This is a genomic window from Herbaspirillum sp. CF444, assembly GCF_000282135.1.
Lineage (GTDB): Bacteria > Pseudomonadota > Gammaproteobacteria > Burkholderiales > Burkholderiaceae_D > Herbaspirillum.
Window position 1 is genome coordinate 115073 of sequence record NZ_AKJW01000018.1, and the last position, 57325, is coordinate 172397.

The window sequence follows — 57325 nt, forward strand, 5'->3', positions numbered from 1 at the left end:
GTTTCAGGGCACGATCCATTACTGGTGGTTCAACAGCCGCGACTTCGCGCTCGCTGACGCCGGCGCCAGCGAGTACCTGGCGTCCGCCTCGGTCAAGGCTTACACCGAAGACGTCGACGCCCTGACCTGGATACAGGAAGAAGTCGAGAAGGGCGACGGCCCGCCCGATGAACTGAGCTTCGGCCCCGACCGTCCCGGCCTGGCCATGCGCAAGACCCTGCTGCGTCTGGCCGAAGCAGAGATGACGCCGGCGGATGCGCCGCCCGGCGTCGCCGTAAAAATGTATTGAATGTGTTGAAAGCGTATTGAGGAAAACATGGCAAGAATCGTAGGAGGAATCGGCACGTCGCACGTGCCCACCATCGGCCTGGCGTACGACAAGGGGCGACAGAACGATCCGGCCTGGGCGCCGCTGTTCAAGGGCTATGAACCGGTTGCCGAATGGCTGCGCGAGCAGGCGCCGGACGTGCTGGTCATGTTCTACAACGACCACGCCAACAGCTTCTTTTTCGACTGCTATCCGACTTTCGCGCTGGGCGTGTCGCCAAGTTTTGAAATGGCCGACGAAGGCGCCGGCAAGCGTCCTTTGCCGGACATCAACGGCCATCCGGAACTGGCGGCGCATCTGGCGGAATGCCTGGTCAACGACGAATTCGACATGACGCTGTTCCAGGAGCGTGCACTCGACCACGGCTGCAACTCGCCGCTGTCGCTGATGTGGCCGCATGAACCGGCATGGCCGGGCGCGATCGTGCCGATAGAAATCAACGTGCTGCAATATCCATTGCCGACCGCCGCCCGCTGCTACAAGCTCGGCCAGGCCGTGCGCCGCGCCATCGAATCCTTCCCGGAAGATCTCAAGGTCGCCGTGGTCGGCACCGGCGGCTTGTCGCACCAGATCCACGGCGAACGCACCGGCTTCAACAATCCCGAATGGGATGACGAGTTCCTGCGCCGCATCGTCGACGATCCGCACAGCCTGACCCAGCTCAAGCACGCCGACTTCGTGCGCCTGGGCGGCGCCGAGAGCGTCGAGGTCATCATGTGGCTGGCCATGCGCGGCGCGCTCGACGACAAGATCAAATGCATCCACCAGAATGTCTATCTGGCGACCACCACCGCGATGGCCGTCGCGATTTACGAACAGGCATGAAGAGAATCAGACGATGAATCCACAACTTGAAGGTATCGAGGACATCGAAGGCACTTACGTCTTCGACGTCCGCCAGAGCGTCAAATCGCTGCGCCTGAACCGCTTCTTCTGGCGGCATCGCGAACCCGAGTTCCGCGCCTTGCTGGCGCGCGATTTCAAGGCCGCCTGCGACGAACTCAAACTCAGCGATGAAGAGCGCACGCTGGTCACCAATCAGGACTGGCTGGGGCTGATCAAATACGGCGTCAGTTTTTTCGTGCTGGAGAAATTCGCCCGCGTGGTGAAAATGTCCAACCTGGCCGTCTACGCGTCCATGCGCGGCGAGACGCTGGAAGCCTTCCTCAAGACAAGGCGGGTTCCGGAGTCAGCCTGATAAGCGGCATGGCAATCCTTCCGAGCATGCACGGCGTCCGCTGCGATGGCAGGGACGCCGTTTTTTTATGCCGATTTTTCCTTGTTTTTGCGGCGCAATACGGTTTTTGGTATGGCCGGTTTCGCTGAATTCTGTATCTCGATAAGTAAATTAGATGCGCTATCAGCCAAAGAGAAACGCGAGCGGACAAGCCCTGCCATAGAATAAATCGACTCAACAAAAATCAACGACGCGGCGATCGAAACCGGCAATAAGGCAAGGATCGCAAGCGCGCAGAGACGGCAATAAAAAATAAAACGCACGAGACAAGCAAGCCAATTCATTTTTATCGCATCAACAGGACAAACATGGAAACGACTCAAAAGCCATCGCTGCTGGTGGTCAGCGCACATGCCGCGGACTTCGTGTGGAGAGCCGGCGGCGCAGTAGCGCTGTACAGCGAACGCGGCTATCGCGTGAAAGTCGTGTGCCTCTCTTACGGCGAACGCGGCGAGTCGGCCAAGATGTGGAAGCAGCCGGACATGACGCTGGACAAGGTCAAGGCCGCACGCCGCGAAGAAGCCGCCAGGGCCGCCGACATCCTCGGCGCCGAGATAGCATTTCTGGATATCGGCGATTATCCGATGCGCGTCAGCGACGAGGTGTTGTACAAGCTGGTCGACATCTACCGCGATCTGCGTCCGGAATTCGTGCTCAGCCATTCGTTGCACGACCCCTACAACTTCGATCACCCGCTGGCCACGCACGTGGCGCAGGAAGCGCGCATCATCGCCCAGGCGCACGGCCACAATCCGGAGCAAGCGGTCATCGGCGCGCCGCCGGTGCTGCTGTACGAACCGCATCAGCCTGAGCAATGCGGCTGGAAGCCGGACGTGCTGCTCGACATTTCCTCCGTGTGGGAAAAGAAAAAAGCCGCCTTCGAAACCATGAATGCGCAAGAACACCTGTGGGAGTACTACACCCGCGTGGCGCTGCAACGCGGCGTGCAGGCGTCGCGCAACTCCTCGCGCAACATCAAGTACGGCGAAGGCTATCAACGCGTCTTCCCGCAAGTCTGCGGAGAGTTCTCATGAGCCGCAACGTCGCCGTGCGCAATATCCCACGCGCACAGGTCGAACGCGTCGCCGCGCTGGCGCAATACGGCGTCGCCACCGTGCATGAAGCGCAAGGCCGCTCCGGCCTGCTGCATCATCGCCTGCGTCCGGTTGTCGCCGATACCTCGATCGCCGGATCGGCCGTCACGGTCAGCGTGGCGCCGGGCGACAACTGGATGCTGCACGTCGCCGTCGAGCTGTGCCAGCCCGGCGACATCCTGGTCGTCAGTCCGACGTCGCATTGCGAGGACGGCTACTTCGGCGATCTGCTGGCTACCTCGCTGCAGGCGCGCGGCGTACTCGGGCTGGTGATCGATGCCGGCGTACGCGACGTTCGTACGCTGCGCGAGATGAATTTCCCCGTCTGGTCGCGCGCCGTGTGCGCACAAGGCACGGTCAAGGCCACGGTCGGTTCGGTGAATGTGCCGCTGGTGTGCGGCGAGCAGTTGATTCAACCCGGCGACGTGATCGTGGCCGATGACGACGGCGTGGTCGCCGTACCGCGTGAACAACTGGGCATGGTCACCGAGGCCTGCGTGGCGCGCGCCGCCAACGAAGAGCAGAAACGCAAGCGCCTCGCCGCCGGCGAACTCGGCCTCGACATCTACGACATGCGCGCCAAGCTGGCCGCTGCCGGATTGACCTACCTCTAGGAGACACAGGCATGGAAGCTTCCCAGCGCGCCATTCCCTGCGCCTTCATGCGCGGCGGCACTTCGCGCGGCCCGTTCTTCCTGGCGGGCGATCTGCCGCAGGATACGGCCACGCGTGACGCCGTGCTGCTGGCGGTGATGGGGTCGCCCGATCCGCGCCAGATCGACGGACTGGGCGGCAGCGACACGCTCACCAGCAAGGTCGCCATCGTATCGCCGTCGTCGCTGCCGGGCGTCGACGTCGACTTCCTGTTTGCCCAGGTGGCGGTGGACAAACCGCTGGTGGATGTTTCGCCCAATTGCGGCAACATGCTGGCTGGCGTCGGTCCGTTTGCCATCGAGCGCGGGCTGGTGCCGATACGCGGCGATCGGACGCCGGTGGTGATCCACATGGTCAACAGCGGCAACATTGCGACTGCGCTGGTGCAAACCAGCGGCGGTCGCGTGGCGTATGACGGCGAGGCCAGGATCGCCGGCGTGCCCGGCGCGTCGGCGCCGATCAACATCGCCTTTCGCGACACCGCCGGTTCGGCCTGCGGCAGCTTGCTGCCGACCGGCCGCACGCGCGACGTCTTCAACGGCATCGAAGCGACTTGCATCGACAACGGCATGCCGGTGGTGGTCATGCGCGCCGAGGCATTCGGCAAGACCGGACAGGAGACGCCGCAGCAACTCGACGCCGACGCCGATTTCAAAAAACGCCTGGAAGCCGTACGCCTGCAAGCCGGCGAACTGATGGGGCTGGGCGACGTGCGCAACAAGGTGGTGCCGAAGATGACCCTCATTTCACCGGCCGTCAACGGCGGTCACATTTCCACGCGCACTTTTATTCCGCATCGCTGCCACAGCGCCATCGGCGTGCTCGGCGCGGTGAGCGTGGCCAGCGCCTGCCTGCTGCAGGGATCGGTGGCCGAGGGCATGGCGGCACTGCCGCAAGGCCGCGACGTCGAAATTTCGGTGGCACATCCGACCGGTGAATTTACCGTGGCCTTGCGTACGGAAATCGTCGACGGCCAGACGCGCTTTCTCAGTTCGGGTTTGCTGCGCACCGCGCGCATGCTGCTCGACGGCCAGGTGTTCGTGCCGCATCGGGTGTGGCCGTGATGTTGGCGCTTGTGAATCACGCAACTCTTATGTAACCGACTGCCAGTCAAGGAAAACCATGTTATCCCGTTTTGCCATTTCTCTCGTTTCACTCCTGTTCGACGGCCTCGCCTTCGGCATGATCCTGTTCCTGATTTCGATCGGCATGTCGATCACGATGGGCGTCATGCGCGTGGTCAACCTGGCGCATTGCAGTTTTGCCATGGCCGGCGGCTACATGACCTTCATGCTGGTGACGCAGGCACAGCTGCCTTACGCCGTCGCCGTGCCGCTGGCGGTCATCGGCACCATGCTGCTCGGCGCGCTGCTGGAGCGTACCGTGTATTCGTGGATCTATGCCCAGAGCGAACTGGGCCAGGTGCTCATGACCATCGGCCTGACCTTCGTCATGATCGCCACCGCCAATGCCATGTTCGGCTCCACCATCCAGGACATCCCGGTGCCGGGCGCCTTGCGCGGTACGTATCAGGTGGGCGCGATCGGCCTTCCCGTATATCGCCTGTTCCTCATCGCGGTCAGTTGCGCCTGTGCGCTGGCGATCTGGTATGTGCTGGACCGCACCCAGGTCGGCGCCAGGCTGCGCGCGGCCGTCGACAACGCCAGGATGGCAGGCTGCATCGGCATGAACGTCAAGGCCTTCTTCGCCGTCACCTTCGCCATCGGTTGCGGCTTTGCCGGACTGGGCGGCGCGCTCGGCGCCGACATGTTTCCGCTGGAGCCGTTCTACGCGCTCAACTATCTGGTGCTGGTGCTGATCGTGGTATCGGTGGGCGGCCTCGGCAGCATCAAGGGCACGCTCATCGCCGCGCTGGTGCTGGGCATGATCGACACGCTGGGACGCTACTTCCTGCCGGAAGCGGGCGGCCTGGTGATTTATCTGGCGACGCTGGCGATGTTGCTGGTGCGCCCTCAGGGACTCTTCGGAAGGCAAACAGCATGAAAACCACGAATCTCCGCATCCTGCCGGCCGGGGCGCTGCCGTTCTACCGCGTCCGTCTGGCCGACGTCTTGCCATGGGTGGTCGCGCTGGCGGCGTTCTTCACCTTCGACACCTATATGTCGATCGGCTCGCAAATCCTGGTCATGGTGATCTTCGGCATTTCGCTCGATCTCGCGCTCGGCTTTGCCGGCATCAATACCCTGGGCCATGCGGCCTTCTTCGGCATCGGCGCATATGCGGCCGGTTATTTTTCGCTGCACGTCTCGCCCGAACCGTTCAGCGGCCTGCTGGTCGCGGCCGGCCTGGCGGCGCTGATCGGTTTGCTGTCGGGCTGGCTGTTGCTGCGCACCAGCGGATTGGCGCTGCTGATGCTGACCATGGTCACCACCGTCGTGCTGCACGAGATTGCCAATACCTGGCGCGGCGTCACCGGCGGCGCGGACGGTTTATCGGGCATGGAGACGGCGCCGCTGTTCGGCCTGTTCGCGTTCGACCTGTACGGCAAGACGGCGTATCTGTACGCATTGGGCGTGCTGTTCGTGGTCTTCGTCGCCGTGCGCATCATCGCCAATTCGCCGTTCGGCCTGTCGATCCGCGGCATCCGCGAAAACGCCAAGCGCATGCTGCTGGTCGGCACGCCGGTACACGCCAAACTGATTCTCGCCTACACGCTGTCGGCGGCGATCGCCGGCATCGCCGGCGGCCTGAGCGCGCAGATCACGCGCACCGTCAGCCTGGACCTGCTGAGCTTCCAGTTGTCCGGCAACATCCTGATCATGCTCATCATCGGCGGCGTCGGTCGTCTGTACGGCGCCTTCATCGGCATTCCCTTGTACATGCTGTTGCTGGATCGCGCCGCGGCGATCGATCCGTTTCACTGGATGTTCTTTGTCGGCATTGCGCTGATCGTGCTGGTGCGGTTTGCGCCGGGCGGCTTGCTGGCCTTGGCTTCCGGCGTGTGCGATCGGATAAGCAAGCGCCTTGCGCTCAATCTCGCCAAGGAGCAGAAATGAATCCCGTCCTGCAAGCATCGCATGCGGACATGGCGTCTCCGGCGACAGCCTCCACGCCTCCCTGTGCATTGGAAACCCGTGGACTGTGCAAGCGCTACGGCGCCATCGAAGTCACGCGCAACGTCGACCTGCGCATCGAACGCGGCGCCCGCCACGCGCTGATCGGTCCCAACGGCGCCGGCAAGACGACTTTCGTCAATCTGGTCACCGGCGTGGCGGCGCCGACGGCCGGCAGCATCTATCTGGACGGCCGCGACGTTACCCAGGCCAGTCCGCAGAAGCGTGTCGCGGGCGGCCTGGCGCGCACCTTCCAGATCAACACCCTGTTCACCGAACTGACCGTCGCCGAGAACGTTGCCATTCCGCTGGGCCAGCGCATGGGCATCGCCTGGAAGCTGTGGGGCAAGCCGGCCCATCATGCCGGCGTGGTCGAAGAGGCCGCCGCCTTGCTGGAACAGCTCGGCCTGTTGCCGCTGGCGTCGCGCCGCGTCAACCAACTGGCCTACGGCCAGCGCCGCATGATCGAGATCGCCATCGCGCTGGCGTTGAAACCGCAGGTGCTGTTGCTGGACGAACCGGCTGCCGGCATCCCCAACGGCGAGAGCGGCATGATCCTCGATCTGCTGGAGCGCTTGCCCGAAGATATTTCCATTTTGTTTATCGAACACGACATGAACCTGGTATTTCGTTTCGCCAAAAAAATCACCGTGCTGGTCGAAGGCAGCGTGCTGACGGAGGGCGCGCCCGCCGACATCCGCGTCGACGAACGCGTGCGCAATGTCTATCTGGGGCGACGCCATGGCTGAACTGCTCGACATCCACAATCTGACCGCCGGCTATCGCGACGCCGTCGTCATCGACGATCTGTCTTTCCGCATCGGGCAGGGCGAAGCCGTCAGCCTGCTGGGCCGCAACGGCGTCGGCAAGAGTACGCTGCTGGCGACCATGATGGGGCTGACCACGGTCAGCAAAGGCTGTCTCGAATTCGACGGCAAGAACATCGGCAACGCCGCCAACTACCAGCGCAACCGCATGGGGATCGGCTACGTGCCGCAAGAGCGCGAGATATTTGCCTCGCTGACCGTCGAGCAGAACATGCGCGTCGCCGCGCGTCCCGGCGAATGGAACATCGCTGCGGCGTACAAGCTGTTTCCCCGCCTGGAAGAGCGCCGCAACAACTACGGCAACCAGCTGTCCGGCGGCGAGCAGCAGATGCTGGCCATGGCGCGCGCGCTGGTCGGCAATCCCAAGCTGCTGTTGCTCGACGAGCCGCTGGAGGGTTTGTCGCCGGTGATGATGGACATCCTGCTGGACGCCGTCAAACAGCTCAGGCAAAGCGGTCTCACGCTGATCCTGGTGGAGCAGCACGCGCACCTCGCGCTGGAAGTCACCGAGCGCGTCGTCATCATGGACCGTGGGCGCATCGTGCATGACGGCCGCAGCGACCTGCTGCTCAAGGACGACGCCACCATGCACCAGTTGCTGGGTCTGGCGCATGAACAGGCAAGTGAAAAAGCAGCAGAGCCTGCGCGGAAACCCGATCTCAAACTCGCGAGCTGACAGCCATATGCCTTTCGATGCACTTCAACACCTGCTGGTCGAGCAGGAATGCCGGCGCCTGATTCACCGCTACGCCTACCTCAACGACGAGCGCAACTTCGATGCGCTCATCGATCTGTTCACCGACGACGCCATCGTGTATCGCCCTTCGGCGCCGGCAACGCCTCTGGTCGGGCGCGAGACGATCCTGGCATCGTTCCGCGGCCGGCCTGCCGATGTGCGCACTTTCCATCTGTGCACCGACGTGATCGTTGAGATCGAAGACCGCGAGCACGCCACCGCACGCTCGCGCATCGTGCTGTTGTCGGGGCCGCGGTCCGAGCCGGGGGCGGCAGCGATCGATGCCGTGTCCAAACCGCCTGCGCCGGGTACGTTCGAAGACCGCCTGCGTCTCACCGCGCAAGGATGGAAATTCGTCGAGCGGCGCGGGTCGTTCTGGATCTGAAAACGCAAACGAAGGAAGTGTCGTTTTCTGCGCCGTCATAAACAGATTAGATCGACCCTCGCGGCAATCGGCAACAAAGGCGGGCAGGCCCGTCGCTAGAATGATTCACGCTGAATCATCGATACGAATGCAGCACACGCATGACTTCGCAGCAGCGCAACGACGCCCAGATCGGTCCCGCTGCCGACGAATACATAAACAGAAAATACCTGGAGGAGACAAGAAATGAAGAAATCAGTACGCGCCGCAACCGGAGTAGTGAGTGCATTGGGCGCCATTGCCGGAATCGCCGGAGTCTTGTTGTCGCCGTCGGCGATGGCGCAATCGCAGGTGACGATTTACGGTCTGATCGATACCGGCGTGGAATATGTCACCAACGCCAACGCGGCCGGCAACTCGGTCGTCAAGATGCCGTCGCTGACCGGCTCGTTTCCGTCGCGCATCGGCTTCAAGGGGACCGAAGACCTGGGCGGCGGCCTGCAGGCGATGTTCGTGCTGGAAGCCGGCATGGCGGTCGACACCGGCGGCATGGGACAGGGCAACCGCCTGTTCGGCCGCCAATCCTACGTCGGCCTGAAGAACGCCACGCAAAGCGTCATGCTGGGTCGCCAGGTCAACATGACCTACCTGTCCACGCTGAAGTCCGACGTGATGGGACCGAACATCCACAGTATCGGCAATCTCGATGCTTACTTGCCGAATGCACGCAGCGATAACGCCATTGGATATCTCGGGACCTTCTCCGACGTGACCGTGGGCGTAACCTACAGCTTCGGCCGCGACGCCACCGCCGCAGGCGGTCCGGCATCGACCAACTGCGCCGGCGAGACCGCGGGCGACAGCAAGGCCTGCCGCCAGTACACCGGCCTGCTCGGGTACGACAACAAGTCCTTCGGCGTCAACCTCGCGTACGACAAGCTCAACGGCGGTCCCAACGCGCTGCTGGGTTTGAACAGCAGCAGCTATACCGATACGCGCATCGGCCTGCACGGCTACTTCATGATCAGCGATGCGCGCATCGGCCTGGGCGTGCTGGATCGCAAGACGCAGACCGCGACCAAGAGCGATTCCGATCTGTACTACCTCGGCCTGAGCTATCCGTTCACGGTGGCGCTGGTGCTGGATACGCAGATCTCGCGCCTGAAGTTCAAGGGCACGGCGAACTCCGCGACGCTGTCGGTGGCGCGCCTGACCTACAACCTGTCCAAGCGCACCGCCTTGTACACGTCGCTCGGCTATATCAAGAATGCCGGCACCTCGGCGATTGCCGTCGATGCCGGCGGCACGGTCGGCACCGGCATGAACCAGCTGGGCGTCATGACGGGGATTCGCCATACTTTCTGATGATATTTTTGAGAACCTGTTCAAAGTCTGTAGCGAGAGGCCATCAGCTGGTGGCGCCCGGAGCGGAGAAACCGGAGTGTACTTTAGTACATGAGGATTTCGAGCACCGGACGACGCCAGATCATGGCCTCGCAGTAAGACTTTGAACAGGTTCTTGGCATCGTTGCCGGAAGCGTGTCTTCTGAATGGACGACACGCTTTTTTTATTTCTCCGTGTTTGCCCCGTCAGGGAGCACGACTGCCGATAACTGTGCAGGCGCGCAGAAGCTGCGCCTCATTGTCGTGCAAAACCTGGCTTGCCTACCTGTATACAGCTTGGCATGAAATCTGCATACAGGTTTGGCATGACTACATCATCCGAAATCAGCGACCGTATTCTTGAGTCCGTGCTGGCCAAGCGCCTGCTGCCGGGGGCGCGACTGAGCGAGCAGCAACTGGCGACCCTGTTCGGCTGCAGCCGGACCATCGTGCGCGAAGCCCTGACACGCTTGTCGGTGCGGCAACTCGTGGTGTCGAGCGTCGGCAGCGGCTGGTATATCGCCGCACCCACGCAGGAAGAAGCGAGCGAAACCTTCGAAGCGCGGCGCGTCATCGAAACCGGCCTGCTGCGTAGCAGGGAGCGTCTCGACAGCGCCGGCCTCAAACGTCTGCGCCAGCATCTCCAGCAACAGCGCCGCGCGCTCAAGAGCGGCGATACCGGTTTGCGTAGCTTCTTGCTGGGCGACTTCCATGTCTGCCTGGCGCAATGCCTGGGCAACGCCGTGCTGGCCAATACCCTGAAAGACCTGACGGCGCGCACCACGCTGATCGCGATTGAACATCAGAGCGACGCCGATGCGGCGCATTCCTGCGAAGAACATGCACGGATCGTCGAAGCGCTCGATGCCGGCGATCTGGCGCGCGCAGAGAAACTGATGGCGGCGCATCTCGGCACCTGGCACCTCAAGTTGCCGATGCAGGATGAGACGGCTGCCGCCCGCGCTCCCGATCCCTTGATGGCGCTGCAGGAAGTCTTGCAGCCGCTGGATGTGCACGGCGCATCCCGGACTCCATCACCGAAAACCGCCGCAAAGGACCGCACTGCGCGGCCGTCCCGTTCAACCTGACCTGGAGTAAAGTAATGATGACCATCACCAAACGTCGTTTTTTCCTAGCTGTCGCCGCGTTGGCGCTGTTCGCGTCGGCTTGCGGCGCACGGGCGCAGAGCGCGCTCGACGACATCCAGAAGACGAAGCAGATCCGCATTGCGATTCCGACCGATTTTGCGCCTTACGGCTTTGTCGACGCCGACCTGCATCCGCAGGGGTTGGATATCGACATGGCCAATTACGTCGGCGCCAAACTGGGCGTCAAGGTGGTGCTGGTGCCGGTGACCAGCGCCAACCGCATTCCTTATCTGCAGACCAAAAAGGTCGATATCGTCATCTCCACGCTGGGCAAGAATCCCGATCGTGAAAAGGCGATCGACTTCACGGTCGCCTACTCGCCGTTCTTCATCGGCGTGTTCGGTCCCAAGACCATGGCGGTCAAATCCGGCGCTGATCTGGCCGGCAAGTCTATCGCCGTCACACGCGGATCGATGGATGACATGGAGCTGACCAGGATCGCACCGGCGACGACCGGCCTGCGCCGCTTCGAGGACAACAACACGACCATCTCCGCCTACATGGCCGGACAGACGCAATTGGTCGCCACCAGCGTGCAGGTGGCCGACGTGATGATGAAGAAAAGTCCGCAAATGGGCACCGAGTTCAAGTTCGTGCTCAAGGTGTCGCCGAATTTCATCGGCCTGGCCAAGAACGAAGACAAGCTGCGCGGCCGCCTGAACGAGATCCTGATGGAAGCGAAGAAGAGCGGCGAACTCGACAAGCTGTCGCAGAAATGGCTGAGCCGTCCTGCCGGCGACCTGCCGGAATAAGTTGATCAGCCGATGAAAGACGAACTGTGGCGCCTCGACGCCGCGCAGCTTGCGGCCGGCTATCGCAGCGGCGCCTTCACGCCGGTGCAGGCGCTGGAGGCTTGCCTGGCCCGCATCGCGCAATGCCAGCCGGCGATCAACGCCATGGTGGTCATCGACGCCGACGGCGCGCGTGCTGCGGCGCAGGCCAGCCTTGCACGATGGAATGCGTCTGCGCCGCTCGGGCCGCTCGACGGCGTGCCGGTCAGCGTCAAGGACAACATGCACGTTGCCGGCATGCCGACGACGTGGGGCAGTCGTTTGCTTCAGGGTTTCGTCGCAGCCAGGGATGAGTTGCCGGTGGCGCGTCTGCGCAGCGCCGGTGCGGTACTGATCGGCAAGACCAATCTGCCGGAGTTCGCCATGCAAGGGTATACATGGAACGGCTTGCACGGCGCTTCGCGCAATCCCTGGAACACGGCATTGACGCCCGGCGGTTCGTCCGGCGGCGCGGCCGCGGCGGTTGCCGCCGGCTGCGGCCCGTTGGCGCTGGCGACCGACGGCGGCGGTTCGATCCGGCGTCCGGCATCGCATTGCGGGCTGGTGGGATTCAAGCCGTCAGCGGGCCTGGTGCCGCGCAGCGACGGCTTGCCGGAAATTTTTCTCGACTACGAAGTCGCCGGCGGCATCGGCCGCAGTGTTGCCGACGTCGCTGCATTCACCCGCGTGCTGGCCGGGTGCGATCTGACGGCGCCGGTACCGCATAGGGCGCGCATCCTGTTCGTGCCGCGCTTCGGCGGCCATCCCGTCGACGCCGGTATCGCTGCACAGCTGGCACAGGCGGCCGATCGGTTTGCCGCGCTCGGCCATGATGTCGTGCAGAGTGAATCCTTCGAGCTCGCGGAGGAGATCAATCAGCGCTGGTCTGCACTGTCGACTGCGGGATTGGTGTGGATGATGGAGCGCGTCGCTTCTTATCCGGAATTCGCCGCCGCGTGCGGTACCGGCACGGAGCCGGAACTGCTGTTGGGCAACGCTGCACGCGAGCATCTATCGGCCGGTCGCAGGCAGGCGTCGTCGGCCCTGTTTGAGACGCTGGCTGCGGTGCGTACGCTCAAACTGCGTCTGTCCGGGATTTTCAGTCAGTACGACGCCATCCTGACACCGGCCACGGCGGCGCTGCCCTGGCCCGCAGAACAGACGCATCCGGCGGCGATCGCCGGCAGCGCCGTCGGGCCGCGTGGGCATGCAATATTCACCGCGTTTGCCAATGCCGCCGGATTGCCGGCGATCGCCTTGCCGACAGGCCTGGTCGAGGGCATGCCGACCGGTTTGCAATTGATAGGCATGCAGGGGCGGGACGCCGGGTTGCTGGCACTGGCGCAGCAATACGAGCATGCGCATCCCTGGCAGGAACGCTGGCCGGATGCGGGATACGTTCCTGTCTGATTGCAAGAATGCGTGGACCGGCGGCTACTTGGCCCAGCCGCGCGGTCGCGTCAGTTCGAAGTTGGCCTCGCTGCGCGTGCGGCCGTACCAGTCGCCGCCCATGCGCGAGAGCAGGTTCAGTTTTTCCGGATCGGGCAATTGCTTGTCGTTGAGGATGCGTTCATCGAAATGCGCCGCCAGCACGCGCGCCAGCAAGATATGGCAGGACGGCGCCTCGGCGGGGTAGGGCAGGCAACTGACCAGTGCGCATTCGAGACTGACCGGCGCCGCCGCGACACGTGGCGGACGCACCAGCGAAGACGGCGTGGAGGCGATGCCGCAGCGATCGAATTCGCTGATATCGGCGTCGTAGGAAAACGAAGTTTCATTCATGGCGTCGGCCAGTTCGAAGCCGACCAGGTTGACCACCAGTTGCCCGGTTTCCTGCGCGTTGCGCACGGTGTCCTTGATGCTGCCGTCGCGTTGCACCAGCGGCGAGATCATCACCGTCGGCGGTTTGCCGGTGACCATCTGGAAAAAGCTGAACGGCGCCAGGTTGTTCACGCCCGATGCGGACACGGTCGATACCCAGGCGACCGGGCGGGGAATGACGGCCGAGGCCAACCAGCTATAGGCCTGGCGCGGGTCGACGTTGCCAAAATCAATATACATAACAACTCCAAAGTGGTGCGGCCATCGTGTGCCGCCGCAACCCAGACCTGCGAAGGCCGGGATTTGATCTGACGCAAGAACGCTTGCCTTTCGCCTGCCGGCGAACGCCTTCGCCGGTATACTTCGATTCTGGCATTGCCGGACCGTTGCCGGGCAGCTTTTACGCATTCGCTTGCACACCGGCTGTCTTTAGCTTGCTATTGCAGTCAGGAAAAGCGATAGTTTTACATATTCAGACCAAGACCAGAACCCGTGCCTAAAAGCAAAAATATTTCACCCGAGCAGGCCAAGGATGCCGATGCGCTTGGCAGCTATCATTTCTCCGAGCAAGTAGGCCATTTATTGCGCCGCGCGTATCAGCACCATGTCGCGATTTTCCAGCAGCATATTTCGGATTCGCAGCTCACCGCGGCGCAGTTCGTGACGATGTGCGCGATTCAGGAGCATGGCACGTGTTCCCTGAGCGATATCGTCAAAACCACGGCGATCGACCAGGCGACCATTCGCGGCATTATCGAGCGGCTCAAGCTGCGCGAGCTGATCGTGCTGTCGCACGACGCCGCGGATCGCCGCAAGGTGCTGGTGACGCTGAGCGACGCCGGCGCATCGCTGGTAAAGTCGACCGTGCCGCATGCGGCGGATATCTCGGAAGCGACTTTCGGCAAGCTCAATCCGGCCGAGCGCGTTGCGATCATGTTCCTGCTGCGCAAGATGATCGACTGATTTCAGTTCCTGCCTGCCGGTGCGGCCAGCGCCTGCAGAATCTTTTCTGCGGTAAAAGGAGGCTGGCGAAAACGCCGGCCGGTCGCGTCAAACAGGGCATTGGCGATTGCCGCCGCGCTCGGTACGGAAGCCGACTCGCCGGCGCCCAGCGGCGGTTCTCCCTGCCGCTCCATCAACACCAGTTCCACAGGCGGCACTTCGCCGAATTTCAATATCGGATAAGCGCCCCATTCCAGGCTGTTCACTCCTTGCGCATCAAAGCGCACCTGCTCCTTCAATACCCGGCTCAGCGACTGGATGATGTTGCCGTGCATCTGATGCCGCACGCCGTCAGGGTTGACCATCATGCCGGTATCCTGTCCGACCACCACTCGGTTCACCGTCAACGCGCCCGATCGCGGATCGACGCTGATGTCGATTACCCATGCCGACCATGCTGCGCCGAAGCCGGGGAATTTACTGTGGACGTAGCGTGCATAGGCGATGCCGCGTCCGAGCAGCAGGCCGTCCATCCCGGCGATGCCGCGCGAGCCCGCGGCGCGCGCTTTCCATTGGGCGCGTTCAGCCGTGGCTTGCAGCAATTCGGCGGCGCGCTGGTCGTCGAGATGGCGCAGGCGGTATTCCAGCGGATCGGCGCCGGCTTCGTGTGCAAGCTCGTCCATGAAGGCATCGTGCGCGAAGGAGTTCGGCAGCGCCGAGACGCCGCGCAGCCATGCCGAGCGGACTACGGGGGCCGTGTCGTCGCAGGCGATGCGGGTGTGCGCATAGCGGTAGGGCGGCACGGAAGTGCGGTCGCCCATCTCGAGCACCCGCGGCTCGGAAGGGACGGCGCCGGTCAGCAGCAGGGCCAGCGTCGGCGCGTCGTTGGAGGGATAGCGCGTAATGAAGTCGTAGGCGCCGAGCTCGCCTTCGCCGTCGATGCTGCCGCGCACGCGCATCAGTTGCGCGGCGCCTTTGGGTTCCCATGCGTGTTCTTGCTCGCGCGTCAGTTGGACGCGCACGGGACGGCCGACGGCACGCGACAGCAACGCGGCGTCGGCGCCGACATCATCGGCGCAATTGCGGCCGTAGCAACCTGCGGCTTCCATGCGGACGACTTCAATCTTGCCTTCATCGATTTGCAGCAGCTGCGCCAGATCGATGCGCAGCACATGCGGATTTTGCGTGCCCGACCAGACCGTCAGGCCATCCTCGCGAAAATCCGCCAGGGAGCACGAAGGGCCGATCGACGCGTGCATCTGGTAAGGCCAGACATAGGTGCGTTCAAGCGCCACGCCATCGCCGGACCGCGCTCGGGAGAATGCGGCCGCGGCGTCGCCTTGCCGCAGCAGCTCGCGCCGTCGCGAGGGCAGGTTGTGCAAGGTGGTTTCGAGATCGGCCATATCCGGCAGCGGCTGCTGCGGCTTCCATTGCACCCTGAGTTCGCGCGCGGCGCGTTGCGCCTGTTCCTCGCGCTCGGCGACGATGCCGATGAAGTCGCCTTGCACCACGATTGCCACGATGCCGGGCAGATGAGCGACGGAGGCCTTGTCGACCACGATCAGGCTGGCGCCGACGAAGGCACCGCCGTCGCGTCCGGCATACGGCGGGCGCACCACGCGTGCGTGCAGCATGCCGGGAACACGCATGTCGTGGACGTACACCAGTTCGCCCGTCACCTTGGCGGGAATGTCGACGCGCCGCGTGCTGCGGCCGACGACGCGATACTGGTCGACAGGCTTGAGGGCCACCTCGCCGGCCGACAGCGGCAGCTCGATGCGCCTGCCGCGCAGCAGGTGTGCGTAACTGATCGACTTGGCCGGATTGTCGGCGGTGCTTACGATGCCGTCGCGCACCTGCAGCGCAGCGACGTCGGCTTGCAGATGTTGCGCGGCCAGCGCCAGCAGTTGATGACGCGCCTGGGCGGCGGCTTTTCTGAGCGGAATGGCGGAAATCTGTATCGTCGCGCTGGCGATGGTGGGGCCTTGATTGGGCGCTTCTTCGGTATGGCCCAGCACCATGGTGACGGCGTCGGGCGCGACGTCGAGTTCCTCCGCGACGATTTGCGCCAGCGAGGTGCGGATGCCGGTGCCGAGGTCGACGTGGCCGTTGAACGCCATCACGCGCCCATCGCCGAACAGGGCGATAAAGACGTCGGGCTCGCGCGGCACATAGGACGAGGCTGCGCCGGGTTGGCCGGGCGCAGGCTTGGCGGCCGCCTGCGGCGCGCGCGTCACCAGCAGCACGTCGCCGCTGTCGAGCAGGCGGCGGCGCGTGTCGCTGGGTACGAGGATCGCCGGCGAGGCGCGACCGTTCGTCTGCTGCTGATCCATCAATGCCTTCCGTGCGGTTGGTTGTCGGTGCCGGTCGATGTTCCGATCAGGCCTTGCCGGCGCGGGCAGTTGCTTCCAGCGCCTCGGTCAACGGCAATACTGTCGCATATTTTTGCGCCATGTCGAACAAGTTTGCCTCATGCGGGGCAATCGCGCGGTCGCCGACGCAATCGGACACCACCAGCGGACGAAATCCCCATGACATCGCATCGACGACGCTGGCGCGCACGCAACCGCTGGTGACGGCGCCGGCGACCAGCAAGGTCTGCACGCCATGCTGCGTCAACCAGGGGGCCAGCGAGGTGCCGAAGAAAGCCGACGGTACGGTCTTGCGCACCACCAGCTCGCCGGCGGCGGGCGTCAATTCCGCGACGATGGCGCTGTTGGGGGTGTCTTCGGTCAGCGTCATCATGCCCGGCACCTTGATGCCGAAAATATTGCGGTCGGACGCGTCGTCGGCGAAGACGATGCGGCTGTGCGCGACGGCCCAGCCCTGCTGGCGCGCATGCGCCAGCAGTTTCTCGGTCCGGGCGATGGCGGGGGCGATATTGCCGCCGCCGAAGACATCCGGATTGGCGAAGCCGTTGACGAAATCGACGATCAACAGGCCGAACGGCGCTTTGGCTTCCAGCGTCTGGCCGAAGCCCTGGCGCTCGTAGGTGGAGATTTCCTTGTGCATGATCTGTTCCTTGCTGGATATGAGTCTGCCTATGAGGCTGCCCGAAAGAGGAGATAAAAGAGGCAATGAATCAGGATTTGCCGTATGCGAAACCGTCGAGCACCTTGCCATTGCGCACGACGGCCTCGCCGTCCAGGGAAACCGTGCAGCGGCGCAGCGGGATGTCGATATGGCAGGCGGTATTGCGCTGGCCGCCGGCTTCGTTGTTGGGGCCGAAGGAGAACAGGAAGTTGCCCTCGTAGGCGCGCGCGTCCATGCCGATGGTGGCTTCGCGGTCGTACATGGCCAGCGTCGACCAGTGCGCGCGCGGTTGCAGGCCCCAGCCGATGTGCGACATCGCGTAGGCTTCCGGATCCTTGAACGAGGCCATGTATTCGCTCAGCAATTCGGCGTCGACGCCGCCTTCGATGTTGGTGACGAAACCATTGCGCACGGTGACATGGATCGGCTCCTGCGCGTACGATTTCATCGGCAGCAGGATATCGCCGCGATCGATGACGAGCGTGCCTTCGGTGCCGCGTTCGTTCGGCCAGGTCAGCACGAAGCCGCTCGGCCAGTGATCCCAGCGCCCGGGCTCGTCGACAAAACCATATTCGCTGATCACCGGGAATTCACCCAGCGGGCAGCGCAGGTCGGTGCCGGCTTCCGAGCTGATGTGCATGTGCTTTGCGCCTTGCAGTTTCCTGGCGGCTTGCGTCACGCGTTGCTTGTCGTCGGCGCTCGGCACCATGCGCACCAATACCTCGGGCGGTTCCACCGCCAGCAAAATTTTGGTTCCTGCCTTGAGTATCTCGTGCTGCTCGGGTGAGAACAGCAGCGTCATCAGATCGAGCACCAGATCGCTTTCTTTCAGCGCCGCGATGGCGGCGCGATTGCCGGTCAGCGGCGTGGTGCCGAGATAGGCCAGCGAGTCGCGGCTGAGCGCCTTCTCCGCGTTGACCGGCTGCAGGTCGAGCCGGTTGGCGGTCGCGCCGAGAAGGCCGATGGCGGTCAGCGCCGTCGACAGGGTTTGCGGGTGCGTGCTGCTGCTGGTAAGCACCGTGACGATGTGCGCGGGTTCGAGTTTGGAAAGCGTCAACACCTGCTTCCAGGCTTGAATCAGATCGTAGTCGCTGACGGCCATGGCCTGTCCTTTCTGAAGAGGCGCCATGCATGCACACGGCGCAGTGAGTCAAACAATTACAACGGAGCGCCGAGGAATTCGCCGAAGGCCGCATAGAAGCCTTCTTCGTCATCCCAGGGGATCATGTGGCCGGCGTTGTCGACCCGCGCCACGCCGACTTGCGGCAGCAGCGCGCGGATCTCGTCGATGTCGGCCGGCAGCAGCACGTCGCCGCGTCCGGCGACGATCAGCAGCGCCGGAATTTTTACCGCCGGCAGGTGCTGGTGGATGTCGTCGGCATGGAAGCCGTCGAAGCTGGCGATCACGGCGCGCTCGTCGCAGGTATGCAGCCATTCCGCGCGCAGGCGCAGCTGTTCTTCCGTCCAGGTGGGACAAAAGGCGCGCATCTGCCCGGCGCTGCAGCCTTCGCGCGCCAGTTCCATCGAGTCGACGTACCACGGCAGCTTGGATGGGTAGGCGCGCCGTCCAGGGCCGGAAACCGGCGGATCGATCATGACCAGGCTGTTCAGTCCGCGCGGACGGTGCGCGGCGGCGCGAATGCCGATGCGGCCGCCCATGGAGTGGCCGACGATGGCGTAGCGCTGCAGGCCCAGGGCTTCGGCGAAAGCGATGACGTCGTCGGCTTGCGCCTCCAGGCTGTAGTCCAGTTCGGTCGAGGCCGACGACAGGCCGCGTCCGCGCACGTCGATCACATACGTATCGAAGTGGCGGCCGAAGCGTTCGCCGACGAAGCCCCAGGTCGCCGCCGGGCTGGTGATGCCGGGAACGATGATCACGGCGTCGCGCGCTGCGCGGCCGCCTTCGGCGCCGCCGTAGCGAAGATAGTGCTGGCGGATGCCGTTGGCGCGGACGTTGGCGCCGTAGAGAAAAGTGCTGGTCATGACGATCCTTGATGCGGGAGAGAGTGGGGCGTTCAGTGGCGTCGCCGTCAGTAGGCGCCGGACAGCAGCGCACCGGCGCCGGGCACGATGGTTTCCAGGTTGAGCCGCTTGAGCATGGCGTAGGTGGTGGCGACGGCGGCGGTGATGACCGGTTTGCCGGTCATCGCTTCCACTTGCGCGATCACCGGCAGCGACGGCATTTGCACGCAGGCCGACAGCACGATGGCGTCGACATTGCGGGTATCCATCTGCGCAACGATGGCCGGCAGGCGCGACGGATCGTGGCGGCCGACTTCCAGGTTGTCGGGGATTTCCAGCGCGCGCCATTCGACGACGTCGTAGCCTTCGTGGCGAATGTAGTCGACCACCAGTTCCGTCAAGGGCTTCATGTACGGCGCGACCACCACGATGCGCTTGGCGCCGATGACCTTGAGTCCGTCGATCAGCGCGCCCGCGCTGGTGACGACCGGCGCGTCCGCGCCATTGGCGGCGGTGTGGGCGGTCAGTCGCTGCTCGGACTTGCGGTGATAGCCGCGGCCCATGGCCATGATGGCAACCAGGCAGGCGTAGCCGAGCACGTCGACGCGGGCGTCGCTCAGTTCCACGGCGCAGCGGTCGGATTCGCCGTCCATGGCCGCCAGCTCGTCTTTCTCGACGCGCTTCATGCGCATGCGGCTGGAATGGAAGGTAAAGCGTTCGGGCCGGATCATCTGCCGCGCCGTCAGCATCGCGGGGATCTCCGTTTCCATGGTGGTGTTCGAACTCGGCACGATCTGTCCGATGCGGTATGCCTTTTGCATTTGTCTCTCCAGGTGGTTGGCGTTGCCCGTGGAAAACATGAGTGTTTACACGGAATATAGAGTGCATACGCTATATTTAATCATTTTATGGAAATTGGCAAGGCTCCTTTGTGGCTTCTGTAATTTTTATGATGATCGTCCAAGATAGTGCTAAATATGCGCTAATTTGGCGCACTGCAAAATAATTTGCACGCAAAAAGTGATTTTAAATATCCGGGAAACATTTTCTTTACTTTGAAAAAAGCAGTGTGTACACTCAATTTCAGGTTGTAGTGCTTGTTGAATATTTCACCCCATAGTGAGGAGATTGATTGTGCAAAAATCACCGCGCATTGCCGTTATCGGTGCCGGATTGGGAGGCGCAGCCGCAGCGTCGCTGCTGCAAAAAGCCGGATTCAACGTTCATCTGTATGAGCAGGCGCCGGTGTTTTCCCGTCTCGGCGCCGGCATTCATCTTGGTCCCAATGTCATGAAGGTGATGCGGCAGATCGGCATCGAAGATGCGCTCAACGCCACCGGCTCGCATCCTGATTTCTGGTACAGCCGCGACTGGAAGAGCGGCGAAGAGATCGCCAGGATTCCCCTGGGCGACTATGCCCTGTCCCATTACGGTTCCAGCTACCTGACCGTGCATCGCGGCGATTTCCATGCGCTGATGATCGACACGATCCCCGACGACGTGTTGTCCTTCAATAAACGTCTGGCAAAAGTGGAAGACAAGGGCGACGTCGTCCATCTGCATTTCGCCGACGGCACCATGGAAGAGGCCGACATCGTGATCGGCGCGGACGGCATCAATTCCAAAATCCGCGACACCCTGCTCGGCGCGGAACTGCCGAAGTACACCGGCTACGTGGGCCATCGCGCCGTATTCCCGGTTGCCGGCGTCAAGGGCTTCACGCACGACCTGTGCACCAAATGGTGGTCGGACGACCGCCACATGATGGTGTACTTCGTGACCGGCAGTAAGGACGAAATCTATTACGTCACCGGCGTGCCGGAAGCGACCTGGGACATGAGCAAGAGCTGGGTGCCGAGCAGCCGCGACGAAATGCTGGCGGCCTTCGACGGCTGGCATCGCGGCGTGCAGTCGCTGATCGAGGCCAGCGAAAACGTCACCAAATGGCCTTTGCTGGAGCGCGACCCGCTGCCGTTGTGGAGCCGCGGCCGCCTGGTGCTGCTGGGCGATGCCTGCCACCCGATGAAACCGCACATGGCGCAGGGCGCCGCGATGGCGATTGAAGACGCCGCCATGCTCACGCGTTGCTTCCAGGAAGTCGGACCGGCCGATTACGCCACCGCCTTCGCGCTCTATGAAGCCAATCGCGCGGAACGTGCAGGTAAAGTACAACTGGTTTCCCACAACAACACCTGGTTGCGCAACAATGAGAATCCGGATTGGTGTTTTGGCTACGACGTATTCAGCGTGCCGCTGGTGAATCCGGTCAACGCCAAGCGGGCGTGACCGACGAGCAGGAAAGAGCAGGAAATGGCACAAATCCCGGACGGCTGGCCCGTTCGGGATGTGTGCCGATAAGTTAACGCGCCAACCGGATCCGCCAGCAGCGATTTTCTGAGACTTGCCATGTCAGCTTCCCGTCCACTGTCGATAGAGGTCAACCGCATCCGGCACACGCTGGATGTCGCGCCCGACGTTCCTTTGCTGAACGTTCTGCGCAACGACCTTTGTCTCAATGGGCCGAAGTTCGGCTGCGGCCTGGGAGAGTGCGGCGCCTGTACGGTGCTGGTCGACGGCGTGGCGGCGCGATCCTGCGTGATCCCGCTGGTGGGTGTCGACGGGCGTTGCATCACCACGCTCGAAGGACTGGCGGCGCCGGCCGGTGACGGCCGGGCGCCGCAACTTGATCCGGTGCAGCAAGCTTTTATCGACGAGCAAGCCGCGCAGTGCGGCTACTGCATCAACGGCATGATCATGACGATCAAGGCATTGCTGCTGCGCAAGCCCGAGCCGACTGAACAGGAAATCCGCTCCGAGCTTGAATTCAATCTCTGCCGCTGCGGCACGCACGTGGAAATCATGCGCGCCGCCTTGCGGGCAGTCCAGCTGAACAAGGCAGCCGTCGCGAGCGAGGCAAGCCGATGAACGCTGCGCTTCTTTCCCTCCGGCCGGATGCTGCGGACATGCTGTATGGCCGTGTCCTCAGGCCGCCTCGCCTGGACTGGAACGGCCGCGACTATACCGGCATGCATCTGGCGTGGCACGACGTCGCGTCGCTGGCGGACGTGCCTGGCATCGTCAGGCTGGTCGTGCGCGGCGACTTCATCGGCATCGTCGCGACGGAAGACCGCTACGCGTTGCAAGCGATCGCGCAACTGCGGGTTCGATGGAAGGCGCACGAGGCATCGCCGCAATCGCTTCCCGCGGAACGGCAGTACAGCACCGTTTATGCACGCGGCGACGTCGCAGGTGCTTTCGGCGCATCGTCCTCCCCCATGGAGCGTTCTTACAGCTGGACGGCGACGGGCGTTTTGCCGGATGCCGGCGATCCGATGCTCAGCGCGATTGCGGATTGCAACGCCGGAGGTGCGCGTCTGTGGACCGCGTCGCCGCTTTCCGCCGTTGTGCGTCAGCAGATTGCCGCATTGATCGGGATGCCCGCGTCCATGGTGCAGTCGGATGTGGCGCAGTTCGACGAAGATTTTTTCAAGCGCGAACCGGGTCTTGCACAGATTCAGCAAGACGCCGCTGCGGACGCCGCACTCTTGTCGGCGGCGGCGGGACGTCCCGTCAGCGTCACCTTGTTGCCGGAACAGGCCGGCGTCATGACGCGGCGGATGGTGGCGCAGATCGAAGCCGGAATCGACACGCAAGTCGATGCAAAAAACGGCGGCGGCATACTCGCCTATCGTCACACGGCGCATGCCGCCAGCGGGAATTTTCCGCCGCTGGCGCTCATGCTGGCGGGGATTGCCGATCCGGTCAGCGATGCCGCTTCCGGCGTGCATGATCAGTACGGCGCGCAGCTGCCGCCGTATGCCTATGCCAATGTGCAACTGGTTCAGCAGGGTCATGCCGGCGACTATGCCGCCGCGCATGTTTTTGCGCATGAGTCGTTCATCGACGAGGCAGCCCGTCAAGCCGGGGCGGATCCGGTGCAATATCGTTTGCAACATCTGCAGGACGAGCGCGGTGCAGCGCTGGTGCACGCCGTTGCGCGGCAAGCCGGCTGGAACGGCGCGGCAGCAGAAAAGAAAGCCGGCGGCAATATGTTGCGCGGACGCGGATTTGCCTATGCCAGCGTCATCGACGAAGGCGGCAAGCCGGACGCAGCGCGCCGGCAATGGTCGGCGTGGGTGGCGGATGTCGAATACGATCGCGATTCCGGCGACCTCAGCGTGACCCGCGTGGTGGTCGGACAAGACGTCGCCGAAGCCGGAACAGACATGCAGCCAGGCGACTTTCACCGCATTGAAGATGAGGCTTCGCGCAGCGACGCACAATCGGCGATGCGTGGATTGCTGGCAAGCGAAAGCAGCTTCGATGCCTGGGCAAAGCAGGAATACGGCATCAGCGTTGCATCCGCCGTGCAGGCATCGCTGCCCGCGGTGGAACTGGTGGGTCTGCCCGCCGCGAAGAACGGCGGCACGCCCGGGCCGGTTCGCCTGAGCGGCAACGCCGCCTTTTCTCTTCCGGCGGCTGCTGCCGTCGCCAACGCGATTCACGACGCCACCGGCATCCGTTTGCGTTCGGCGCCGTTCAGCAGCGAACAGCTGCGTCTCGCGCTGGGGGAAGGCAAGACGGCGAAGAAGCGCATCCTCGGCTGGAAGGGCGGCATCTTCGGCGGCGTCGCCGCGACGCTCGCAGGCTTGTTCGTCATGGCGTCGCCGTGGCGCGCCGAGATCAAACCGATCGCCGCTCCCGACCCGACCCTGTATTCCGCCGCGACCATCGCGCGCGGCAAGCTGGTTGCCGCGGCGGGCGACTGCGTGGTGTGCCACACCGCGCCCAACGGCGTGCCCAACGCCGGCGGCCATGCCCTGGAAACGCCCTTCGGCACGGTCTACAGCACCAACATTACTCCGGATGAAAAGACCGGCATCGGCAACTGGTCGTTTGCCGCGTTTGAACGCGCCATGCGCGAAGGGATTCACCGCGACGGCCGTCATTTGTATCCAGCCTTTCCTTACACCGCATTCGCCAGGATCAGCGATGCCGACATGCAGGCGCTGTATGCCTACCTGATGGCGCAGGAACCGGTCGCGCATGCGCCGCCGGCAACCAGGCTGGCGTTCCCGTTCGGCGCGCGGCCGCTGATGGCGGGATGGAACCTGCTGTTTCACAAGAACGAACAATTCGTGCCGGATGCTTCGCGCTCGGCGCAATGGAATCGCGGCGCCTATCTGGTGGAAGGCGCCGGCCATTGCAGTGCCTGCCACTCGCCGCGCAACATGCTGGGGGCAGAAAAAGGCGGGCGCGCGTATCTCGCCGGCGGCAGCGCCGACGGCTGGGAAGCGCCTGCACTGACTTCCTTGTCGCGGGCGCCGGTGCCGTGGAGCGAAGCGGAATTGTTCACTTATCTGCGCACCGGATTTTCGCCATTGCACGGCGTTGCCGCGGGTCCGATGGCGCCGGTGGTGGCCGAACTGGCGCAATTGCCTGCCGACGATGTGCGTGCCATCGCGCACTATCTGGCCTCGTTCAATGAGCCTGCGTTGCGGGAAAAATCGAAGACAACCGTTGCCGTCGCGGCCGATACGGAGACACCGGCGACAACAACGATGCAGACACAAACCGTTGCCTCCGTCATGGGCGCCAATCTGTATCGCGGCTCCTGCGCCGTGTGCCATCAGGGCGATACCGGTCCGACCTTGTTCGGCGTCAAGCCGTCGCTGTCGCTCAACACCAATGTGCACAGCGCCGCGCCGGACAACCTGATCCGCGTGATTTTGCAAGGCATACGCGAGCCGGCCAATCCCGAGCTCGGCTACATGCCCGGATTCGCCGATAGTTTCAATGACGAACAACTGGTCGAATTGTTGAAATACCTGCGTGCAAACTTTGCCGCGGACAAACCGGCGTGGCCGGATCTGAAAGCCGACGTGGCGCGAATACGAGAGGCCGGCAAGGCCGCAGCGCTGACTCACTGACGAACGATGACGAACGACAAACGGAATTTCCATACCTTGAGTGGAAGGGGCGGGGCATGCTTGCGAATTTGGTAGTGGCCGATCAGAGCGCCCTCGCGTGGCGCGCGGAGGATCTTCATCTCGATGACGATGAATACCTCATTACGCGCACCGATCCCGACGGCAAGATGGTCTACCTGAATTCGGCCTTCGTCGCCCGCAGCGGCTATGGCCATGACGAACTGCTGGGCCAGCCGGCCAGCCTGATGTACGCCCCCGACACGCCGCCGCAAGTCGGCGCCGATCTGTGGCGCACGGTCAAGGCGCAAGGCGCCTGGACCGGCGTGATGCGGCACCGCTGCAAGGATGGTCGCTGTTTCTGGGCCAGCGCCACGATTACGCGGACCATGGTCGACGGCGTCCATGTCGGGCATACCACCGTCCGCACCAAGGCGGCGATGTCCGACGTCGCGATGATGGCGCAGTTTTATGCGCAGCTGGCGGCGCGCCGCCGCAGTCGCCGCAAGCTCAGCGCCGGCGCGCTGGTGCAACGCGCGCCGTTCGGCTGGTGGCGCCTGTTCAGCGCGCCGAGCCTGCATGTGCGGCTGTTGACGGCGCAAGGCCTGAACGCCCTGGCGCTGCTGCTGTCCGCCTGGTCGGTGGCGACGACATGGCCGCATTACGAGCAAGCGGACATGCTGACATTGCTGATCAGCCTGCTGCTGGTGGTGACGCTTACCGCGATCGGGACGCGGGTGCGCGCGCCGCTGCAAGAACTTCTGAGCCATGCCCGCAAGATCGGCGCCGGCGATTTGACCAGCACCGTCGACGGCGATCGTGCGCGCCATGACGAAATGTCGGTGCTGGCATCGAGCATGGGCGTGATGCAAAAAAGCCTTGCCAATCTGGTGCAGGACCTGCGCGTGGGCGTGCATACCGTGGATGTCGCGGCGGGAGAAATTTCGGATGCCAATCTCGATCTTGCCGCACGCACCGAAGAGACCGCCGCCGCGGTGGAACAGACCGCTTCCAAGATGAACGACCTCAGCCGCATGGTGCAGCAGAACGCCGCCAGCGCGGCCGAAGCGCGCAAGCTGGCGGGGACCTCCTCCGAGGTCGCCACGCAGGGGCATGCGATGGTCGGCAAAGTGGTGGCGACCATGGACGACATTTCACGCAGTGCGGCCGAGATCGCCGCCATTTCCTCGGTGATCGAAGGCATCGCTTTCCAGACCAATATTTTGGCGCTCAATGCGGCGGTGGAGGCGGCGCGCGCCGGTGCGCACGGACGCGGCTTCGCCGTGGTGGCGTCGGAAGTGCGCAACCTCGCGCAACGCAGCGCCCAGGCCGTGCAGGAAATCAATCGCCTGCTGGCGCAATCCGGAGAGCGTGTCGCCGTCGGCGTCAGGATCGCCGGCGATGCGGGCAAGACCATGCAGCAGATCGTGGCGTCGGCATCGCAAGTGGCGCAGATCGTCGGCCATATCGCCGATGCATCGGCGGCGCAAAGCCGCGACATCGGACAAGCCAATGAGGTCATCGCGCAGATCGACGACGCCGTCAAGCAGAACGCGGCGATGGTCGAGCAGGCGGCAGCCGCAGCGGCATCGTTGGCGGAACAGAGCAGGAAGCTGGGCGGATCGGTAGCAATGTTCCGTTCCCGGCAGTGAGGTCTTGGGAGCAACAGCAGGCGGGACGGCCGGCCTGCCTGCTGTTGCCCCGGGAGGTCCGGTCGCGCCGGCGAGGGGCTGGCGCGGCCGGGCTTGCAGTGCAATGGGAGCAATGAGAGTCACGGGAACAATGGGATATCACTTAACCAGCATAAGGGAAGGCAACATGAAAAAGGAATTTGCGCTTGGCGCATTGGGTTTGTTGTGCGGGACGGGGTCGGCAATGGCCCAGTCCAACGTCACAATCTATGGCGTACTCGACACCTATATGGCATACACCAATGCCACCGGCAAAGGCAGTGTGGTGTCGATGGACGGCGGCGGCTATCAGGCCAACCGCATCGGCTTTCGCGGCACGGAAGACCTGGGCGGCGGTCTGCGCGCCAACTTCCAGTTGGAGAACGGCTTTTTGTCCGACACCGGCGGCCTGGCCGACAGCACGCGGCTGTTCAACCGCCAGTCGTGGATCGGCCTGGCCGGCGGCTTCGGCGAAGTGCGTGCCGGGCGCCAGAACTCACCGGGATTCCTGATGACTGCCCGCCTGGATGCCTTCGCAGGCGCAACTTTTGCTTCTTTCCTCAGCAATGTGACGGCCTATACCCCGCGCTACGACAACATGATCGGCTACATTTCGCCAAGCATGAACGGCTTGAAGCTGCAAGCCTATGTCGGACTCGGCGAGCAGGTGGCGCCGAGGAACGGCCAGAACTCGTACATGTTCGGTGCTGAATATGACAGCGGCCCGCTCTCGCTGTCCCTCAACTCGTCGTGGCAAAACAGCGCCAACGACAACCAGTCGATCAAGTCGACCTTTGCCGGCGGCGCTTACGATTACGGCATGGGCAAGGTGTACCTGGGGTATTACCGCGGCAACAACCTCGGCGCCGCCGCGGCGACCAACGTGGCCGGCGTGTATTACAGCGCGTATTCGATCTCGGCGAATTATCGCGTGACGGCGCAGGGTACGCTGGGCGCCGGCTATGGCTGGGCCAAGGACAGCAGCGGTGCGGACCGGAATGCGCGTCAGTTCAGCCTGATAGGCACTTACGATCTGTCCAAGCGCACCATGCTGTACAGCACCTACGCGCATCTGAGCAACAAGAACGGCGCAACGTTCTCGCTCAGCGGCGCAGGGCCGATCACCAAGAATGTGCCGACGGCAGGCGGCACCGTCAACGGCGTGCAGGTCGGCATTCGCCATCTGTTCTGATGTTCTGATAGCGGCGGTGGGCGCCCGGCGTCCGCCGCGCAGGCTTGAAGTACCGACCGCTTGCGCGGTCTTTTTAGAAAAGGGAATTATCGTGACTGAATTTCTTGGGTTTTCTCGTCGCCGCCGCGGCTTCTCGCAATTTTTGCAATTCTTGCAATGCGCAGTCGCCGTCTCGGCACTGGCCTGCACCGGCAGCGTCATGGCGCAAGCCACGATCAAGATTGGCGAAATCAACAGCTACAAGGCGCAGCCCGCCTTCCTCGAACCGTACCGCCATGGCTGGGAAATGGCGCTCGAAGAAATCAACGGCAGCGGCGGCGTGCTCGGCAAGAAGCTGGAAGTGATCGCCCGCGACGACAACGGCAATCCGGGCGATTCCGTGCGCGTTGCGGAAGAACTGGTGACGCGCGAGCAGGTGGCCTTGCTGTTCGGCGGCTTCTTGTCCAACACGGGCCTGGCATTGACCGACTACGCCAAGCAGCGCAAGATTTTCTTCCTGGCGGGCGAGCCGCTGACCGACAAGATCGTCTGGCAAAACGGCAACAAGTATACATATCGCCTGCGGCCCTCGACTTACATGCAGGTGGCCTCGCTGGTCAAGGAAGCCGCCAAGCTCAAGAAGAAGCGTTGGGCCATCGTCTACCCCAACTATGAATACGGCCAGTCGGCATCCGCCACGTTCAAGAAGCTCATGAAAGAGCTCCAGCCGGACATCGAGTTCGTTGCCGAACAGGCGCCGCCGCTGGGCAAGATCGATGCCGGCGCCGTCACGCAGGCATTGGCCGACGCCAAGCCGGATGCGATCTTCAATGCGCTGTTTGCGGCCGACCTCGGCAAGTTCGTGCGCGACGGCAATACGCGCGGTCTGTTCGAAGGCCGCGAAGTGGTCTCGCTGCTGACCGGCGAACCGGAATACCTCGATCCGCTGCGCGCCGAGGCGCCCGTCAACTGGATCGTCACCGGTTATCCCTGGTATGCGTTGACCACGCCCGAGCACAAGAAATTCGTCGACGCCTATCGCAAGAAGTTCAATGACTATCCGCGCAATGGTTCATTGGTGGGCTACACCGCGCTGATGTCGATTGCGGCAGGCTTGAAAAAGGCCGGCGCCGTGGATTCCGATAAACTGGCGGCAGCGTTTTCCGGCCTCAAGGTCGATACGCCGGTGGGGCCGATCATTTATCGCATGCAAGATCATCAATCGACAATGGGTGCTTTCGTCGGCCGCACCGGCGTCAAGGATGGCAAGGGGGTGATGGCCAGCTTTGTCTACGTGGATGGCGCGGCGGTGCAGCTGCCCGACGCGGAAGTAAAGAAGTTGCGTCCGGCCGATTGATCCTCCAATCGATTAATCATGTAGCAACCGGCGACGGGCGGTGGTTTTCCGGGAAACGCAGGAAAGCTGCCGCCAACCGCCTCAGGGAAATCAAGGTATGACTCTCTCAAGTCTGATAGTACAGTTGATCAACGGCCTGGCCGATGCTTCCACCATGTTTCTGGTGGCGGCGGGCCTGTCGCTGATCTTCGGCGTGACGCGCATCGTCAACTTCGCCCACGGCTCGTTTTACATGCTGGGCATTTTCATTGTTTATTCACTGGTGAGCCTGATCGGCGCCAGCGGCGTCGGTTTCTGGAGTGCGGTGCTGTTGTCCGCCTGTGCCGTCGCACTGCTCGGCGCACTGGTCGAGATCGTCATCTTGCGCCGTATCTACCGTGCGCCGGAGTTGTTCCAGTTGCTGGCGACCTTCGCGCTGGTGCTGGTGCTCAAGGATGCCGCGCTCTACATCTGGGGACCGGAAGATCTGTTCGGCCCGCGCGCGCCGGGCCTGGGTGGTTCGGTGCAGCTGCTGGGCCGACGCCTGCCGCAATACGATCTGGTGCTGATTTTCATCGGCCCGGTCGTGCTCGGCCTGCTGTGGCTGCTGCTCAACCGCACGCGTTGGGGTACGCTGATCCGGGCCGCGACGCAAGATCGTGAAATGGTCGGCGCGCTGGGCATCAATCAGTCCTGGCTCTTCACCGGCGTATTCGCGCTGGGCTGTTTCCTCGCGGGCCTGGGCGGCGCGCTGCAAGGTCCGCGCATTCCCGCCAACCTGGCGCTCGATCTGGAAACGATAGGCAACGCCTTCGTGGTGGTGGTGGTCGGCGGCATGGGCTCGATCAGCGGCGCTTTTCTCGCCGCCTTGCTGATCGCCGAAATCAAGGCGCTCTGCGTGGCGATCGGGCAGGTATCCCTGTTCGGCATCGACGTGTCGCTGTCCAAGCTGACGCTGGTGGTGGAGTTCCTGGTGATGGCTTTCATTCTCGTGGTGCGTCCCTGGGGCTTGCTCGGCAAACCGCAGGCAGCCAGCCGCGCCAGCGGACCGCCGGAAGCGCCTCTGCGCGCGGCCAGCACGATGCAGCGCAAGCTCGGCCTGGCCGGTCTGGCGTTGCTGGTGGCGGCGCCGCTGCTGTCGGGCAGCTTCCCTTACCTGACCGTGCTGCTGGTGGAAATTCTGATTGCCGTCCTGTTTGCCGCCAGTCTGCATTTCATGATGGGACCGGGCGGCATGCATTCCTTCGGTCATGCCGCGTACTTCGGCCTGGGCGCCTATGCCGCGGCGCTGGTGCTGACCAAGCTGCATCTGCCGATGGAAGTGGCGATGATCGTCGGTCCCCTGGCGGCGGCGGCCGGCGCCTTGTTGTTCGGCTGGTTCTGCGTGCGCCTGTCGGGTGTGTATCTGGCGATGCTGACGCTGGCGTTTGCGCAGATCGTCTGGGCCATCATTTATCAGTGGGATGACGTCACCGGCGGCAGCAACGGCCTGGTCGGCATCTGGCCGTCGGCTTGGGCGGCTTCGCCGGTAGCGTTCTATTACTTGGCGCTGGCGTTCAGCGTGATCGGCGTGCTGCTGTTGCGCCGCGTGCTGTTCTCGCCGTTCGGGTATGCCATGCGCGCCGGCCGCGATTCTTCGTTGCGCGCCGACGCCATCGGCATCGACGTCAAGCGCATGCAATGGATGGCTTTCGTGGTGGCGGGATTGTTTTGCGGCGTGGCGGGCGTATTGTTCGCGTTCTCCAAGGGCAGCATTTCGCCGGAAGCGATCAGCGTCGGACGTTCCGTCGACGGCCTGGTGATGGTCATGCTGGGTGGTTTGCAGACCTTGCTGGGGCCGGTGGTGGGCGCGGCGGTATTCACCTGGTTGCAAGACATCATCGCGCGCGAAACCGATTACTGGCGCGCACTGCTGGGCCTGATCATCCTGGCGCTGGTGCTGTTGTTCCCTGCCGGTATTGCAGGATTTTTCCAGAAACTGTTTGATCGCGGCGAAGAAGGCGAAGCAGCGTCCGTCCGGAACGACATCAGCAAGGAGGCGGCATGAGCCTGCTACAAGTCAACAACATCAGTAAAGCCTTCGGCGGCGTCAAGGCGGTCAACGGCGTGTCCTTCGATCTGCCCGGCGGCCAATTGCTGGCCCTGCTGGGGCCCAATGGCGCCGGCAAATCGACCTGCTTCAATATTCTCAACGGCCAGTACCGGCCCGACACCGGCTCGATCCGTTTCGACGGCCACGAAATCGGCGGCATGAAGCCGCGCGACATCTGGCGCCTCGGCGTCGGTAGGACGTTTCAGATATCGGCGACTTTCAGCTCCATGACGGTGGTGGAGAACGTGCAGATGGCATTGATGTCGCGCGAGCGCAAACTCTTTCAGTTGTGGCGTCCGGCGGCGTCTTTCTTCCGCGACGAAGCGATGGAATTGCTGGAGCAGGTCGGCATGGCGGCGCAGGCGCAACGTCCTTGCGGCGTACTGGCCTACGGCGACGTCAAGCGTGTGGAGCTGGCGATCGCCATGGCCAATCGCCCGCGCCTGCTATTGATGGACGAGCCCACCGCCGGCATGGCGCCCAAGGAGCGCAACGCCTTGATGGCGTTGACCAAAAAGCTGGTGGTCGAACGCAACCTGTCGGTGCTCTTTACCGAACACAGCATGGACGTCGTGTTCGCCTTTGCCGATCGCATGATCGTGCTGGCGCGCGGCCAGCTGATCGCCGAAGGCGACGGCGAAACCATTCGCAATCATCCAAAAGTGCAGGAAGTGTATTTCGGTTCCGGCAAGACATTTGAAAAAGAGGAGGCCGTCTCGTGAGCGCCGTCATGAATGAAATCAATCCGGTACAAGTCGGGGCAGCCGCCGGCGGCGAGGTCTTGCTCAAGGTGGAAGCCCTCAACGCTTTCTACGGACGCGCCCATATCCTTTTCGATGTCGGGCTGGAAGTGCGGCGCGGCGAAGTGGTGGCGCTGATGGGGCGCAACGGCGCCGGCAAGTCGACCACCATGAAGGCCGTCATGGGCCTGATGGATCGCGCGCAAGGCAGCGTGAGTTTTCTCGGCAACGACATCAGCCGCGCCAAGCCGTATCAGATCTCGCGCATGGGCATGGGCTTCGTGCCGGAGGATCGCCGCGTGTTCGCCGACCTGACGGTGCTGGAAAATCTGGAAGTCGGCCGCCAGCCGTCGCGTCCCGACGCCGTCGAGTGGACGCCGCAAAAACTGTTCGATCTGTTTCCCAACCTCGGCGAAATGCCGCTGCGTCCCGGCGGCCAGATGAGCGGCGGCGAGCAGCAGATGCTGACGGTGTCGCGCACCTTGATGGGCAATCCCTATCTGGTGCTGCTGGACGAGCCGTCCGAAGGCGTGGCGCCGGTGATCGTCGAGCAGATGGCCAACATGATCATGACGCTCAAGCGTGAAGGCATGTCGATTCTGCTGTCGGAGCAAAACCTCCATTTCGCCGAACTGGTCAGCGATCGTGCCTACGTCCTCGAAAACGGCCACATCCGCTATCAGGGCACGATGGCGCAGCTGGCGGCGGATGAGGATGTGCGGCGCGCTTATCTTTCCGTATAGCAAGGACGGCGCGCCTGTCCTTGCGAGCCGGGGGCAGGCGCGTCCGGTCTGCTTCCCGCGGGCTCCCGGTCCCCCCTCTGGTACGGTTGCGCGGACATAGCACAAGACATTCCGTCGTCAAAGCGGCGCAGGGGGAATGTCGCCTTTCGCACACGTTGCCCGGCAGAAGCATGTTTAAAGCGATGCTTTTGTGCGTTAATTCCGTCTGTCGAATTTCTACAATTCAAAGAATTTCCGCAGGAAAATGTCGCCGGCTTGCAAAAGCATCCGGACGGTGGGGAAACTTGCCGCTCAGGCATTGGTGCAGATAGGGATGCAAAATTAATCGTTTACGGAAGGTCTTGAGGATCAATGGCGTCCTGCTGGTCGCCATGATGTGCGGCTTGTGCGCCTGGGTGCTCTATCGGAGCCATGAAGAGGCGCGCCACTACGCCGTCGAGACCTCGCAGAACATCACGCTCATCGCGCAGCGCGATATCGTCAGGAACATCGAGATCCTGTCCCTGTCCCTGGATGCGCTGGCCAATCGCTATCAGAACGCCATGTATGCGACGCTCACGCACAACCAGCAACATTCCTATCTGTTCGGCAGCACGCTGGCGGCAAAGCATGTCGTCGTCATGGCGGTGCTGGACCGCACAGGCAAGGTCGCGGTTTCGTCCCTGCCGGGCGCGCCTGCCAATACCTATGGCGACCGGCCTTACTTCACCATCCAGCGCGACCAGCCCGACGTCGGTCTGTACATCTCCAAGCCCATCGTTGCCAAATTCGCCCAAGACCTGCGGGTGATCGTGCTGTCCAAGCGGCTGTCGAAGGCCGACGGCAGCTTTGACGGCGTCGTCGTCATGGCGTTGGACCTGGCTTATTTCCGCGAATTGTTCAGCGGCGTCGCGCTTGGGGAAAACGGCGTGATGTCGCTGTATTCCGGCGACGGCGTGGTATATATGCGCTTGCCGTATTCTCAGTCCCTGATCGGTCGCGACGTCAGCAGCAGCGCCGGCTTCCTGCAGATCCGGTCGCTGATGCAGCAGGACAGCGGCAGCTTCTTTGCGCGCGCGGTCAACGACGGCGTGCGGCGCCTGTATGCGTTCAGGCGGATTCCGGAAACGCAGCTCGTCGTGTTCGTGGGCCGTGCCGAGAAAGACATCTACAAACATTGGACCGACAATCTCTACACCATCGTCACCATGATGTTCCTGTTCGTGCTGGTGTGCATGGTCTTGTTCCTGGTATTGCGCAAAGAGCTGAAGAAGCGTGTCGAGGCGGAAGAGAAACTGCGCCAGCTGGCGCGTATCGACGGCCTCACCGGCCTGCTCAACCGCCGCGCGCTGGATGACATGCTGCGCGATCTGTGGAATCGCAACCGGCGCAGCAACGGCATCTTCTCCATCCTGTTCATCGATGTCGATTATTTCAAGTTCTACAACGACACCTACGGACACCAGAAGGGCGATGACGTCCTGGTGTCCGTCGCGCGCGCCATCTCGGTCCAGCTGCCGCGCAGCGCCGACATCGCGGCACGCTACGGCGGCGAAGAATTCATTGCGGTGCTGCCGGAAACCGACCAGGGAGGCGCTGTCGTGGTCGGCGAAAAAATCAGGCGCGCCATTGAAGCGCTGCAGATTCTGCATTCAAAAAGCCAGAGCGGGCATGTGACGGCGAGCATCGGAGTCGCCACGTACGAGCATGGCGTGCATGACTCCATCGACGCGGTGCTGAACGCCGCAGACGGCGCCTTGTATGCGGCCAAGGGCAGGGGCCGCAACAACGTGCAGTCGAGCCGGGAGCTTGCCGGCGCGGCCTGACTGGCGGTGTCTTACAGATACTGTTTCGGCAGCGGATAATTCCATTCGCCGCGCTTGCTGGTGTGCAGGCCCAGCCGCACCAGGCTTTCGGCAAAGGTCACGGCAGCGCTGACGCCGTCGATCACCGGTACGCCCAACGTTTTGCTGATGGCCTGGCACAAATCGGCCATGCCGGCGCATCCCAGTACGATGCAGTCGACGTTATCCTGTTCCAGTGCGAGGCGGCATTCCTGCATGATCGCGGCGTAGGCGTCGGAAGCCGGATTGTCGAGATCGAGCACGGCGATTTCGCAGGCGCGGATGTTGCGGCAGAAGCGCTGCATGCCGTAGCGTTCCGCCAGATGCGCGGCGATGCCGCAGGTTCTTCCCAGCGTGGTGACGATGCTGAAATGCTTGCCCACGAAACTGGCTGCGTGCATGGCAGCTTCGGCGATGCCGAACACCGGGCCGCTGGCGATTTCGCGCGCGGCTTCGAGGCCGGGATCGCCGAAGCAGGCGATGATGTGAGCGTCGGCGCCGGCGGTTTCGGCGCGGCGGATTTCGGCGAGCAGGCCGGGCACGCACATGGCTTCATCGTAATGGCCTTCGATCGATACCGGTCCGGTGGCGGGATTGCAGGCCCAGATCTCGGTATCCGGCGCAGCGACCTGGCGTGCGCAGTCGCCGATCTTGGCCGTCATGCCGGCGGTGGTGTTGGGATTGACGATATTGATTTTCACGTTGTCTCGATTGTTCTTGGCGGTTGATGCGGGGTCTTGCGCTTGCTCATGTTCGTGCTTATGGTCGTGCTTATGGTCGTGCTCATGCGCCCAGGTACAGGCGCTTGATGTCGGGATGGTCGAGCAGTTCGCGCGAGACGCCTTCGAGTTCGATGCGGCCGGTGGCGAGGATGTAGGCGTAGCGCGAGATCATCAGCGCCATGCGGCTGTTCTGTTCGACCAGCATGATGGTGACGCCTTCGTCCTTGTTGATTTCGAGGATGGTGCGCGCGATCAGGCGGATGAATTGCGGCGCGATGCCCAGCGACGGTTCGTCCAGCAACAGCAGGCGCGGACGCGCCATCAGCGCGCGGCCGATGGCGACCATCTGCTGTTCTCCGCCGGACAGGCTCGACGCCTGCTGGCCGAAGCGTTCCTTCAGGCGCGGAAAGCGCGTCAGCACCTTGTCCAGGTCCGCCGCGATGCCGCCCTTGTCCGAGCGCGTGTAGGCGCCCATCAGCAGGTTGTCCTTGATCGACATGAAGGGAAAGACGTGACGGCCTTCGGGCACCATCGCCACGCCTTGCTCGACCAGCTTGTGCGCCGAGGTGCCGGTGACGTCGGCGCCGTTGAGCAGCACCTGGCCGCCGCATACCGGCGACAGGCCGGTGACGGCGCGCAGGGTCGACGACTTGCCTGCGCCGTTGGCGCCGATCAGCGCCACCACGCTGCCTTGGTCGACGCGCAAGCTGACGTCTTGCAGCGCGCGCACCTGGCCGTAATTGAGCGAGATGTTTTGCAGTTGCAGGTGCGGGATGGCGCTTGTTGCCGGCACGACGGGCGCAGCGGATTCCAGTATCGCGTTCATAGGCCGATGTCCTCGTCTTCCTTGCCCAGATAGGCTTCGATCACCTGTTCGTTGTTGCGGATGTCTTCCGGCGTGCCTTCGGCGATTTTCTTGCCGAAGTAGAGCACGTGGATATGGTCGGAGATTTTCATCACGGCTTTCATGTCGTGTTCCACCAGCAGGATGGAGACGCCGCTGGCGGCGATCTTGCGCGTCAGTTCGACGGCGCGGTCGGTCTCGTCGGGATTGAGGCCGGCGTAGGGTTCGTCCAGCAGCAGCACCTTGGGACTCGCGGCCATGCCCATGGCGATGCCTAGCAGACGCAGGTAACCGTGCGGCAGCGTCTTGGCGACGCTGTCGGCGACGCCGTCGAGATCGAGGAAGCGCAGGATCTCCAGCGCGTCGGCGCGCATGCGCTCTTCGTCGCGCCGCGCCGAGGCGGTGTTGGCGAACACCTGTAAGTCGTTGGCGCTGCGCGATAACTGCCGTGCCAGCGCGACGTGTTCGAGCGCGGTCAGCTCGGGGAAAATCGTGGTTTCCTGAAACGTGCGCACCAATCCCTTGGCGGAAATCCTGTGCGGCGTCAGGCCGGTGATGTCTTCACCGAACAGGCGCACCTTGCCGGTGGTCGGCGTGCAGAATCCCGCCAGCATTTTGAAGAAAGTGCTTTTTCCTGCGCCGTTGGGGCCGATCACGGACGTAACCTTGCCGCTCTCGGTGCCGAGCGAGAGCGAGACGTCGTCGTTGGCCAGCAGGCCGCCGAAGCGTTTGCTCAGGCCGCTGGCTTCGAGGATGATGCGTTTGTCCGGTGCAGGGACCACCGACGGACTCACCGGGTTCATCGATGCGCTCATTTCGCCTCTCCTTTGCGGAACGGCAGCGAGAACGAGAAGCCGCGCAGCGCCATCAATCCATTCGGCAGCGTCAACATGACCACGATCATCAGCACGCCGTAGATCAGCGACTGATATTGCTGGAAGTCTTGCAACAGCTCGAACAGGATGGTCAGTGCAAACGCGCCGATCATCGCGCCGCTGACATATTCCAGCCCGCCCAGGAAGCAGAACAGCATGTAGTAGATGCTGTGTTCGACCGTGAAGCTTTGCGGATAGACGCTCTGCGTGAACACCGAGAAATAGCTGCCGCCTAATCCACCCAGCGCGCAGGCGATGGAGAAGGCCAGGATGCGGTAGCGCCAGACGTTGACGCCGAAGCTTTCGGCCAGGTCTTCATTGAGACGCATGGCGCGGAAGATGCCGCCCAGACGCGAATAGTGCACGCGCCAGACCACGCCGAGCGCGATGGCCAGCAGGGCTATGCCGACGTAATACAAAGGCAGCGGCGAGTCGCCCGAAAACGGCTGCGGCAAACCGGTGATGCCCTTGGAGCCTTGCGTCAGGCTGCCGCCGTTGAGGAAGGCGAGACGAATCGCTTCGGTCAGGCAAATGGTCAGCATGGAAAAATAAATGCCCTTGAGCTTGAGGATGACGCTGCCGATCAGCGCGCCGCACAGTGCCGACGCCAGGCACGACAGCGGCAGCGCAATCCAGAAGCTGAATCCGGCCTTGGCGATCAGGATGGCGGTGACGTAGCCCCCGATCAGCGCGAAACCGGCCTGGCAGATATTGATGCGACCGATGCAAAAGGTCAGCCACACGCCGCTGGCGATGACGGCCACGCCGGCGCAGTTCATCAGGACCGACATCAGGTAGCGCGAGTGGCCGATGCCCAGCGGCAGCACGATCAGCGCGCCGAGTATCAGCAGGATCATGGAAAAATCGCGGCGTTTGTCGAGTTTCATGGAGCCTCGTGAAGACACGGAAGTGAGCAGGGAATGGAGAGGTGTCGTCATGCTCAGCCCCAGGGTTTGCCGAACAGGCCGTTCGGTTTGAAGATCAGGAACACGATCATGGCGACGAAGATCAGTAGGTAAGTCATGCTGCTCGGCAGCAGGTCGTAGCCGACTGCTTCGGCCATGCCGAGCACGAAGCCGCCGACGATCGCGCCCGACGTCACGCCGGCGCCGCCGATCATGATCATGATGAAGGCCTTGGTCGAGATGTTGGTGCCGACGCCGGCATTGACGCCGTACAGCGTCACCAGCAGGCCGCCGGCGATGCCGGCCAGCGCCGCGCCGATGGCAAATCCCAGCGTGGTGATGAACTTGACGTTGACGCCTTGCAGCAGCGCCGCTTCCTTGTCCTGCGCCACGGCGCGCAAGGCGCGGCCGGGTTTGGTGTATTGCACGAACAGCAGCAGCGCGACGATGAAGCCGATCGAGATCGCGGCGACCGCGAGATTGGAATAGGGCAGATAGGCGTCGCCGTCGTTGAGGATCAGCACGCCGTCGATCAGCGTCGGCACGCCGCGCTGTTTTTCGCCGAACAGCGAGAGCGCGACATTTTCCAGCAGCAGGGCGGTGCCGACCGCCATCAGCATGCTGCTTTCTTCGCGCTTGGAGGTCGCCAGCACGGGCTGGAACAGCAAGCGGTTGAACGCCATGCCGATCACGCCGAGTGTGGCGCCCGCCAGCAGCAGCGCCAGCCAGAACGGGAAGCCGAATTGTCCGTACAGGTAGTACATGACGAAGCCGCCCAGCATGTACATCTGGCCGTGCGCGAAATTGACCACGCGCATGATGCTGAAGACCATGGTCAGTCCCAGCGCAATGAGCGCATAGGCCGAGCCGAGGATGAGTCCGTTGATGAGAATTTGCAGCATGTCGGTTGATGAATCCTATGTTGTTGCATGCATGAACGTCCAGGTATTGTCTGCACCGGAAGGGAGGCCGGCGCAGACAATGGGTGAAGCAGACTAAACCTGCTTATGGTCTTACTGCGAGGCCGTGATCCGGCGTCGGGCGGTGCTCGGAATCCTCACGTACCTGAGTACGTTCCGGTTCCTGTGCTCCGTCCGCCACCGGCTGACGACCTCTCGCTACAGACCCTAAACAGGTTTTTTTGTTACTAACTACTACTTTGCTTCTACTAAACCCGCCTCGCGCGGGATAACGCTCGGCGGGGTACAACAACGCTCGTTGCAACTGCGATCAGTTCGCGACCTGGCCGACGTAGACCGCTTCGAAGCCGCCGCCCTTGTAGGCATTGACCACCAGCGGCACGCCTACCTGCGATTGGCGGCCGAAGTCTTTCTTGCCGACGAATTGCAGCGTGGTCTTGTCCTTCACAAACGGATTGCTCATCTTGAACGACGGCATCTCCTTGCGGAATTGCTCGACGTCGGTCAAGGCCTTCGGGTTTTTTTGCAGCACGGCCAGGATCAGTTCCAGCGCATAAGCCTTGGTGCCGGCTTCGTCATTCCACTCGCCGACGCGCTTCTTGTAGACCTCGACGAATTGCTTCATGTAGTCGGACTGGATCGCCGGCGTCGATGCGCCGCCGACGGAGAGGAAGCCTGCCGCTTTTTCACCGGCGACCTGTTCCAGGATCTTGGCGTCCTGTCCCGTCTCGGTCGACAGCTGGCCCTTGAAGCCGAGGTCGCGTGCGGCCTTGATCAGCAGCGGCGCGTCCGATGGCGCCACGCCCGACAGCACGATGGCGTCAGGCTTGGCGCGCACCAGCTTGGACATGATGGGCATGAAGTCGGTGGTGCCGGGCTCGTAGCTTTCCTTGTCGGCCAGCACCTTCAGGCCCAGGCTCTTGGCCGCGGCCACGCCTTCTTCCTGCTGGTTCTTGGCGTCGGATTCGTTGCGCGCGACGAAGGAAATGCTCTTCACGCCTTTCTTGTCCATCAGGTATTTGTAGACCACCGGACCGACCTGGTACGAGGCCACCATGCCGAGCACCGAGGCGTTGGCCGGCGCGGTGTACAGCTCCTTGGAGAAGGCGTAGGGGAAGTTCATCGCCCTGGCGCGTTCCATCACCGGCTTGACGGCGATGGCGGTGGTGTCGATGTTCGGTCCGATGATGTACTTGATGCCGTCGCTGGCGAGTTTTTCGGCGTTGGAAATGGAAATCTTCGGATCGTTCTTGTCGTCGAGCGCGACGATTTCGATCTTGTACTTCTTGCCGCCGATGTCGACGCCGCCTTTGGCGTTGTACATCTCGGCGGTGGTCTCGGCGCAGTATTTGTTGACCAGTCCCCACGATGCAGCGGCGCCGGACATGACGCCGTTGACGCCGATCTTCAGGACGTTGTCGGCAGCGTGCGCCACCGGCACGGCGGCGAACATGGTCAGCGTCAATGCGGCCAGGGTTTTCAAGGACATGCGTTTGTTCATCATTACTCCCGTTTGAAAAAAGGAAAACAGAAAAGTCGATTCAGAAATTCTCAGGTGAAGATCAAGCAAGGATCACGCCGTGCCGTTCTTTATCTGTATGTGCAGCATCTCTCATCAGAACGTGTGGCGGATGCCCAGCGCCAGTGCGGTCTGGTGCTGATTGGCAAAGCCGCCGCCGATGGCGGTCGAGTTGGTGCTGATCAGCGATTCGGTGGCGCCGTCGCCGTTGCTCAGATACGCCAGGTTGGCGATCAGGCTGGTGCGCTTGGACAGGCTGTAAATACCGAGCAGGCGATACACCTTGGTGTTGTTGGAGAGCGTGGTGTTCTTGCGATAGAGCACGTCGGCCGAACCGGTGAAGGCGGGGGTGAAGGTGTAGTCGACGCCGGCTTCCACCGCGTAGGCTTTGCGCGCGGTCGGCAGCGAAGGAATCGACTGGAACGTGCCGGGGCCGGAGATGTCGCTGCGCGCGGCGCCAAGACGCAGTTTGAGTGCGTTGATGGTGTAGCTGGCGCCGAGCGTGGTCAGCTTCAGCACGTTGCCGGTGTTGGTGAGGCCGAGGGTCGCGTCCTGTTCGCGGTCGAAGGTGATGCCGACGAAGAACGGCCCTTGCACGTATTTCGCCGCGATGTTGTACACCTGGCCGGTGCGCAGGCTGCCTGCGGCTTCGCCGAAGCCGTACATCACGCCGCCCTGGAAGCCGCCGACTTCAGGCGACACGTACTTGATGGTGTTGTTGTAGATTTCGCTGACCGCATCGAACTCGGAAAACTTGAAGATCGCGCCGGAGTTGTAGCCGCCCTTGAACACGCTGCCCACCAGCCAGTCATCGTTGAAGTTCCATTGCTTGCCGACGGTGAGTGCGCCGGACGAGCTTTCCAGGCCGACCAGCGAATTGCGCGAGAACAGCTGGCCGGTGGCCGACTGTGAGCCGTTGGTCGGATTGAAGCCGGCCTGCAGGTTGAACACTGCATTGAGGCCGCCGCCCAGGTCCTCCTTGCCGCGGAAGCCGACGTTGGACACGCCCAGGATGCTGTTGAGCATGCCGACCTTGTTTTGCGAACCATTGCCGGCGTTGCTGGTGTAGCCGAAGCCGGTGTCGATGACGCCGGAAACGGTGACGCTCGATTGTGCACAGGCGACGCCGCTGGCGCCCAGTGCAAGGATGGCTGCCGCCCCGAGTTTATTGAAAGTGCTCATGTTTTCCTTCTTGTCTTGATAGATGTTTGCCATATCGGTCCGATCCCTGCTCCCTGTCGGACCTGCTTTTCACGAGTTGTCACGAGGATTACCGAGGTACCTGTACTGCATGCTGCCTGTTCGCTGCACGCGCCGATGCAAACTTTTACGTATCGGCGGCGTTGTCACGATGAATACAATTTCAATTAGGATTGTGCACAATCTTGGAATTGGTGATAAGCGAGAAGCGTGCCAGTAGGCTTGGAAAATGGCGGTCGTTGTGGTGGAAAGCGTTGTGGGAGAAGCTTTTCAGCAGCTAAATGCAGGTCGGATGTGGGATTTTCTCCGAGGCTGGAGGAAGGGGGAATGCTGTCGGCTGGCTGACGAAATCGAGGTTTGTGCACTTTCTTGTCGCGATTGTGCGCAATTTGCGGGCCGTGATGAGATCTTGGTGCGAAAACAGGCGAGGCGTGCAAACAGTCGCTTTTCCTCGGCTTGGCGCGCCATGCAAGGCCGTTCCCGGATTGTGCTCGACTTGTGCAGGCCGCGGGCGAAGCACTTATACTGTGAACATATGTACAAATATTTTCTACGATTTATGCGTCGATTGAGCACAATAGCTTGCCATTCTGCCATTGGTCCGGAGGTTGAATGAGCGAGGCCAAAGGGGAGAGGGGCAAGGAGCTGAACAAGGAATTGAGTAACGACGCCGTCGACGCCCGTATATATATGGCGATCATCGACGCTATCCTCGATCACAAGCTTCCGCCCGGCACGCGCCTGGTCGAAGCGCCGTTGTGCGAGGCCTTCGGCGTCACCCGCGGGACCTTGCGACGCGTCTTCGTCAAGCTGGCGCATGAGCGCGTCATCGAGCTGCAGCCCAATCGCGGCGCCATTATCGCCCTGCACGACATCGGCGAAGCGCGCGAAGTCTTTGAGGCGCGGGTCATTCTTGAGGTCGGTTCCGTCAAGGGGCTGGCCGCCAAGCCGGGTAACAAGAGCAAGGCGTTCGCCGAACTGCGCGAGATGATCAGGAAAGAGCATGCGCTGCGCGAGGACGGCAACTGGCGCGACTGGATCCGGCTGTCGGGCGAATTCCACATCAAGCTGGCAGAGGTGAATCGGAACGACATCGTCAGCGGGTATCTGCGCACACTGATCGCGCGCACCTCATTGCTGATCGGTCTTTATGAGACGCCCAAACGCAACAGTTGCTCGGCCGACGAACACGTCGCCATCCTGGATGCGATTGAACAAGGCCAGCCGGCGCTGGCGGCGCGCTTGATGGAGCATCATCTTGGCGAATATGCACTGGGATTGCTGGCCGAGCCGACGCAGCCGGTGGAAATCGATTTCGGCAAGCTGTTTGCGCCGGTGCGCTGAGTCGTTCGTTTCGAAAATTTCTGACGGCGGTTTTGCTGCCGTCGTCGCATAAATTGGAAAGAGGGTTAGCAGATTCTGCTAACCCTTTGTTTTTTCATCTACGTTCTTGCGAGTAGGTGAATTCATATTTGCTTGCCCTGACGCAATCTTGCCTGTTTCTCATCGAACTCATTCCTGATAGCAAGCTTTCATTCCGCTTGTCAACTTCCAAACACGTCAAAATGTAGTTTTAAAACTAAGTGCAAGTAACAAAGTTACTTGTAACATTAGTACACATATTATTCGGCGTTATGGGAAAAGAGTGTTGTAATTCGCATTAAATCTATTGAATCTCTGTAGTTGGGGTAAAAAAATAATGGAAATAAAATTTTTAATGTGTAGAATTAAATAAAATTTTTAGTAAAACTACATAAAATGTAGAGAGGCAAAAGGAAGTGCGGACCGTTACATGGTCGTGCGGAAATAATGCCAATAAGAAAGAATTCGGGTGCAATGCCCGAAAAATAGTGGAAGTCCCACAAGCAAATTTAGGAGATGAAATGAAAAAAGCTTCAAAAGTCGCATTCATTGCGAAGCCGCTCGCTATTGGTGCCGTCCTGGCATGCGCATCCGCCGGCGTCCAGGCTCAGACCAACGTGACCATTTACGGCCGTATCGATGCCGGCATCAACTACCAGAGCAACCAGACTACTGCTAGCGGTGGCCGCGGCAGCAAGTGGGGTATCGATGGTAACGAATGGGGTACCAGCATGTTCGGCTTCAAGGGCAACGAAGATCTGGGCGGCGGTCTGAAAGCCTTGTTTACCCTGGAAAGCGGTTTCGACGCGTCCACTGGACAAGTCAACGGCGGCAGCGGTCTCTGGACACGTCGTTCTTTCGTCGGTCTGAGCGGTTCCAGCGGTACTCTGAAGATGGGTAAAGACCTGGCGATCCAGAGCGACCCGATCTGGGCAATCGACCCAACCGGCCAACAGGCTCTGAGTACAGCGACACTGGTCAAGGAACGCAACTGGCCACAAACCAACAACATGGTCAGCTATGAATCGCCAAACTTCGGCGGCTTCTCGGCAACCGTGATGCATGGCTTCGGCGAAGCTGCGGGCTCGTTCACCAAGGGAACCGGCACAACCAACACCAACAACGGCAGCCGCGATGGTATCTCCCTGGCTTACGTGCAACCGACCTATGAACTGCGCGCCATCTATGATGTGCAACGCGACACCAACGGTCAGTTCTCGACGCTGTTCGCTTCCTCCAAGGAACTGACTCTGGGCGGCACCTTGACCATCGATAAGCTGAAGCTGTTCGCCGGTTATGAAAACCTGCGTGCGCCGTCTGCGGCAACCGGTAATCCAGATCGCGCCAATCACTACTGGTTGGGCGCCAACTACCAGATCACCCCGGCCCTGACGCTGATCGGTGCGGCTTATCACGTCAACGTCAACGCTGGCGTTGGCAGCGCGAACCTGTTCGTCGTCGGCGGCAACTACAGCCTGTCCAAGCGCACGCTGTTGTACGCGACCGTCGGTACGGTTCGCAACGGCGCCAACTCCGACTTCTCGGTTGAGTACGGCGGCGGCGGCATCAAGGGCCAAAACCAGAACGCGTTCTACACAGGTATCAGCCACTCGTTCTAATTGTTCTGACGTAAGACAAGCCCGGGGTCGTATGACCCCGGCACCGTCCTCGTGGGCATGATTCTGTCGTTAATAGTCGCGGCAGGGTCGTCCTGCGCGGGTCTGCAGCAAACGTGCTGTACTTTAGTCGGGCGGCACACGTAACGCAGAGTAGTCGTAGGTGTAGTGACATCCTGAGGAACTCCCCCTCTTGGCCCGTTCGATGTTGAGCGGGCTTTTTTATGCCCGCCGTATTGTCATCCTCGCCATTCCGGGGTCAGTCGGCAGTTAGCCAGCAGTTAGCCTGTAGTTAGCCTGTCATGCAGCGCATCGAAAGCTGCGCACCACTCGGTGCGCCAGCGGCGTCGCAGATCATCGGCTATCCAGGCGGCATCAAGGCCATTGAGCATGAAGTTGCGCATGTCGTCCACGCCGAAACCGAATTCCGTCATCATCAGCCAGGCGCCTGTCGGCGTGACCAGGTGCAGCGTCGGATCGTCGGTGTTGGGATGCACGCGCACGCCGGCGTTGACCATGGCGCGAATCGGATGGTCCTGCGCCCAGCGTTCCGGCGGCAGGGTGCGCAGGTAGTACGAATTGGTCGGCACGACGGTGAAGATCACGTCTTTGGCGATGCACTCTTGCATGTACGTCGGATTGTCAACGATGGTGTAGCCGTGATCGACGCGGTCGACCTTCAGCAACTCGATCGCCGTTTCCACGTTGACCCATGGCATGCCGAATTCGCCGGCGTGCGCCGTTGTTCTGAAACCGAAAGCCTGCGCATCGCGATAGGCTTGCAGGAACAGTTCCGGAGGACGATCGTTCTCGCGGTAATCCATGCCGATGCCGATGACTTCCGGCTGGCGATGCTCGGCCATCCATCGCACCATGGCGACGGCTTCCAACGGATCGGCTTCGCGGTCGATGCTCGGGATCAGGCGGCCGATCACGCCGAAGTCGCGTTGCGCCTCGCGAATCGCCAGCACGATCGCCGCCTGCGCCGAAGCGTAGCTGATGCCGGACACGCGCACCGTGCCGGTCGGATTCCAGAAGAATTCCGTATAGCGCACGCCGTGGCTGTGCAGGTCTTCGAGATATTCGTAGGTGATGCGATGCAGGTCGCTTGGTCCGAGGATCAGGTATGCATCCAGCGCGCGCAATACGCGCAGCACGCCGACCGGTTTCTCGCCGCGGCTGTAGAACGCATCGATTTCTTCACGCGAGACGCGATTGCCCGATTTTTCCGCCAGATCGATGAAGGTCTGTTTGCGCACGGTGCCGAAGAGATGGCAATGCAATTCCATCTTCGGCATGGCGCGCACGAATTGTTCCAGGCTCAGCGGCGTTGCATTATTGCTCTGCATGACGCGCTCCCTGAGTCGTGCACATCCCGGATGGCGTGGCAATGGCGGATGAATCAACTGCTTTCATAAAACCTGAATCCATTCTGTTGTGCTGTCGTTTTGTTCTGTTCCGTGCCGTTGAAATCCGGACTACGACAACGTACCCAGCAATTCCTGCATCATGCATGCCATGGCGCGCGGACCATCGACGGTCATGGCGACTTCGGTATTGGCTTCGGCGCGGCGCGGCACGCGGAATTCGCACACCGTCATGCCGCGCGTGAGGCGACCTTGCACTTCAATGTCCACGCGCGCCGGCTTGAAGGCAAACAACTCCGGCCGGCGCAGGTAAATCGCCACCGCCGGGTCGTACATCGGCATCGGCACGGAGCCGTCGGCGCTGCGAATGCGCAGGTAGGCATCGAAGTATCCCGCCAGCCATTTGGCGCGCGGCGTGCCGAGCGCGCGCACTTGCTGCACTTCGGCCGACGTCACCAGCAACTGGCGGCACAGGTTCAGACCGAACATGCGCAGAGGGATGCCGGCATTGAAGACGATGTCGGCCGCTTCCGGATCGGCAAAGATGTTGAATTCCGCCGCGGCGGTGTGGTTGCCCTGGTCGGCCGAGCCGCCCATGAGGATGATTTCCTTGATCTGCGCGGCGATGTCCGGCGCCCGCTGCAGGGCGGTGGCGATATTGGTCATCGGCGCGATGCACATCAGCGTCAGTGCGCCGGGATGCTTGCGCACGGCTTCGATGAGCGCGTCGACGGCGTGGGGCAGCGGGCTGCGCTGCTCGCGCGCTTCCTGTTCCGCTTCCGATTGGCGGATGTCGACGGTCGGCAACGGCTCGCCGGTGGTTTCCATGCCGTCTGCGCCGAGGATGCATTGCGCGGTTTCCTGCGCGCCTGCCAGTGGCGCATCGCAACCGGCGTACACCGGCACGTCGAGGTGGTAGTGCTTCTTGATGCGCAAGGCATTGTCATAGGTTGTCGCCAGCGGCGCATTGCCGGCCACGACCGAGACGCCCAGCCATTGCACGTCGAGATTGGCCGACAGCATCAGCATCGCGAGCCAGTCGTCGAAGCCGGGATCGGTATCCAGCCATATTTTTTGCATGATGTGTTCTTTCTTGCGTGTGATTTTCTTGTTGTTTTTCTTGTTGCTCTAGGCCGGTAAAAACAAGGCGCTGTCCGACGGCAGATCGAACGAGACCGTGTCACCTTCGCGCCACGTCGCAAAGCGTGCTTCGGCAAAACCCTTGACTTCGCCCAGCGGGGTTTGCAGCAGGTATTCCACCGCATCGCCGAGAAAGCCGCGCGACAGGACGGTGCCGCTGTAAGCGCCGGCGCCGACGATCACGCGTTCCGGACGCCAGCCGATGCAGGCGGTGCCGGCGGGCACGGTCGCATCGAACGGAAGTTGCCGGCCGTTGCCGTGCAAATTGCCGTCGCGATAATCGAAGATGTTTTCAAAGCCCATGAAGTTGGCGACGAAACGCGTGCGCGGTTGGCGGAACAGGCTTTCCGGCGCATCCATCTGTTCGATCTTGCCGGCGTTCATCACGACGATGCGGTCCGACAGCGCCAGCGCTTCTTCCTGGTCGTGGGTGACGTACAGCATGGTGATGCCGAGCTCGCGCTGGATGCGGCGCAATTCGGCGCGCATCTGCACGCGCAGCTTGGCGTCGAGGTTCGACAGCGGCTCGTCCAGCAACAACAGTTTGGGTTCGATGACGATGGCGCGCGCCAGGGCGACGCGCTGCTGCTGGCCGCCCGACATCTGGGCCGGCAGGCGGGCTTCGAAACCGGCCAGGCCGACGGCGGCGATGACTTTCTCCACCTTCGCGCGCAGCGTCTTGTCGTCGACCTTGCGCAGGCGCAGGCCGAAGGCGACGTTGTCGAACACGTTCAGATGCGGGAACAGGGCGTAGGATTGAAACACCATGCCGATGTTGCGTTTGTTGGGCGGCAGGCGGCCGATGTCGCGGCCGTCCAGCGTGATGCTGCCGGCGCGCAGGTCGATCAGGCCGGCGATGGCGCGCATGGTGGTGGTCTTGCCGCAACCGCTCGGGCCGAGCAGCGAAATCAGTTCGCCCTGTTCGACCGACAGATCCAGCTTGTCCACCGCGGCATTGCTCTTGCCGTAACCCAGCGCCAGTTGGCGCAGTTCCAGATAACTCATCGTGCTCTCACATGTATTTTGAAATTCCCAGCACCTTTTCGGTCGCCAGCACGAAGGCCATGGTGAACAAGACCAGCAAGGTCGACAGGGCGGCGATCGAAGGATCGAAACTGTTTTCCATATGGCCCAGCATCTCGATCGGCAAGGTGCTGATGCCGGGACCGGTCAGGAACAGCGACACCGGCACCTGGTTGAAGGAGGTGACGAAGGCCAGGAAGAAGGCGGCAATGACCGCGCTGCGGATATTCGGCAGCACGATCAGGAAGAAGGTCTGCGCGCGCGAGGCGCCCAGCGTGATCGCGGCTTCTTCGATGTCGACGCGCAGGTTGACCAGGCTGGCATACACCACGCGCACCGCATACGGCGTGAGCAGGCCGATATGGCCGACCAGCAGGCCGAGGAACACCGGCGCATCCACCAGCAGCACGAAATGGCGCAGCAGGCCGAGACCCACCAGCATCGCCGGCACGATCAGCGGCGAGGTCAAAATTTGCTTGATCGCACCCATGCCCGGCGGCGGCATGCGCGACATGGCGTAGGCCACCGGCACGCCGAGCAGCAGCGCAATCACGGTCGCCAGCAAGCCGATTTCCAGGCTGGTCCGGAAGGCGCGCTGGAATTCTTCCGCCGCCAGCACCTCAAAGATCCAGCGCAGCGAATAGGACGTCGGCGGAAACGCCAGCGTTTCTCCGGCGCTGAAGCCGGCCAGGAAAACAATGACGAACGGCCCCAGCAGGAACAGGAACACCAGCCACAGCATGGTGCGGGAAAACAGACCTTCTTTCATGCGGTGCTCCGGCTGGAAGAGATGCGTTTCAATCCGGCGTTGACGGCAAGCGTCATGGCGACCAGGATCACGGCGATCACATTGGCGGTGCCGAAATCGCTTTCGACGCTGACTTTTTGGTAGAGCAGGGTTTCCAGCATCAACACCTTGGGGCCGCCCAGCAATGCCGGCGTGACATAGGCGGTGACGCAGCCGGTGAAGACCAGCGTGCCGCCGACGATCAGGCCTTCCTGCGTCAACGGCAGCGTGACGCGGGTGAATACCTGCCAGGCATTGGCGCCGAGGGTGGAAGCGGCCAGCGTGATGTCGCGCGAGAGGTTTTCCATCGAACTGACCAGCGACATCAGCATCAGCGGCAGCAGCAATTGCAGCAGGCCGACGAACACCGCCATTTCGCTGAACAGCAGGCGCTGCGGCTCATCGGCCAGGCCCAGGTGCAGCAGGGTGGAATTGATCGCGCCGTTGCGGCCGAACAGGACGATCCAGGCGTAGGTGCGCGCGATCGGCGACACCATCAGCGGCAGGATCATCATGCCCAGCACCAGCCCGCGATAGCGCGGCGACACGCGCACGATGGCTTGTGCCGCCGGATAGGACAGCAGGGCCGAGAACAGCGTCACCAGCGCGGCGATGCGCAAGGTGCGCATAAAAACCTGGCGATTAAGCGGTTCGGCAAAGAAGGCGATGAAGCGATCCAGCCCCCAATGCGCGACCGGGCCGTCGACCCGGAAGGCGTCCAGCAGCAAGGCCAGCACCGGCAACAGGAAGCAGACCACCGTGAAGATCAGGGCCGGCGTCACCAGCAGGATGCCTAAGCGTTTTTTATCATGTGCAACCATGTGTTGCGACTCCGTTTACTTGCGGTGCATCAGATGCGCAAGCCCGGGACAGCGTGGTTGCGATCCCGGGCGTTGAGTGAGGCTTCAGCGCCTCTAACTATTTACTGATGCCCTTGTTCCACTGTTCCAGCCACGCCGAGCGGTGCTTGAGCAGAGTTTCCGGCTTGACGAACTTGAGCGAGGCAATATGCTCGCCGCCGTAGGTATTGAACTCGGCCTTGTCTTTCGGCAGCACCACCTGGGTGTTCACGGGCGAATCGACCAGATCCATCGCCAGCGCGGTCTGCACCTCTTTCGACAACCAGAAATCGATCAACTGGTAGGCCAGGTCGGCGTTTTTGGATTTGTTGACGATGCCCATCACGTTCATGCCGGCGGCCTGGCCTTCTGCGGGGATGCTCCATTTCAGCGGCATGCCGGTCTTCATCAGTTGCGCCCAGGTGAAGCGCGCCACCGGCGCAGCCCAGATTTCATCCTGCGCGAACAGCGAGGACAACTGGGCGCTGTTCTTGGAGAAGGTCACCACGTTGTTCTTGATGGCCAGGATCTTTTGCATGCCGGTGCTGAAATTTTCCGTCTTGCCGCCCCAGGCGATGTCGGCCATTTGCAGCGCCAGCGGACCTTGCGTGGTGCTGACGTCGGGCAGCGCGATGCGGCCCTTCATGTCGTCGCGCCACAGGTCTTTCCACGAGGTCAGCGACTTGATCTTGTCGGTGCGATACACCAGGCCGACGGAATAAATGGTGTAGCCGACCGCGTAGTTGCCGCCGATGGGATTGCGCGCGAACGGATAGATCTGGCTGTAGTTCTTGAGCTTGCCGTAGTCGAGCGGCTGGATGAGTCCCTTGCGCGACGCTTCCAGCATGCCGAAGTCCGACAACAACACCAGATCGACCACCGGATTGTCGCGACGCGCATCCAGCTTGGCGATACGATCGGCGTTGTTGCCGGTTTCGACCACGATTTCACAGCCGCACTTTTCCTTGAACGGCGCATACACGTACTTGTTGAACAGCGGCTGTGCGATCGGGTAGGCGGACAATACCAACGTACGTTTCTCGGCATGGGCTGGGGAGACTGCCAGGGTGAGCAGGCCCGTGCCGAGCAGGGCAAGCATGCCCGCCAAACTTGCTTTTTTCAAAATGGATTTCCTTTAGACATAATCAGACGCGATGCCTATTTTAGGCCTGTCCATGGGAAGACAGGCCCGTGACTGCAATTTAGAATACGTGGCGCATGCCCAGCATCAAGACACCCTGATGCTTGTCGCTCGACGACGGGAAGCCGAAGATGGTGGCGTTCTTGGCGTCGCCGGCAGCGATCTGGTAGCTGTAGGTGATGGCGACGTCGGTGCGCTTGGACAGGAAATAGTCGGCCTGGAAGTTGACCTGATGCCACTTCGGATTGGTGTTGATGGTGTCGTACTTGCCGACGGTGTAGAAGTAGGAGGCGCCCAGGTTCAGCGCCGGCGTCATGTGGTGCACCAGGTTCAGATCCAGGTTTTGCAGCGTCAGCTTGGTGTTGTCCAGGTAGTCGTATTTGACGTTGCTGTACATCATGCCGAAGTCGGTATCGCCCACGGTGTAAAAGCCGCCGGTGCCGAGGATGCGTTGCTTTTGCACGCCGAACGCGCTGTTCACGGCGCTCTTGTTGAACAACAGCAGCGAGCTGGCATAGTCGTTGGACATCGCGCCGTCCGGGCTCTTGGCGCTGTTCGGCGTATCCATCTGGGTGTAAGCGACGGCCCATTTGAAGCGTTCGCCCTTGTAGCCCGAGCCGATGCTCATGACGCGGTTGATGCTGGTGTCGCCGGCTGCTTCACCGAAACCGTACAGCGCGGTGACGTTGAAATTGTTGAACGTCGGGCTGATGTACTTGACCGAATTCTGCGCGCGCAGGTTGTTGTAGCCGTTGTCGTTGTCGCCGATATGCACGCCGTTACTGGCGATCACCACCGGGCCGAGATAGTCCTTGACCGCCTCGTACTGGCGGCCCAGCGTCAGGGTGCCCATGCTGTTGCTGCTCAGGCCGACGTAGGACAGGCGGCCGAACAGGCGACCGTTTTGCGATGCTGCGCCGGTCATCATGTTGAAGCCGTTTTCCAGGTTGAAGATGGCCTTGTTGCCGCCGCCCAGATCTTCCTGGCCGCGGAAACCGATACGCGGATTCTGGTTGGTGCCGCTCAGGGCTTCCAGGTTGTGCGGGCCGCCCTGATTGCTCAGATAGCCGATGCCGCCGGAGATCAAACCATAAATTTCCACCTTGCTTTGCGCTTGCGCCTGGGCGCCCGCCAGCAGCGCCGGAATTGCCATTGTGCCGATCATCCATTGCTTCATCATCACATCCCCCCGGAATAACGGGCGCAGAGCCCGAGAAAATAAAAATACGTTTTAGGCGTTATGCCACCGGATGCAGAATATGATAATTGGATAAATAATATAATTTGTTTATTTTTATAATTTCATAAATTTAACTTATAACCGACCGGCCTGGAATGTGCATGGGCGGGGAAAAGCGAGCCATTGCCATGATTAAGCTCAATAACAAGGTTACCTTGCGCCACCTGCAGGCGCTGGCGACGTTGGCTTCCACCAACAGTTTCAGCAAGGCGGCGGAACAGCTGTCCGTGACCCAACCGGCGCTGAGCGCCTCCATCAAGCAGCTGGAAAACCAGTTGGGCACCAAGCTGTTCGACCGCACCACGCACCAGATCGGCCTGACCGCGCAGGGCGCGGTGGTGCTGGAATACGCCAGGCACCTGCTCAATACGGCGGCCAATACCTTTGACGACATCCAGCACGTCATCGGCACCGGACGGCATCGCATCCGCATCGGCGCAATTCCATCGGCGGTCACGCTGACCGCGGCGGTGATCGCGCGCTACAACGCCGCCCATGAAGAACACGTGGAAATCATGTTGTCGGATATGCCCAACGACGCCCTGCTGGCGGCGTTGCATACCGGCAAGCTGGACTTTTGCGTCGGCATCAAGCCGCCCGAGCCTGACTCGGCGTCGCTGGATAGCGTGACGCTGTTCGAGGATGAACTGGTGCTGATCGTGTCGCGCGAGCATGCTTTGGCCGGCTCCAAGGAAGTGCACTGGCGCCAGATGGCGGGCGAGGAGATCGTCCTGTTCACCCAGGGCAGCGTATGGGAATTCGCCTCGGCGGCCTTGCTGCAGCATGGCTTGTCGTCGTCCAAGCGCTATCAGGTGGTGCACAGCGAGTCGCTGTACGGCGTGGTGCGCTCGGGTATCGCCATCGGCATCATGCCGAGTCTGTACACCAGCTATCTGCGCGACGATACGCTGCACGTCGCGCCGCTGCGCTTTCCCACGCTCAAGCGCAAGATCGTGCTGATGCGGCGCAATGAAGTGAGCCGCAGCGAATGGACCGATCATTGCTTCCGCGAGTTGCGCAACGACCTGAAGCAGGCCAATCACTGGTTTTGAGGGGCTGATGCCGTTTGATTAAATTTATTACCGTCTTTCATAGTTCACCGTCGTCCCAGCGAACGCTGGGACCCAGTGGCGTGACAACCGTTGCTACGACACTGGGTCCTGACTTTCGTCAGGACGACGGCGAAACAAGCTTTTGCACCAAGCTGGCAAGGTGCAAAGAAAAACCGGCAAGACCCAAAGGTCTTGCCGGTTGTCTTTTATGCAGAAGGCTTATATGTTTCATCTGCCTTCCTTGTCTCCGCCGATTAACTGATGAACTGATCGAGCGATACGCCTGCTTACTTGGTATGCGAGATCAGGTTGGGTTTGCCGCCTTCGTCGCCGCGATGATCGGCGGAACGGTCGTCGGCAGCCGCCACCTTGTCGCCGATCACGTCATGCGTGGACGCGATGTGGGCCAGGATGCCGCGCTTGGCCTGGCGCTGCAGCTCGGCGAACGGGCTGGAGCGGTTCAGCGACACGCCCACCGCCAGCACGTCGACCAGCAACAGCATCAGGATGCGCGACACCATCGGGATGTGCATCATGCTGCCTTCGTCGTGCTCGACCGCCAGGGTGAAGTCGGCGCGTTTGGCCAACTGCGAATTGCTCGGCGCCAGCGCGATGATGGTCGCGCCGGAGTTGACCGCGACTTCGACCGTGGTCGCCAGGTGGCGCAGGCGGCCGGAGTTGGAGATGATCACGGCGACGTCGGTGTTCTTCAGCAGCGATGCCGAGACTTCCTGCAATTGCGGATCGGTATAGGCGGTCGACGGAATGCCGAGGCGGAAGAACTTCTGCTGGGCGTCTTCGGCCACCAGACCGCAGCTGCCGAAGCCGTAGAATTCCACGCGCGTGGCGTGGCTCAGTACCTCGATGACTTTGCTCAGCGTGTCCGCGTTGAGGCTGTCGCGCACTTCCATCATGGCGGCGATGGTGTTGTCGACCACCTTGACGCCGACGTCCAGCGACGAGTCGCCGACGTGCACCTGGCTGTGCGCGACCGGTACGGTCCCGGTGACGCCCGAGGCGAGTTTCAGCTTGAAGTCGGCCAGGCCCTGGCAACCCATGGTGCGGCAGAAGCGGATCACGGTCGGCTGGCTGACGTTGGCGCGGCGGGCGATTTCCGAAATCGGTTCGCTCATGACGGCGCGCGGGTGCGCCAGGATCAGGCTGGCGACGCGTTCCTCTGCCGGCGAGAACTGCGAGCGCGCCTTGCGGATGCGTTCCAGGAAAGGCACGGCATTGCCGCCGCCGAGGCGTTCGGCCAGGATCGCGGCGACGCCGACGAAGGCCGGGTAGGGCGCGGTGATGACATAGGTCGGGATCTTTTGCATGTAGGCGTCGAAACGCCCCTTGCTTTCGAAACGGGCGCGGAAGGCCGAGCGCGCGAAGTAATCGCCCAGGTGCGGCACCACGCCGCCGCCGATATAGATGCCGCCCAGCGTGCCCAGCGTGACGGCGACGTTGGACGCCAGCGTGCCGAGCATGGCGCAGAAGCAGTCGACCACTTCCAGGCACAGCGGATCTTTCTGGTTCAGCGCGCGGTCGACGATTTGCGGCGCGGCCAGTTCTTCGGCGTTCTTGATCTTGTTGATCTCGCACAGGGCGCTGTAAATCATTTCCAGGCCGGGGCCGGAGATCAGGCGTTCGGCCGAGACGTGTTTATAGGTGCGCCAGCAATACTGCAGGATCGCCGCTTCTTTTTCGTCGGCAGGCGAGAACGATACGTGACCGCCTTCGCTGCCCAGCGCGATCCAGCGGCCTTCGCTGGGGATCAGGCCGCCCACGCCGAGGCCGGTGCCGGCGCCGACCAGGCCGATCACGCCGCCTTCAAGCCCCTGGCCGCCGCCGATCTGCACGCAATGCGATTGCTCCAGATGCGGCAGCGCCATCGACAGCGCGGTGAAGTCGTTGACCACCAGCAGCGTGTCGAGACCGAGCAGCTTGCGCGTCTCTTCGATCGAAAACGCCCAGTGGTGATTGGTCATCTTGATCTGGTCGCCCTGCACCGGATTGGCGATGGCGATGGCCGCGTGATGAATCGCGGGATGGTCGTTGGTCGCCAGATAGGCTTTGACCGCCTGCGAAAACTCCGGGTAATCGGCGCAGCGCAGCGTCTGGATGGTGTCTATCTGCCCGGGCGCGCGTTCCAGCGCGAAGCGGGCATTGGTGCCGCCGATATCAGCCAACAAGCGCGGACCATCCATGAAGGTGTTCGACGGGTTGTAACTGCCATGTATGAGCGATGCTGAAGACATGTAGTAAAACTTTCCGAATAAAAACGGTTATGCGTTATCGGTGATTCTGAACGGTATCAAATCGCAGTGGCGTATAGTAGCTCGCTTTGCGCAAATCCGTTTTGGTAAAGCTGTAACGCCAAGCTGGCGTTGTTGTGCCATCTGGTCGTACCTCCGTACTGCCTGCGATGGCACGCCTAGCCATCTTGGCGTTACAGCTTTACCAATTTGATCACCGGTCTTCTGGCCAGTGCGCGCCGGCGCGCGACATCATCGCCGACGATGCACTGGGTCCCCAACTTCCAGCCAAATACGATTTCGGCGCGGCCGAGGTGCTCTGCCAGTGGTTCAGCAGCGGCTCCACCCAGCGCCAGGCGGCCTCTTGCTCATCGCGCCGCACGAACAGCGAAAGATTGCCGCGGATCACGTCCAGCAGCAGGCGTTCATAGGCATCGGCTCGCTTTTGCTTGAACGCCTGGTCGAAGGCCAGGTCCAGCGCCACGGGCTGGATGGTCATGCTGTCGCCGGGTTCTTTGGCAAAGCAATGCAGTTGTATCGATTCTTCCGGCTGCAAGCGGATCACCAGGCGGTTGCTGGTCGGGATGCCGCTCGGCATCGGCAGGATTGCGTGCGGAATCGGGCGGAAGGTAATCACGATTTCCGCGGTGCGTTCCGCCAGGCGCTTGCCGGTGCGCAAGAAGAACGGCACGCCGGCCCAGCGCCAGTTGTTGATTTCGGCATGCAGGGCGATGAAGCTCTCGGTCTTGGACTGCGCCGGGATGCCGGCTTCCTGGTGGTAGCCGACGACCGGTTGGCCGCGTACCGCGCCGGCGGCATATTGGCCGCGCACGGCGTGCGATTCCAGGTCGTCGCGGCTGAACGGTTTCAGGGCGCGCAGCACGCGGACTTTTTCATCCCGTATCGCATTCGCATCAAGCGAAGTCGGCGGTTCCATCGCCACCATGCACAGCAGCTGCAGCAAATGGTTCTGCACCATGTCGCGCAAGGCGCCGGTGCCGTCGTAGAACTCGCCGCGGCCTTCCACGCCAAGCTGCTCGGCGATGGTCAGTTGCACGTGTTCAATCGATTCGCGCCGCCACAGCGGCTCGAACAGGCTGTTGGCGAAGCGCAGCGCCAGCAGGTTCTGCACCGACTCCTTGCCTAAATAGTGATCGATGCGATAAATCTGGTCTTCCGCGAACACGCGCGCCACGGCGTCGTTGATCGCGCGCGAGGATTGCAGGTCGTGGCCCAGCGGCTTTTCCAGCACGACGCGGGCGTTGTCGAGAGCGATGCTGCCGGCCGCCAGATGATTGCAGATCGGCTCGAACAGCTTCGGCGACGTCGCCAGATAGAACACCGTGACGGCTTCGCTATTGAGCTGCCGGCCGAGCAGGGCGTAGTCGGCGGCGTTGGTGGCGTCCAGCACGACATAGGTAATTCTTTGAAGAAAACTCTGCCATTTTTTTGCATGCTCACCGGCAATGCCTTCACTGACGTGGGCGCCGGCCTGGGCGTGGGCCCAGTCGAGATAGGCGTCCTGGCTCAGTTGCTGGTTGGAAACGCAAATAATGCGACCGTCTTGATGCAATTTGCCGTCAAGATGCGCGGAGAACAGCGCCGGAATGATCTTGCGCATCGCCAGATCGCCTGTCGCTCCAAACAGGACGA

52 protein-coding genes and 1 other RNA gene (2 of these 53 cut by a window edge) are annotated in these 57325 nt (G+C 62.1%); 29 read left to right on the top strand and 24 right to left on the bottom strand.

From position 1 onward, the window contains the following. The 3 genes in view from PMI16_RS04065 to PMI16_RS04075 are tightly spaced (at most 27 nt apart) and all read left to right on the top strand, a layout consistent with a single transcriptional unit that may run on beyond the window. Window positions 1-289 carry the 3' portion of an aromatic ring-hydroxylating dioxygenase subunit alpha gene (locus tag PMI16_RS04065; protein ID WP_007876672.1) on the top strand. Its footprint begins 812 nt before the window's first position, so the window shows 289 of its 1101 coding nt (coding positions 813-1101); its start codon lies beyond the left edge, outside the window; it ends in the stop codon at window positions 287-289. A gap of 27 nt (window positions 290-316) precedes the next feature. Next, on the top strand, window positions 317-1153 hold the full coding sequence (locus PMI16_RS04070) for a gallate dioxygenase (RefSeq protein ID WP_007876674.1): 837 nt from the start codon (window positions 317-319) through the stop codon (window positions 1151-1153). A 13-nt stretch (window positions 1154-1166) separates the two neighbouring features. Further along, window positions 1167-1526: a protocatechuate 3,4-dioxygenase subunit alpha gene (locus PMI16_RS04075; RefSeq protein ID WP_007876676.1), complete on the top strand. Its 360-nt coding sequence runs from the start codon at window positions 1167-1169 to the stop codon at window positions 1524-1526. Window positions 1527-1591: 65 nt separating this feature from the next. On the opposite strand, the gene PMI16_RS25705 is transcribed toward PMI16_RS04075, so the two are convergent. Next, window positions 1592-1849, bottom strand: coding sequence for a hypothetical protein (locus PMI16_RS25705; protein ID WP_157212518.1), 258 nt, complete (start codon window positions 1847-1849; stop codon window positions 1592-1594). Window positions 1850-1873: 24 nt separating this feature from the next. On the opposite strand from PMI16_RS25705, the gene PMI16_RS04080 reads away from it, so the two are divergent. From PMI16_RS04080 to PMI16_RS04120, 9 genes are all read left to right on the top strand, one after another. Then, a complete protein-coding gene (locus PMI16_RS04080) occupies window positions 1874-2599 on the top strand; it encodes a PIG-L deacetylase family protein (protein WP_007876679.1) in 726 nt (241 codons plus the stop codon). Further along, window positions 2596-3273: a 4-carboxy-4-hydroxy-2-oxoadipate aldolase/oxaloacetate decarboxylase gene (locus PMI16_RS04085; RefSeq protein WP_007876681.1), complete on the top strand. Its 678-nt coding sequence runs from the start codon at window positions 2596-2598 to the stop codon at window positions 3271-3273. The genes PMI16_RS04080 and PMI16_RS04085 overlap by 4 nt, the downstream gene beginning before the upstream one ends. A gap of 11 nt (window positions 3274-3284) precedes the next feature. After that, on the top strand, window positions 3285-4376 hold the full coding sequence (locus PMI16_RS04090) for a 4-oxalomesaconate tautomerase (RefSeq protein ID WP_007876683.1): 1092 nt from the start codon (window positions 3285-3287) through the stop codon (window positions 4374-4376). Window positions 4377-4434: 58 nt separating this feature from the next. Continuing rightward, window positions 4435-5316: a branched-chain amino acid ABC transporter permease gene (locus PMI16_RS04095; RefSeq protein WP_007876685.1), complete on the top strand. Its 882-nt coding sequence runs from the start codon at window positions 4435-4437 to the stop codon at window positions 5314-5316. Beyond that, complete coding sequence (locus PMI16_RS04100) at window positions 5313-6329, top strand: branched-chain amino acid ABC transporter permease (RefSeq protein WP_007876687.1); 1017 nt, start codon at window positions 5313-5315, stop codon at window positions 6327-6329. Before PMI16_RS04095 ends, PMI16_RS04100 begins: the two co-directional genes overlap by 4 nt. Beyond that, window positions 6326-7135, top strand: coding sequence for an ABC transporter ATP-binding protein (locus PMI16_RS04105; protein WP_007876688.1), 810 nt, complete (start codon window positions 6326-6328; stop codon window positions 7133-7135). The genes PMI16_RS04100 and PMI16_RS04105 overlap by 4 nt, the downstream gene beginning before the upstream one ends. Continuing rightward, window positions 7128-7889: an ABC transporter ATP-binding protein gene (locus PMI16_RS04110; protein WP_007876690.1), complete on the top strand. Its 762-nt coding sequence runs from the start codon at window positions 7128-7130 to the stop codon at window positions 7887-7889. The genes PMI16_RS04105 and PMI16_RS04110 overlap by 8 nt, the downstream gene beginning before the upstream one ends. A 7-nt stretch (window positions 7890-7896) precedes the next feature. Next, entirely contained in the window at window positions 7897-8334 is a 438-nt protein-coding gene (locus tag PMI16_RS24940) for a nuclear transport factor 2 family protein (protein ID WP_007876692.1), read from the top strand. Between the two features lie 225 nt (window positions 8335-8559). Further along, window positions 8560-9678: a porin gene (locus tag PMI16_RS04120; RefSeq protein ID WP_007876694.1), complete on the top strand. Its 1119-nt coding sequence runs from the start codon at window positions 8560-8562 to the stop codon at window positions 9676-9678. Window positions 9679-9695: 17 nt separating this feature from the next. Here PMI16_RS04120 and PMI16_RS25185 read toward each other — a convergent pair. Then, a non-coding RNA gene (locus PMI16_RS25185) (sX9 sRNA) lies at window positions 9696-9770 on the bottom strand. A 252-nt stretch (window positions 9771-10022) separates the two neighbouring features. Here PMI16_RS25185 and PMI16_RS04125 point away from each other — a divergent pair. From PMI16_RS04125 to PMI16_RS04135, 3 genes are read left to right on the top strand one after another with little or no spacing between them, the layout of a single operon-like run. Next, complete coding sequence (locus tag PMI16_RS04125; protein WP_007876696.1) at window positions 10023-10784, top strand: GntR family transcriptional regulator; 762 nt, start codon at window positions 10023-10025, stop codon at window positions 10782-10784. 14 nt (window positions 10785-10798) lie between these two features. Then, window positions 10799-11596, top strand: coding sequence for a transporter substrate-binding domain-containing protein (locus tag PMI16_RS04130; RefSeq protein ID WP_007876697.1), 798 nt, complete (start codon window positions 10799-10801; stop codon window positions 11594-11596). Between the two features lie 12 nt (window positions 11597-11608). Continuing rightward, window positions 11609-13024 carry an amidase gene (locus tag PMI16_RS04135; protein WP_007876698.1) on the top strand — a complete coding sequence of 472 codons (1416 nt, stop codon included), beginning with the start codon at window positions 11609-11611 and terminating at the stop codon, window positions 13022-13024. Window positions 13025-13048: 24 nt separating this feature from the next. Here the strand turns inward: PMI16_RS04135 and PMI16_RS04140 are convergent, their stop codons facing one another. Beyond that, window positions 13049-13675 (bottom strand): flavin reductase family protein, encoded by a 627-nt coding sequence (locus PMI16_RS04140; RefSeq protein ID WP_007876699.1) that lies wholly within the window; start codon window positions 13673-13675, stop codon window positions 13049-13051. Window positions 13676-13945: 270 nt separating this feature from the next. Here PMI16_RS04140 and PMI16_RS04145 point away from each other — a divergent pair, with 270 nt between their 5' ends. Beyond that, a complete protein-coding gene (locus PMI16_RS04145) occupies window positions 13946-14398 on the top strand; it encodes a MarR family winged helix-turn-helix transcriptional regulator (RefSeq protein WP_051994586.1) in 453 nt (150 codons plus the stop codon). A 2-nt stretch (window positions 14399-14400) separates the two neighbouring features. Here the strand turns inward: PMI16_RS04145 and PMI16_RS04150 are convergent, their stop codons facing one another. The 5 genes from PMI16_RS04150 to PMI16_RS04170 form a co-directional block, all read right to left on the bottom strand. Beyond that, on the bottom strand, window positions 14401-16710 hold the full coding sequence (locus PMI16_RS04150) for a xanthine dehydrogenase family protein molybdopterin-binding subunit (protein ID WP_007876701.1): 2310 nt from the start codon (window positions 16708-16710) through the stop codon (window positions 14401-14403). A gap of 46 nt (window positions 16711-16756) precedes the next feature. Beyond that, window positions 16757-17389, bottom strand: coding sequence for an isochorismatase family protein (locus PMI16_RS04155; RefSeq protein ID WP_007876702.1), 633 nt, complete (start codon window positions 17387-17389; stop codon window positions 16757-16759). Between the two features lie 70 nt (window positions 17390-17459). Continuing rightward, window positions 17460-18512 carry a hypothetical protein gene (locus tag PMI16_RS04160; RefSeq protein ID WP_007876703.1) on the bottom strand — a complete coding sequence of 351 codons (1053 nt, stop codon included), beginning with the start codon at window positions 18510-18512 and terminating at the stop codon, window positions 17460-17462. Window positions 18513-18568: 56 nt separating this feature from the next. Continuing rightward, window positions 18569-19393, bottom strand: coding sequence for an alpha/beta fold hydrolase (locus tag PMI16_RS04165; RefSeq protein WP_007876704.1), 825 nt, complete (start codon window positions 19391-19393; stop codon window positions 18569-18571). A 47-nt stretch (window positions 19394-19440) separates the two neighbouring features. Beyond that, the gene (locus PMI16_RS04170; protein WP_034379118.1) at window positions 19441-20193 is read right to left on the bottom strand and encodes a maleate cis-trans isomerase family protein; all 753 of its coding nucleotides are present in this window, start codon (window positions 20191-20193) and stop codon (window positions 19441-19443) included. Between the two features lie 313 nt (window positions 20194-20506). Between PMI16_RS04170 and PMI16_RS04175 the strand changes: the two genes are divergently transcribed. The 10 genes from PMI16_RS04175 (at window position 20507) to PMI16_RS04220 (ending at window position 34856) form a co-directional block, all read left to right on the top strand. Then, entirely contained in the window at window positions 20507-21658 is a 1152-nt protein-coding gene (locus PMI16_RS04175; protein WP_007876706.1) for an FAD-dependent monooxygenase, read from the top strand. Between the two features lie 120 nt (window positions 21659-21778). Continuing rightward, a complete protein-coding gene (locus PMI16_RS04180) occupies window positions 21779-22297 on the top strand; it encodes a (2Fe-2S)-binding protein (protein WP_007876707.1) in 519 nt (172 codons plus the stop codon). Window positions 22298-22335: 38 nt separating this feature from the next. Next, a complete protein-coding gene (locus tag PMI16_RS04185) occupies window positions 22336-25302 on the top strand; it encodes a c-type cytochrome (RefSeq protein ID WP_237719777.1) in 2967 nt (988 codons plus the stop codon). A gap of 56 nt (window positions 25303-25358) precedes the next feature. Then, the gene (locus PMI16_RS04190; RefSeq protein WP_007876709.1) at window positions 25359-26951 is read left to right on the top strand and encodes a methyl-accepting chemotaxis protein; all 1593 of its coding nucleotides are present in this window, start codon (window positions 25359-25361) and stop codon (window positions 26949-26951) included. A 166-nt stretch (window positions 26952-27117) separates the two neighbouring features. After that, window positions 27118-28161, top strand: a complete 1044-nt coding sequence (locus tag PMI16_RS04195; protein WP_007876710.1) for a porin — start codon at window positions 27118-27120, stop codon at window positions 28159-28161. 199 nt (window positions 28162-28360) lie between these two features. Beyond that, the gene (locus PMI16_RS04200) at window positions 28361-29497 is read left to right on the top strand and encodes an ABC transporter substrate-binding protein (RefSeq protein ID WP_081493367.1); all 1137 of its coding nucleotides are present in this window, start codon (window positions 28361-28363) and stop codon (window positions 29495-29497) included. Between the two features lie 97 nt (window positions 29498-29594). Further along, a complete protein-coding gene (locus PMI16_RS04205; protein ID WP_007876712.1) occupies window positions 29595-31523 on the top strand; it encodes an ABC transporter permease in 1929 nt (642 codons plus the stop codon). After that, window positions 31520-32290 (top strand): ABC transporter ATP-binding protein, encoded by a 771-nt coding sequence (locus PMI16_RS04210; RefSeq protein ID WP_007876713.1) that lies wholly within the window; start codon window positions 31520-31522, stop codon window positions 32288-32290. The genes PMI16_RS04205 and PMI16_RS04210 overlap by 4 nt, the downstream gene beginning before the upstream one ends. Before the next feature lie 8 nt (window positions 32291-32298). Continuing rightward, window positions 32299-33051: an ABC transporter ATP-binding protein gene (locus tag PMI16_RS04215; protein ID WP_051994576.1), complete on the top strand. Its 753-nt coding sequence runs from the start codon at window positions 32299-32301 to the stop codon at window positions 33049-33051. A 341-nt stretch (window positions 33052-33392) separates the two neighbouring features. Beyond that, on the top strand, window positions 33393-34856 hold the full coding sequence (locus PMI16_RS04220; RefSeq protein WP_007876715.1) for a sensor domain-containing diguanylate cyclase: 1464 nt from the start codon (window positions 33393-33395) through the stop codon (window positions 34854-34856). Window positions 34857-34867: 11 nt separating this feature from the next. Here the strand turns inward: PMI16_RS04220 and PMI16_RS04225 are convergent, their stop codons facing one another. The 7 genes from PMI16_RS04225 to PMI16_RS04255 form a co-directional block, all read right to left on the bottom strand. Then, window positions 34868-35575 (bottom strand): aspartate/glutamate racemase family protein, encoded by a 708-nt coding sequence (locus PMI16_RS04225; RefSeq protein WP_007876716.1) that lies wholly within the window; start codon window positions 35573-35575, stop codon window positions 34868-34870. A gap of 82 nt (window positions 35576-35657) precedes the next feature. Continuing rightward, window positions 35658-36422: an ABC transporter ATP-binding protein gene (locus PMI16_RS04230; RefSeq protein ID WP_007876717.1), complete on the bottom strand. Its 765-nt coding sequence runs from the start codon at window positions 36420-36422 to the stop codon at window positions 35658-35660. Next, a complete protein-coding gene (locus PMI16_RS04235; RefSeq protein ID WP_007876718.1) occupies window positions 36419-37255 on the bottom strand; it encodes an ABC transporter ATP-binding protein in 837 nt (278 codons plus the stop codon). The genes PMI16_RS04230 and PMI16_RS04235 overlap by 4 nt, the downstream gene beginning before the upstream one ends. Next, window positions 37252-38202 carry a branched-chain amino acid ABC transporter permease gene (locus tag PMI16_RS04240; protein ID WP_007876719.1) on the bottom strand — a complete coding sequence of 317 codons (951 nt, stop codon included), beginning with the start codon at window positions 38200-38202 and terminating at the stop codon, window positions 37252-37254. Before PMI16_RS04240 ends, PMI16_RS04235 begins: the two co-directional genes overlap by 4 nt. Before the next feature lie 53 nt (window positions 38203-38255). Continuing rightward, on the bottom strand, window positions 38256-39122 hold the full coding sequence (locus tag PMI16_RS04245; protein WP_007876720.1) for a branched-chain amino acid ABC transporter permease: 867 nt from the start codon (window positions 39120-39122) through the stop codon (window positions 38256-38258). Between the two features lie 328 nt (window positions 39123-39450). Continuing rightward, window positions 39451-40629 carry an ABC transporter substrate-binding protein gene (locus tag PMI16_RS04250; protein ID WP_202801640.1) on the bottom strand — a complete coding sequence of 393 codons (1179 nt, stop codon included), beginning with the start codon at window positions 40627-40629 and terminating at the stop codon, window positions 39451-39453. Between the two features lie 126 nt (window positions 40630-40755). Continuing rightward, window positions 40756-41841 carry a porin gene (locus tag PMI16_RS04255; protein WP_034379231.1) on the bottom strand — a complete coding sequence of 362 codons (1086 nt, stop codon included), beginning with the start codon at window positions 41839-41841 and terminating at the stop codon, window positions 40756-40758. A gap of 630 nt (window positions 41842-42471) precedes the next feature. Between PMI16_RS04255 and PMI16_RS04260 the strand changes: the two genes are divergently transcribed. Together PMI16_RS04260 and PMI16_RS04265 are read left to right on the top strand one after the other, a co-directional pair. After that, complete coding sequence (locus PMI16_RS04260; RefSeq protein WP_007876727.1) at window positions 42472-43203, top strand: GntR family transcriptional regulator; 732 nt, start codon at window positions 42472-42474, stop codon at window positions 43201-43203. A 539-nt stretch (window positions 43204-43742) separates the two neighbouring features. Continuing rightward, on the top strand, window positions 43743-44840 hold the full coding sequence (locus PMI16_RS04265; RefSeq protein WP_007876728.1) for a porin: 1098 nt from the start codon (window positions 43743-43745) through the stop codon (window positions 44838-44840). A 278-nt stretch (window positions 44841-45118) separates the two neighbouring features. On the opposite strand, the gene PMI16_RS04270 is transcribed toward PMI16_RS04265, so the two are convergent. The 7 genes from PMI16_RS04270 to PMI16_RS04300 all read right to left on the bottom strand — a co-directional run bounded on the left by PMI16_RS04270 (window position 45119) and on the right by PMI16_RS04300 (window position 52299). Beyond that, window positions 45119-46186: an adenosine deaminase family protein gene (locus tag PMI16_RS04270; protein WP_007876729.1), complete on the bottom strand. Its 1068-nt coding sequence runs from the start codon at window positions 46184-46186 to the stop codon at window positions 45119-45121. A gap of 129 nt (window positions 46187-46315) precedes the next feature. After that, a complete protein-coding gene (locus PMI16_RS04275) occupies window positions 46316-47284 on the bottom strand; it encodes a nucleoside hydrolase (RefSeq protein ID WP_007876731.1) in 969 nt (322 codons plus the stop codon). Between the two features lie 48 nt (window positions 47285-47332). After that, the gene (locus PMI16_RS04280; RefSeq protein WP_007876733.1) at window positions 47333-48349 is read right to left on the bottom strand and encodes an ABC transporter ATP-binding protein; all 1017 of its coding nucleotides are present in this window, start codon (window positions 48347-48349) and stop codon (window positions 47333-47335) included. Window positions 48350-48356: 7 nt separating this feature from the next. After that, window positions 48357-49136: an ABC transporter permease gene (locus tag PMI16_RS04285; protein WP_007876735.1), complete on the bottom strand. Its 780-nt coding sequence runs from the start codon at window positions 49134-49136 to the stop codon at window positions 48357-48359. Beyond that, the gene (locus tag PMI16_RS04290; protein ID WP_007876737.1) at window positions 49133-49975 is read right to left on the bottom strand and encodes an ABC transporter permease; all 843 of its coding nucleotides are present in this window, start codon (window positions 49973-49975) and stop codon (window positions 49133-49135) included. The genes PMI16_RS04285 and PMI16_RS04290 overlap by 4 nt, the downstream gene beginning before the upstream one ends. Before the next feature lie 97 nt (window positions 49976-50072). Then, the gene (locus tag PMI16_RS04295; protein WP_007876739.1) at window positions 50073-51092 is read right to left on the bottom strand and encodes an ABC transporter substrate-binding protein; all 1020 of its coding nucleotides are present in this window, start codon (window positions 51090-51092) and stop codon (window positions 50073-50075) included. 103 nt (window positions 51093-51195) lie between these two features. After that, window positions 51196-52299, bottom strand: a complete 1104-nt coding sequence (locus PMI16_RS04300; RefSeq protein WP_034379238.1) for a porin — start codon at window positions 52297-52299, stop codon at window positions 51196-51198. A gap of 203 nt (window positions 52300-52502) precedes the next feature. Here PMI16_RS04300 and PMI16_RS04305 point away from each other — a divergent pair, with 203 nt between their 5' ends. Beyond that, window positions 52503-53426, top strand: a complete 924-nt coding sequence (locus PMI16_RS04305; protein WP_034379126.1) for a LysR family transcriptional regulator — start codon at window positions 52503-52505, stop codon at window positions 53424-53426. Between the two features lie 287 nt (window positions 53427-53713). Here PMI16_RS04305 and PMI16_RS04310 read toward each other — a convergent pair whose 3' ends face one another. Next, window positions 53714-55675, bottom strand: a complete 1962-nt coding sequence (locus tag PMI16_RS04310; protein ID WP_007876752.1) for a glucokinase — start codon at window positions 55673-55675, stop codon at window positions 53714-53716. Between the two features lie 211 nt (window positions 55676-55886). Continuing rightward, window positions 55887-57325 carry the 3' portion of a glucose-6-phosphate dehydrogenase gene (gene zwf, locus PMI16_RS04315; protein ID WP_007876754.1) on the bottom strand. It continues 37 nt past the right edge of the window, so only the last 1439 of its 1476 coding nucleotides appear in the window; its start codon lies beyond the right edge, outside the window — the gene reads right to left on this strand; its stop codon occupies window positions 55887-55889.

Excerpts from the sequence above, each read along its gene's own strand:
- PMI16_RS04190 (WP_007876709.1), top strand. The coding sequence starts at position 25,359 with ATGCTTGCGAATTTGGTAGTGGCCGATCAGAGCGCCCTCGCGTGGCGC.
- PMI16_RS04130 (WP_007876697.1), top strand. The coding sequence starts at position 10,799 with ATGATGACCATCACCAAACGTCGTTTTTTCCTAGCTGTCGCCGCGTTG.
- PMI16_RS04075 (WP_007876676.1), top strand. The coding sequence starts at position 1,167 with ATGAATCCACAACTTGAAGGTATCGAGGACATCGAAGGCACTTACGTC.
- PMI16_RS04165 (WP_007876704.1), bottom strand. The coding sequence starts at position 19,393 with ATGACCAGCACTTTTCTCTACGGCGCCAACGTCCGCGCCAACGGCATC.
- PMI16_RS04160 (WP_007876703.1), bottom strand. The coding sequence starts at position 18,512 with ATGGCCGTCAGCGACTACGATCTGATTCAAGCCTGGAAGCAGGTGTTG.
- PMI16_RS04270 (WP_007876729.1), bottom strand. The coding sequence starts at position 46,186 with ATGCAGAGCAATAATGCAACGCCGCTGAGCCTGGAACAATTCGTGCGC.
- PMI16_RS04195 (WP_007876710.1), top strand. The coding sequence starts at position 27,118 with ATGAAAAAGGAATTTGCGCTTGGCGCATTGGGTTTGTTGTGCGGGACG.
- PMI16_RS04310 (WP_007876752.1), bottom strand. The coding sequence starts at position 55,675 with ATGTCTTCAGCATCGCTCATACATGGCAGTTACAACCCGTCGAACACC.
- PMI16_RS04205 (WP_007876712.1), top strand. The coding sequence starts at position 29,595 with ATGACTCTCTCAAGTCTGATAGTACAGTTGATCAACGGCCTGGCCGAT.
- PMI16_RS04210 (WP_007876713.1), top strand. The coding sequence starts at position 31,520 with ATGAGCCTGCTACAAGTCAACAACATCAGTAAAGCCTTCGGCGGCGTC.
- PMI16_RS04265 (WP_007876728.1), top strand. The coding sequence starts at position 43,743 with ATGAAAAAAGCTTCAAAAGTCGCATTCATTGCGAAGCCGCTCGCTATT.
- PMI16_RS04185 (WP_237719777.1), top strand. The coding sequence starts at position 22,336 with ATGCTGTATGGCCGTGTCCTCAGGCCGCCTCGCCTGGACTGGAACGGC.
- PMI16_RS04085 (WP_007876681.1), top strand. The coding sequence starts at position 2,596 with ATGAGCCGCAACGTCGCCGTGCGCAATATCCCACGCGCACAGGTCGAA.
- PMI16_RS04155 (WP_007876702.1), bottom strand. The coding sequence starts at position 17,389 with ATGCACAAGGAAATCTCCACCTACGAGCGCCAGGGCTTCGGCCAGACG.
- PMI16_RS04180 (WP_007876707.1), top strand. The coding sequence starts at position 21,779 with ATGTCAGCTTCCCGTCCACTGTCGATAGAGGTCAACCGCATCCGGCAC.
- PMI16_RS04280 (WP_007876733.1), bottom strand. The coding sequence starts at position 48,349 with ATGAGTTATCTGGAACTGCGCCAACTGGCGCTGGGTTACGGCAAGAGC.
- PMI16_RS04255 (WP_034379231.1), bottom strand. The coding sequence starts at position 41,841 with ATGAGCACTTTCAATAAACTCGGGGCGGCAGCCATCCTTGCACTGGGC.
- PMI16_RS04105 (WP_007876688.1), top strand. The coding sequence starts at position 6,326 with ATGAATCCCGTCCTGCAAGCATCGCATGCGGACATGGCGTCTCCGGCG.
- PMI16_RS24940 (WP_007876692.1), top strand. The coding sequence starts at position 7,897 with ATGCCTTTCGATGCACTTCAACACCTGCTGGTCGAGCAGGAATGCCGG.
- PMI16_RS04170 (WP_034379118.1), bottom strand. The coding sequence starts at position 20,193 with ATGCAAAAGGCATACCGCATCGGACAGATCGTGCCGAGTTCGAACACC.
- PMI16_RS04135 (WP_007876698.1), top strand. The coding sequence starts at position 11,609 with ATGAAAGACGAACTGTGGCGCCTCGACGCCGCGCAGCTTGCGGCCGGC.
- PMI16_RS04110 (WP_007876690.1), top strand. The coding sequence starts at position 7,128 with ATGGCTGAACTGCTCGACATCCACAATCTGACCGCCGGCTATCGCGAC.
- PMI16_RS04125 (WP_007876696.1), top strand. The coding sequence starts at position 10,023 with ATGACTACATCATCCGAAATCAGCGACCGTATTCTTGAGTCCGTGCTG.
- PMI16_RS04295 (WP_007876739.1), bottom strand. The coding sequence starts at position 51,092 with ATGCTTGCCCTGCTCGGCACGGGCCTGCTCACCCTGGCAGTCTCCCCA.
- PMI16_RS04240 (WP_007876719.1), bottom strand. The coding sequence starts at position 38,202 with ATGAAACTCGACAAACGCCGCGATTTTTCCATGATCCTGCTGATACTC.
- PMI16_RS04290 (WP_007876737.1), bottom strand. The coding sequence starts at position 49,975 with ATGGTTGCACATGATAAAAAACGCTTAGGCATCCTGCTGGTGACGCCG.
- PMI16_RS04080 (WP_007876679.1), top strand. The coding sequence starts at position 1,874 with ATGGAAACGACTCAAAAGCCATCGCTGCTGGTGGTCAGCGCACATGCC.
- PMI16_RS04140 (WP_007876699.1), bottom strand. The coding sequence starts at position 13,675 with ATGTATATTGATTTTGGCAACGTCGACCCGCGCCAGGCCTATAGCTGG.
- PMI16_RS04230 (WP_007876717.1), bottom strand. The coding sequence starts at position 36,422 with ATGAACGCGATACTGGAATCCGCTGCGCCCGTCGTGCCGGCAACAAGC.
- PMI16_RS04100 (WP_007876687.1), top strand. The coding sequence starts at position 5,313 with ATGAAAACCACGAATCTCCGCATCCTGCCGGCCGGGGCGCTGCCGTTC.
- PMI16_RS04260 (WP_007876727.1), top strand. The coding sequence starts at position 42,472 with ATGAGCGAGGCCAAAGGGGAGAGGGGCAAGGAGCTGAACAAGGAATTG.
- PMI16_RS04275 (WP_007876731.1), bottom strand. The coding sequence starts at position 47,284 with ATGCAAAAAATATGGCTGGATACCGATCCCGGCTTCGACGACTGGCTC.
- PMI16_RS04300 (WP_034379238.1), bottom strand. The coding sequence starts at position 52,299 with ATGATCGGCACAATGGCAATTCCGGCGCTGCTGGCGGGCGCCCAGGCG.
- PMI16_RS04235 (WP_007876718.1), bottom strand. The coding sequence starts at position 37,255 with ATGAGCGCATCGATGAACCCGGTGAGTCCGTCGGTGGTCCCTGCACCG.
- PMI16_RS04305 (WP_034379126.1), top strand. The coding sequence starts at position 52,503 with ATGATTAAGCTCAATAACAAGGTTACCTTGCGCCACCTGCAGGCGCTG.
- PMI16_RS04215 (WP_051994576.1), top strand. The coding sequence starts at position 32,299 with ATGAATGAAATCAATCCGGTACAAGTCGGGGCAGCCGCCGGCGGCGAG.
- PMI16_RS04245 (WP_007876720.1), bottom strand. The coding sequence starts at position 39,122 with ATGCTGCAAATTCTCATCAACGGACTCATCCTCGGCTCGGCCTATGCG.
- PMI16_RS04150 (WP_007876701.1), bottom strand. The coding sequence starts at position 16,710 with ATGGATCAGCAGCAGACGAACGGTCGCGCCTCGCCGGCGATCCTCGTA.
- PMI16_RS25705 (WP_157212518.1), bottom strand. The coding sequence starts at position 1,849 with ATGAATTGGCTTGCTTGTCTCGTGCGTTTTATTTTTTATTGCCGTCTC.
- PMI16_RS04285 (WP_007876735.1), bottom strand. The coding sequence starts at position 49,136 with ATGAAAGAAGGTCTGTTTTCCCGCACCATGCTGTGGCTGGTGTTCCTG.
- PMI16_RS04120 (WP_007876694.1), top strand. The coding sequence starts at position 8,560 with ATGAAGAAATCAGTACGCGCCGCAACCGGAGTAGTGAGTGCATTGGGC.
- PMI16_RS04250 (WP_202801640.1), bottom strand. The coding sequence starts at position 40,629 with ATGTCCTTGAAAACCCTGGCCGCATTGACGCTGACCATGTTCGCCGCC.
- PMI16_RS04200 (WP_081493367.1), top strand. The coding sequence starts at position 28,361 with ATGGCGCAAGCCACGATCAAGATTGGCGAAATCAACAGCTACAAGGCG.
- PMI16_RS04095 (WP_007876685.1), top strand. The coding sequence starts at position 4,435 with ATGTTATCCCGTTTTGCCATTTCTCTCGTTTCACTCCTGTTCGACGGC.
- PMI16_RS04070 (WP_007876674.1), top strand. The coding sequence starts at position 317 with ATGGCAAGAATCGTAGGAGGAATCGGCACGTCGCACGTGCCCACCATC.
- PMI16_RS04090 (WP_007876683.1), top strand. The coding sequence starts at position 3,285 with ATGGAAGCTTCCCAGCGCGCCATTCCCTGCGCCTTCATGCGCGGCGGC.